The organism is Gardnerella sp. KA00771, assembly GCF_049244045.1.
GTDB lineage: Bacteria > Actinomycetota > Actinomycetes > Actinomycetales > Bifidobacteriaceae > Bifidobacterium > Bifidobacterium swidsinskii.
Genome location: NZ_CP058368.1, coordinates 1,153,427 through 1,211,097, shown reverse-complemented (window position 1 = coordinate 1,211,097; position 57,671 = coordinate 1,153,427). Strand labels below are relative to the sequence as shown.

General features: G+C 43.6%; 40 protein-coding genes and 1 other RNA gene (1 of these 41 cut by a window edge). 36 read left to right on the top strand and 5 right to left on the bottom strand.

The window, feature by feature from the left end; translation table 11 throughout:
- On the bottom strand, positions 1-163 hold the 5' end (the start) of the coding sequence (galE, locus tag HXT57_RS05085; RefSeq protein ID WP_004108540.1) for a UDP-glucose 4-epimerase GalE. Its footprint begins 848 nt before the window's first position; the window shows 163 of its 1,011 coding nt (coding positions 1-163); the start codon lies at positions 161-163; its stop codon lies beyond the left edge, outside the window.
- Between the two features lie 173 nt (positions 164-336).
- On the opposite strand from galE, the gene HXT57_RS05080 reads away from it, so the two are divergent.
- From HXT57_RS05080 to tuf, 23 genes are all read left to right on the top strand, one after another.
- Positions 337-615, top strand: coding sequence for a YggT family protein (locus tag HXT57_RS05080; protein ID WP_012914408.1), 279 nt, complete (start codon positions 337-339; stop codon positions 613-615).
- A gap of 152 nt (positions 616-767) precedes the next feature.
- Positions 768-2,096: a DivIVA domain-containing protein gene (locus HXT57_RS05075; RefSeq protein ID WP_012914407.1), complete on the top strand. Its 1,329-nt coding sequence runs from the start codon at positions 768-770 to the stop codon at positions 2,094-2,096.
- Between the two features lie 96 nt (positions 2,097-2,192).
- Positions 2,193-2,687, top strand: coding sequence for a signal peptidase II (locus tag HXT57_RS05070; protein ID WP_421783756.1), 495 nt, complete (start codon positions 2,193-2,195; stop codon positions 2,685-2,687).
- Positions 2,680-3,618 (top strand): RluA family pseudouridine synthase, encoded by a 939-nt coding sequence (locus HXT57_RS05065; RefSeq protein ID WP_033888466.1) that lies wholly within the window; start codon positions 2,680-2,682, stop codon positions 3,616-3,618. Before HXT57_RS05070 ends, HXT57_RS05065 begins: the two co-directional genes overlap by 8 nt.
- Positions 3,619-3,664: 46 nt before the next feature.
- Positions 3,665-7,231 (top strand): DNA polymerase III subunit alpha, encoded by a 3,567-nt coding sequence (dnaE, locus tag HXT57_RS05060; protein ID WP_012914404.1) that lies wholly within the window; start codon positions 3,665-3,667, stop codon positions 7,229-7,231.
- A gap of 81 nt (positions 7,232-7,312) precedes the next feature.
- Complete coding sequence (locus HXT57_RS05055; RefSeq protein ID WP_004108527.1) at positions 7,313-8,035, top strand: hypothetical protein; 723 nt, start codon at positions 7,313-7,315, stop codon at positions 8,033-8,035.
- A gap of 198 nt (positions 8,036-8,233) precedes the next feature.
- Positions 8,234-9,571, top strand: coding sequence for a type I glutamate--ammonia ligase (glnA, locus tag HXT57_RS05050; RefSeq protein WP_004107357.1), 1,338 nt, complete (start codon positions 8,234-8,236; stop codon positions 9,569-9,571).
- A 729-nt stretch (positions 9,572-10,300) separates the two neighbouring features.
- Positions 10,301-11,113, top strand: coding sequence for a division/cell wall cluster transcriptional repressor MraZ (gene mraZ / locus HXT57_RS05045; protein WP_004108525.1), 813 nt, complete (start codon positions 10,301-10,303; stop codon positions 11,111-11,113).
- Positions 11,114-11,124: 11 nt separating this feature from the next.
- A complete protein-coding gene (rsmH, locus tag HXT57_RS05040) occupies positions 11,125-12,150 on the top strand; it encodes a 16S rRNA (cytosine(1402)-N(4))-methyltransferase RsmH (RefSeq protein WP_162863144.1) in 1,026 nt (341 codons plus the stop codon).
- Between the two features lies 1 nt (position 12,151).
- Positions 12,152-12,775, top strand: coding sequence for a hypothetical protein (locus HXT57_RS05035; RefSeq protein WP_119522581.1), 624 nt, complete (start codon positions 12,152-12,154; stop codon positions 12,773-12,775).
- Positions 12,775-14,616 carry a peptidoglycan D,D-transpeptidase FtsI family protein gene (locus HXT57_RS05030; protein ID WP_012914402.1) on the top strand — a complete coding sequence of 614 codons (1,842 nt, stop codon included), beginning with the start codon at positions 12,775-12,777 and terminating at the stop codon, positions 14,614-14,616. Before HXT57_RS05035 ends, HXT57_RS05030 begins: the two co-directional genes overlap by 1 nt.
- 42 nt (positions 14,617-14,658) lie before the next feature.
- Positions 14,659-15,684, top strand: a complete 1,026-nt coding sequence (locus tag HXT57_RS05025) for a hypothetical protein (protein WP_004108517.1) — start codon at positions 14,659-14,661, stop codon at positions 15,682-15,684.
- A 91-nt stretch (positions 15,685-15,775) separates the two neighbouring features.
- Complete coding sequence (locus HXT57_RS05020) at positions 15,776-17,365, top strand: UDP-N-acetylmuramoyl-tripeptide--D-alanyl-D-alanine ligase (protein WP_033888465.1); 1,590 nt, start codon at positions 15,776-15,778, stop codon at positions 17,363-17,365.
- A gap of 78 nt (positions 17,366-17,443) precedes the next feature.
- On the top strand, positions 17,444-18,547 hold the full coding sequence (gene mraY, locus HXT57_RS05015; RefSeq protein WP_004108513.1) for a phospho-N-acetylmuramoyl-pentapeptide-transferase: 1,104 nt from the start codon (positions 17,444-17,446) through the stop codon (positions 18,545-18,547).
- 24 nt (positions 18,548-18,571) lie between these two features.
- Positions 18,572-20,173 carry a UDP-N-acetylmuramoyl-L-alanine--D-glutamate ligase gene (gene murD / locus HXT57_RS05010; RefSeq protein WP_285089471.1) on the top strand — a complete coding sequence of 534 codons (1,602 nt, stop codon included), beginning with the start codon at positions 18,572-18,574 and terminating at the stop codon, positions 20,171-20,173.
- A 433-nt stretch (positions 20,174-20,606) separates the two neighbouring features.
- Positions 20,607-21,818: a peptidoglycan glycosyltransferase FtsW gene (locus tag HXT57_RS05005; RefSeq protein WP_233186349.1), complete on the top strand. Its 1,212-nt coding sequence runs from the start codon at positions 20,607-20,609 to the stop codon at positions 21,816-21,818.
- A 50-nt stretch (positions 21,819-21,868) separates the two neighbouring features.
- A complete protein-coding gene (locus HXT57_RS05000) occupies positions 21,869-23,068 on the top strand; it encodes a UDP-N-acetylglucosamine--N-acetylmuramyl-(pentapeptide) pyrophosphoryl-undecaprenol N-acetylglucosamine transferase (RefSeq protein ID WP_076003024.1) in 1,200 nt (399 codons plus the stop codon).
- A complete protein-coding gene (gene murC / locus HXT57_RS04995) occupies positions 23,068-24,630 on the top strand; it encodes a UDP-N-acetylmuramate--L-alanine ligase (RefSeq protein ID WP_004108504.1) in 1,563 nt (520 codons plus the stop codon). The genes HXT57_RS05000 and murC overlap by 1 nt, the downstream gene beginning before the upstream one ends.
- Before the next feature lie 52 nt (positions 24,631-24,682).
- On the top strand, positions 24,683-25,921 hold the full coding sequence (locus HXT57_RS04990) for a cell division protein FtsQ/DivIB (RefSeq protein ID WP_004108502.1): 1,239 nt from the start codon (positions 24,683-24,685) through the stop codon (positions 25,919-25,921).
- A 267-nt stretch (positions 25,922-26,188) separates the two neighbouring features.
- Positions 26,189-26,560, top strand: a complete 372-nt coding sequence (gene rpsL / locus HXT57_RS04985; RefSeq protein WP_003813881.1) for a 30S ribosomal protein S12 — start codon at positions 26,189-26,191, stop codon at positions 26,558-26,560.
- A 3-nt stretch (positions 26,561-26,563) separates the two neighbouring features.
- On the top strand, positions 26,564-27,034 hold the full coding sequence (gene rpsG / locus HXT57_RS04980) for a 30S ribosomal protein S7 (protein WP_012914396.1): 471 nt from the start codon (positions 26,564-26,566) through the stop codon (positions 27,032-27,034).
- Positions 27,035-27,076: 42 nt separating this feature from the next.
- On the top strand, positions 27,077-29,206 hold the full coding sequence (fusA, locus tag HXT57_RS04975) for an elongation factor G (RefSeq protein ID WP_004107409.1): 2,130 nt from the start codon (positions 27,077-27,079) through the stop codon (positions 29,204-29,206).
- Between the two features lie 168 nt (positions 29,207-29,374).
- Positions 29,375-30,574 carry an elongation factor Tu gene (gene tuf / locus HXT57_RS04970; protein ID WP_004118785.1) on the top strand — a complete coding sequence of 400 codons (1,200 nt, stop codon included), beginning with the start codon at positions 29,375-29,377 and terminating at the stop codon, positions 30,572-30,574.
- A 655-nt stretch (positions 30,575-31,229) separates the two neighbouring features.
- On the opposite strand, the gene HXT57_RS04965 is transcribed toward tuf, so the two are convergent.
- Both HXT57_RS04965 and HXT57_RS04960 read right to left on the bottom strand, forming a co-directional pair.
- Complete coding sequence (locus HXT57_RS04965; protein ID WP_004108493.1) at positions 31,230-31,976, bottom strand: Bax inhibitor-1/YccA family protein; 747 nt, start codon at positions 31,974-31,976, stop codon at positions 31,230-31,232.
- A gap of 184 nt (positions 31,977-32,160) precedes the next feature.
- Positions 32,161-32,970 carry a GTP pyrophosphokinase gene (locus HXT57_RS04960; RefSeq protein WP_004108491.1) on the bottom strand — a complete coding sequence of 270 codons (810 nt, stop codon included), beginning with the start codon at positions 32,968-32,970 and terminating at the stop codon, positions 32,161-32,163.
- Positions 32,971-33,112: 142 nt separating this feature from the next.
- Here HXT57_RS04960 and miaA point away from each other — a divergent pair, with 142 nt between their 5' ends.
- The gene (miaA, locus tag HXT57_RS04955) at positions 33,113-34,126 is read left to right on the top strand and encodes a tRNA (adenosine(37)-N6)-dimethylallyltransferase MiaA (RefSeq protein ID WP_415707511.1); all 1,014 of its coding nucleotides are present in this window, start codon (positions 33,113-33,115) and stop codon (positions 34,124-34,126) included.
- A gap of 68 nt (positions 34,127-34,194) precedes the next feature.
- Here miaA and ssrA read toward each other — a convergent pair.
- Positions 34,195-34,591, bottom strand: a transfer-messenger RNA (tmRNA) gene (gene ssrA / locus HXT57_RS04950).
- A 385-nt stretch (positions 34,592-34,976) separates the two neighbouring features.
- On the opposite strand from ssrA, the gene HXT57_RS04945 reads away from it, so the two are divergent.
- The 12 genes from HXT57_RS04945 (at position 34,977) to HXT57_RS04890 (ending at position 56,865) form a co-directional block, all read left to right on the top strand.
- On the top strand, positions 34,977-43,808 hold the full coding sequence (locus HXT57_RS04945; RefSeq protein ID WP_421783475.1) for an InlB B-repeat-containing protein: 8,832 nt from the start codon (positions 34,977-34,979) through the stop codon (positions 43,806-43,808).
- 157 nt (positions 43,809-43,965) lie between these two features.
- Entirely contained in the window at positions 43,966-44,178 is a 213-nt protein-coding gene (rpmE, locus tag HXT57_RS04940; protein WP_004118797.1) for a 50S ribosomal protein L31, read from the top strand.
- Between the two features lie 139 nt (positions 44,179-44,317).
- Complete coding sequence (gene prfA, locus HXT57_RS04935) at positions 44,318-45,415, top strand: peptide chain release factor 1 (RefSeq protein ID WP_012914392.1); 1,098 nt, start codon at positions 44,318-44,320, stop codon at positions 45,413-45,415.
- Between the two features lie 39 nt (positions 45,416-45,454).
- Positions 45,455-46,369: a peptide chain release factor N(5)-glutamine methyltransferase gene (prmC, locus tag HXT57_RS04930; RefSeq protein ID WP_102703200.1), complete on the top strand. Its 915-nt coding sequence runs from the start codon at positions 45,455-45,457 to the stop codon at positions 46,367-46,369.
- Between the two features lie 80 nt (positions 46,370-46,449).
- Positions 46,450-47,121, top strand: coding sequence for an L-threonylcarbamoyladenylate synthase (locus HXT57_RS04925; RefSeq protein WP_285089279.1), 672 nt, complete (start codon positions 46,450-46,452; stop codon positions 47,119-47,121).
- Between the two features lie 127 nt (positions 47,122-47,248).
- Positions 47,249-48,352 (top strand): MraY family glycosyltransferase, encoded by a 1,104-nt coding sequence (locus tag HXT57_RS04920; RefSeq protein ID WP_004108465.1) that lies wholly within the window; start codon positions 47,249-47,251, stop codon positions 48,350-48,352.
- Between the two features lie 236 nt (positions 48,353-48,588).
- On the top strand, positions 48,589-50,133 hold the full coding sequence (gene guaB / locus HXT57_RS04915) for an IMP dehydrogenase (protein ID WP_004108463.1): 1,545 nt from the start codon (positions 48,589-48,591) through the stop codon (positions 50,131-50,133).
- A 154-nt stretch (positions 50,134-50,287) separates the two neighbouring features.
- Positions 50,288-50,995 carry an oligoribonuclease gene (gene orn / locus HXT57_RS04910; RefSeq protein WP_004107431.1) on the top strand — a complete coding sequence of 236 codons (708 nt, stop codon included), beginning with the start codon at positions 50,288-50,290 and terminating at the stop codon, positions 50,993-50,995.
- A 57-nt stretch (positions 50,996-51,052) separates the two neighbouring features.
- Positions 51,053-52,510, top strand: coding sequence for an ATP-dependent DNA helicase (locus tag HXT57_RS04905; protein ID WP_285089280.1), 1,458 nt, complete (start codon positions 51,053-51,055; stop codon positions 52,508-52,510).
- Positions 52,511-52,672: 162 nt separating this feature from the next.
- Entirely contained in the window at positions 52,673-54,505 is a 1,833-nt protein-coding gene (locus HXT57_RS04900; protein ID WP_102703198.1) for a proline--tRNA ligase, read from the top strand.
- Between the two features lie 684 nt (positions 54,506-55,189).
- A complete protein-coding gene (locus HXT57_RS04895; protein ID WP_102155679.1) occupies positions 55,190-56,152 on the top strand; it encodes a DUF6591 domain-containing protein in 963 nt (320 codons plus the stop codon).
- Positions 56,153-56,319: 167 nt separating this feature from the next.
- Positions 56,320-56,865: a hypothetical protein gene (locus tag HXT57_RS04890; protein ID WP_012914386.1), complete on the top strand. Its 546-nt coding sequence runs from the start codon at positions 56,320-56,322 to the stop codon at positions 56,863-56,865.
- An 84-nt stretch (positions 56,866-56,949) separates the two neighbouring features.
- On the opposite strand, the gene HXT57_RS04885 is transcribed toward HXT57_RS04890, so the two are convergent.
- Complete coding sequence (locus HXT57_RS04885; protein ID WP_415697850.1) at positions 56,950-57,435, bottom strand: single-stranded DNA-binding protein; 486 nt, start codon at positions 57,433-57,435, stop codon at positions 56,950-56,952.
- Between the last annotated feature and the right edge of the window lie 236 nt (positions 57,436-57,671).

The window sequence follows — 57,671 nt, the reverse complement described above, 5'->3', positions numbered from 1 at the left end:
CAGGAGAAGAGATATCCATACCATAAAGACGTGCGCCTTCAATTCTTGTAGGCTTTCCGTAGCTTAAATCGTCAACGACGACGACATTTTGCTTTGTTTCATGTAAAGCGTGAACTACATGTGCTCCAATGTATCCGCATCCACCTGTAACAAGAACAGTCATTGTCGACCTTCCTTTTGAATAATATCAATACAATCAGTGAGATTATATCTCGTAAAACTGAAGTTTAATGATATGCATCTGTTGCATAACATCTGTTATTCTCGCATTTTGATTCTGCAGCGTATGCTTAACTTGAATGTGTTAGTTGTATTATTTTGTAAGGTGATGTTCGAATGATATTTGTTGCGTTATCTATATTACGTGTGATTATACGCGCTTATTTGATAATAATGATTATTCGAATGGTTGCAGATTGGTTATTTGTGCTTGTTCCTCGTATGCGTCCTAGAGGTGCTTTTAATTTTCTAATACGGATTATTTATTTCATAACAGAACCGCCATTACGCGTATTGCGCAAGTTTATTCCGCCAACTCGTTGTGGAAATATTAGTATTGACGTAAGTTATATGCTTTTATATTTTGCTCTATACGTTCTTCAAATTTGGTTATAGATGAGTTTATGGTTTTTTAACGCGTAATTTTTATAAAAGCGGCGTTTTGTTGCATAAATTTTTGTATTAACCGCACTAATTTTCTGCGGACGTGATAGCATCGAATAGATATATATCAAAGGGCTATGCCCAAAAAGCGAGGTGTAAAGCATATGACTCTGTTGACGCCTAAGGACATTCGAGAGCATACCTTCCAAATTGTACGTTTTAAGGGAGGTTATGACGTTGACGAGGTCGACGAGTTTCTCGATCAGGTTACAGAAACAATAGAAGCACTCGGTCAGCAGGCAGTGCAGGGCCTAGGGGCTTCCACGCAATCTCTTGGCCGTGATGTTGCGGGTTTGAATACGAAGATTGCTGAGTTAACTTCTAAGGTAGAATCCTTAACTAAAGAAAATGAGGCATTGCGTGATGCTTCTAAGAAGCAGGGTGAATCAAATGAAGCTGCTTCTCAACTTGAAGCTACTGCAACTAAGTTGCGTGAAGCTGAAGAAAGTAATCGTGCTTTGACTGCTCAAAACCAGCAGTTGAAGGAACAGTTAGATGGTTTGGGTGCGCAGGTAGATCAGTTAACTGCTCAAACTGCTCAAGCAGACAATGCTAAGCAGGTTCAAAAAGAGCTTGAAACTGTTACTCGCGAGCGTGATGACTTCCGTGCAAGCAGCGAAAACTTGGGTCGCGAGCTTGAAACTGTTCGCCAGCAGCTTGTTGTCACTCAGCAAGAAAACACTAAGATTGAGGAACTTTCCAAGCAGTTGGAAGAGTCTCGTCAGCGTGAAGAGCAGCTTCGAAAGCAGGTTGCTAAGATGGAACCAAATACTGAAACTGGTAGCTTGCAAAAGATTGCTGGTGCTGGTGCAGAAGCACAAGGTTCTGAGCCAGAGCGTGCAACTGCAATGTTGACTCTTGCTATGCAATTGCATGATCAATATGTAGATAAAGGCAAGGCTAAGGCTCAACAAATTGTTGAAGAAAGCCAAGCTCGTTATAACGAAACTGTTGCCAAGGCAGATGAATATTCTGCACGCACTCGTTCTGAAGCTGAAGAATACAGCAAGCAGACTCATGCTGATGCTGACGATTACTCTACTCGTACTCGCGGCGATGCTGATTCTTATGCTGCTCGTGCTCACAATGAGGCTGATGCTTACTCTGGTAAGGTTCGTCAAGCTGCTGATGATTACTCTAAGCAGACGCATGATCAAGCTGACCAGTATGAAGCTGAAGTACAGCATCGTGCTGCAGACTATGATTCTACAACTCGTACAGCTGCTGATGCATATGCTCGTCAGGTACGTGAGAATCTTGAGAAGCAAACTCAAGTTATTGAAGGAAATATTCAGAGCCTCAAGCAATTTGAGACTGAATATCGTACTCGCTTGACTGATTTCCTTGGTCAGTTGGTTGCTCAAGTTTCTGATGAAAATACCTATGCTGCATTAGGCAACAAGCAGGGTGAAGAATCTGGTAAGCAAGAGTAGTTTTTAGCAGTGCGTGACTGATATTTTAAAATGTTGCGCACTGCACCGATACTATTTGAATTACTAAAGATCGGATAAATATTGACGCATAGAGATGTGCGTGTGAAACGGCTACGTACTCGCGTAGCCGTTTTTGCACTAATTGTTTTTATTGGTGTTGTGCTAGATCACATAACAAAACTTTGGGCTTTGGCGACGCTTAGTGACGGGAAAAACATTGAGCTTGTGCCGCACTTGCTTTCTTTAACTCTTGTACGAAATCCTGGAGCATCATTTGGCTTAGGTTCTTCTTTTACATGGGTTATTAGCGTATTAGCTTGTGCTGCTTGTGGTGCCATGATAGCGGCTATTAAGCACACAAAATCTTTGTATTGGACTATTGCGTTTGCTCTAGCGTTTGCTGGAGCTTTCGGAAACCTCATTGATAGAGCGCAATATGCTCAAGGTTTTTTGAATGGCAAAGTCGTAGATTTTATAAACTACGGTTGGTCTGTTGGGAACGTTGCAGATATTGAGCTTATGTTTGCAGGAATCGCAGTTGTATGCCTTATTTTGATTGGGATTCCTCTTTTCGGGCATGCCGATGAGTGATATTTGCTTTAAAGTTACAAGCCAATTTTCCGGCTGCAGATTTGATGTTTGCTTATCAAAACTAATGGGAGTTTCGCGTGCAAGTGCGATATCTCTTATTGAGCGTAACCAAGCGAAAATCTTAGGTAGAAAATCGCAAAAATCCTCCATTTTGCAAGATGGCGATACGATTGTTGTCGATCAAAAAGAAAGTGCAGAACAAAAAGAAGAGCAAAATAATGAATCTTCTGTATGTAATATTCCAATTATTTACAACGACGACGATGTTGTTGTAATAGATAAGCCTGTTGGAGTTGCCTCTCACGCAGCAAAGGGATGGAGTGGGCCGACAGTTCCAGAATGCCTAGAAGCTGTTGGAATAGATATAAAAACAACGCTGTGCGACGAATCGCGCAAAGGAATCGTAAGCAGATTAGACGTTGGAACAAGCGGATTAATGCTAGTTTGTAAAACAGATTTTGCTTATGAAGTAATGAAAAATCAGTTTGCAAAGCATATCGTTAAAAAAACGTATCATGCGCTTGTTCAAGGAGATTTAGCGCAAGATAAAGCTACTATTGATGCTCCTATAGGTCGCGCAAAAGTATCTGATTTTCGTTTTACTATTACTTCTGACGGCAAGCCTGCTGTTACGCACTGGGATGTGCTTGAGCGTTTTAGTCAAGCAACGTTAGTAAGCGTTAATTTGGAAACTGGTCGTACACATCAAATACGCGTCCATTTTTCGTCTATAGGTCACCCTTTGGTTGGGGATTCAATGTATGGAGCGAACCCAGTTTTGGCTCAAAAACTTGGGTTGCAACGTCAATGGTTGCATTCTATGGAACTTACTTTTACACATCCTCGCACGGGTAAATCAGTGACGGTTAAGTCGCATTATCCTCTTGATTTGCAACACGCGTTAGAAGCTATGCGAGCATTATTAAAGTAACGTTTTTGCATTTTTTCAGTCAACTTTCGCTTATAGAATATCTTTTATGACTCAGCCGGAAACCAACTTCGTACATTTGCACAATCACACGCATTATTCACTTCTAGATGGTGCGTCAAAAATACCTGATTTAGTAGCGCGCGCTAAAGAATTAGGTATGCCGGCTGTAGCTATTACGGATCATGGCAACATGCACGGCGCGTACGAAATGTGGAGTACGGCTGTAAAAGCTGGGATTAAGCCAATTATTGGCATAGAAGCGTATGTTACTCCTGAAACAGCAAGACAAGACAAAAGTCGCGTGCATTGGGGCACGGAAGATCAGCGTGCAGATGACGTTTCTGGCGGCGGTTTAATTACGCATATGACTTTGTGGGCGGAAAACGATACTGGCTTAACAAATCTTCTTAAAGCTTCGTCTGTGGCGAATCTTGAGGGTAGAGTTATGCGCTACCCACGTATGGATAAAGACGTGCTTTCAACCTACTCAAAAGGTGTAATTGCGTCTTCAGGATGCCCTTCTGGAATTATCCAGACGCGTCTTCGCTTAGGTCAGTTCAAAGAGGCTTTACGAGCAGCTGGTGAGTTTCAAGATATTTTCGGGCGTGACAATTTCTTTATCGAGCTTATGAATCACGGGCTTTCTATTGAAACGCGCGTAACTAAAGACTTGCTTGAAATTGCAAAAAAACTTAACGCACCTCTTCTTGCAACAAACGATTTGCATTACGTTCATGAAGAAGATCGTGAAGCGCAAGATGCTATGCTTTGCATTAATTCCGGCTCGCGCTTGGACGATCCTGACCGTTTTAAGTTTGACGGTTCAGGATACTATTTGAAGTCCGCTGAGCAAATGCGTGAGCTTTTTAAAGAATTTCCAGAAGCTTGCGATAACACGCTTGAGATTGCTCGTCGATGCAATGTTATGTTCGACGACGGCGAAGATGGCGCTTTTATGCCGCAATTTGACTGCCCGGAAGGTTGGGATGAGACTTCGCTATTCCTTAAAAAAGTCGAGGAAGGTTTGGAGCGTCGTTACAATAACAACATTCCAATGGAAGTTTTAAAGCAGGCTGATTACGAGTGCGGTGTGATTTGCCAAATGCAATTCTGCGGATACTTTTTAGTTGTTGCAGATTATATTAATTGGGCTAAAGCGCATGGTGTAATGGTAGGTCCTGGTCGTGGTTCTGCTGCAGGCGCTATGGTTGCGTACGCAATGGGCATCACAGAGCTTGATCCTATGAAGCATGGTCTGATTTTTGAACGCTTCTTAAACCCGGAGCGCGTATCCTTGCCTGATATTGATGTTGATTTTGACCCGGATGGCAGGGCCAAAGTTCTTGAATACGTGGGCGAAAAATACGGTAGAGATAAAGTTGCTCAGTGCGTTATTTACGGAACTATTAAAACGAAGCAAGCTCTTAAAGATTCTGCGCGTATTATGGGCTACGAGTTTTCAGTAGGCGAAAAAATTACGAAAGTTCTTCCTCCTGCTAAAAACGGCAAAGATATGAGCTTGCACGATATTTTCGACGAAAAATCAAAGCGTTACGCTGAAGCGCGCGAGTTTCGCGAAATGTACGACACGGATCCAGATACTCATCGCATTACGGAAGAAGCTAAGGGCATTGAAGGTTTGATTCGTCAAACAGGTGTGCATGCTTGTGCAACAATCATGGGCTCGGAGCCAATCACAAACACTTCGCCACTTTTAGAGCGCACTGACGGTACTATTACTACAACTTTTGAGTATCACACTTGTGAAACGCTCGGTCTTGTAAAAATGGACTTTTTGGGTCTTTCCAACTTGACAGTTATTCGCGATACTTTGCGAAATATCGAAAATAATGGGAAGGATCCGATTGATTATACTAAGATTCCGTTAGACGATAAAGCTACTTATCAACTGCTTTCTAGGGGTGATACTTTAGGCGTTTTCCAGCTTGATTCCGACGGTATGCGTGCGCTTCTACGTACTTTGAAACCGGATAATTTCAACGATATTTCGGCTTTGATTGCACTTTACAGGCCTGGTCCTATGGATATGGATTCGCATACGAATTATGCTAAGCGCAAGAATGGTTTGCAAGATATTATCCCTATTCATCCAGAAGTTGCTGAGCCGTTAAAGGAAGTTTTGGACGAAACTTACGGTTTAATTGTTTACCAGGAGCAGGTGCAGTCTGCAGCGCGTATTTTAGCAGGATACAGTCTTGGTAAAGCAGATGTGTTACGTCGAGCAATGGGCAAGAAAAAGCCGGAAGTGCTGGCAAAAGAACAGGTGCCATTCTTTGAAGGTATGAAAGCTCACGGATATTCTGAAGAAGCTGCACAAGCTGTGTGGGATGTTTTGGTTCCGTTCTCTGGTTACGCGTTTAATAAAGCTCACTCTGCAGCTTATGGCTTGATTTCTTACTGGACTGCATACCTAAAAACGCATTATCCTGTGGAATTTATGGCAGCTTTGCTTCAAAACGAACGTACGAATAAAGACAAAACTGCACTGTACTTGGGCGAGGCAAGGCGCATGGGTATTCAAGTTTTGCAACCTGATGTAAACGAGTCTGTTCTTGAGTATTCTGCAGTTGGAGATGTTGTGCGCTTTGGTTTGGGTGCTATTCGTAACGTTGGAGACAAAGCAGTAAACGATATTATTACTGAGCGTGAAGGTGAGCGCGGACGTTTCGTAAACTTTATGGATTTCGTACAACGTGTTCCTATTAGTGCACTTAATCGACGTTTAGTAGAGTCGCTTATTAAAGCTGGAGCTTTTGATTCTATTGATTCAAATCGTCGTGCGCTGTTTCAAATTTGTGATCCTGCAATTGATTCTGTGATTGCGCTTAAGCGCAAGCAGGCAGAGGGTCAGTTTGATTTATTTGCTGATCTTGATTCGTCTTCTGACTCGGATGACGACAACGGTATGGGAGATATGCAAATTACTGTACCTGATGTTGAAGAGTGGGATAAAAAGACAAAGCTTAATTTTGAGCGAGAAATGCTTGGATTGTACGTTTCTGATCATCCACTAAGCGGATTGTCTGCAGTTTTGGCAGATTTACGTGAGATGTCAATCGCTCAACTGATCGACAGAGCAAGAACTATGAGCGATGGTCAGCAAGTAACTATTGCAGGCCTAGTTACGAGCGTAGATAGGCGAGTGTCTCGAAAAGGTAATGCTTGGGCGATTGTCACAGTTGAAGACATGGAAAGTTCAATACAATGCATGTTCTTTGGCAAAGTGTACGAAGCTTCAGCGCAAGAACTTGCAATTGATCAAGTTGTGCGTATTCGTGGACAAGTTGAAGTGCGTGATGAAACTGTTTCCATGCGTGCTACAGAGTTTGAAATACCAACTCTTGAATCAGTGGATGAGAGACCTTTAACAGTTGTTATTCCTCGTAAAGTTCTAGATAAAGGTCGTGTTGCGCAATTAAGTAATATTTTGAGCCGACATCCAGGCTGCTGTGAAGTGCGCTTGGCTCTTGTCGACGATACAGGCAAGGCGCAAGTTCTTACTTTTGGAGATCGTTTCCGCGTAAAACGAGATACTTCTTTGTTTGCTGAAATGAAAATTGTTTTTGGATCTAGTTGTTTGCCTAGCGCGTAGAAAATATGCACTACTGGTTTGATAAAATATAAAACTAGGTATGCTTTAAGAATTACATTGAAAGAGGAGGAAATAACGAATATGTTAAACAACGGTGACGAGCGTAACAGTGACGATAAGCGTAAAAATGATGGTGAGCGTAACAATGACGATTCTGTGCGCACTTCTTTTACTGATGCGGAATTAGATAATGCGCTCGCTGGATTTGAACGTGAATTTAAAGAAGAGTCGCAAGAAAATTTAAATAGCGAAAATTTAGAAAATAACCAAAAAAGCGACGATAATCAAGAAAATGATTTTCTTGATCAAGCTATGCGCAATATTGAAGAAGCTAATTTTGAAGAAGATTTGCAAGGTTTGCTTGGAAATAAAGCAAAAGTTGCGTTAATGATTACGTATGTGCAGCCTGCTCAGTTACTAGCTGCTTTTTGCAAAATGGCTAGTGTTTCAGCACGATGCTTCGATGAAGAGCAAGGTGCTGTTGCAGTATTAAAAAATTTGGACGGCAATGAGCCGGAAGAAGCAGTGCAAAAATTTGTTGATTTCTTCCGTGGAATGGATGTTATGCTCATTACAAATAGAGCTGATAAATTAACTGCAAAAGTTTACGAATATAATTGCGAACCGCAAGAAATAGTTGCGCCTATGGCATTAGCTGTGTGGTCGCGTACAGTAGAAGATTTAGCTATTGGCATGGAAACAGTTGAAACTATTTCGAAACAAAATATAGAAATGTTCAATAGTGACGATTTGAGCGATGCGAACGCGTACGAGCTATTCCAAAAATATGGCAAAAGAAAGTAAAAATAATTAAGCAATTAATTGGCATATTAAATTGAAGAAGTTGCGTTAGAAAGTAGAAATTTCATTACAATTACGTAAATTCATTGCAGATAAGCTCAACATATGAAGCGCAATACGAAATAATACACTACAATTGCACGTGAATATGCATATGTGCGTGGCTATGCATACAACCGGATGATACCCAAGGGGTTTATTATGGATCGACAACAAGAGTTTGCTCTACGTACTGTTGAAGAGCGAGACGTGCGTTTTATTCGACTCTGGTTTACGGACGTCTTAGGCACGCTTAAATCCGTTGCTATTGCCCCTGCTGAATTAGAAGCAGCTTTTGAAGAGGGAATAGGGTTCGACGGCTCAGCAATAGAAGGCATGACTCGCGTCCTAGAAGACGATATGATTGTGAAGCCGGATCCGTCGACGTTCCAAATTCTTCCATGGCATGGAGGTCCGGAAGGCACAGCGCGCATGTTCTGCGATGTGCTAACTCCAGACGGAGAGCCTTCACTGGGAGACCCTCGTCACGTTTTGAAGACTGCGCTCGCAAAAGCGAAAGAAAAAGGATTTACTTTCTACGTTCATCCGGAAATTGAGTTTTATTTGTTTGAAGCTCAAGATGATTGGTCCAAAGCTCCTGTGCCGATTGATGAGGGTGGCTATTTTGACCACGTTCCTAGAAGTTCGGCTATGGATTTCCGTCGTAGTGCAGTTAGTATGCTTGAGCAAATGGGTATTTCTGTAGAATACTCGCATCACGAGGGCGGTCCTGGTCAAAACGAAATTGACTTGCGTTATGCAGATGCTCTTACTACCGCGGACAATATTATGACTTTCCGCACTGTAGTTAAGGAAATTTCTCTTGAGCGCGGAATGTATGCAAGCTTTATGCCAAAGCCGCTAACTGATCAGCCTGGATCGGGTATGCATACGCATTTGAGTTTGTTTGAAGGTGACACGAACGCTTTTTATGAGGCAGGTCAAGAATTTAATATGTCTCTTATTGCGCGTCAATTTGCGGCTGGTATTTTGCATCATGCTTCAGAAATTTGTGCTGTAACTGATCAATATGTGAACTCTTACAAGCGTTTGTGGGGTGGTGCGGAAGCTCCTAGCTACGTTTGCTGGGGTCATAGCAACCGTTCTGCACTTCTGCGTGTGCCGCAATACAAGCCTGGTAAAGGCAATTCTTGCCGAATGGAATTCCGTGCGCTAGATCCTGTGGCGAATCCGTATCTTGCTTACTCTGTGCTTCTTGCTGCTGGTTTGGATGGTATTGAAAAGCAAATGACTTTGTGCGATCCAACTAGCGACGATGTTTGGGAGCTTACTGATGCTGAGCGTCAAGCAATGGGTATTCAGCCATTGCCGGAATCCTTGGATGAAGCACTAAAGATTATGGAGCGCTCGGACTTCGTTGCAAGCGTATTAGGTGAACACGCTTTTGAGTACTTCTTGCGCAATAAGCATCAAGAGTGGGAAGAGTACCGTCGTCAGGTTACGCCTTTTGAGCTTGAGAAGTATTTGCCGCGTTTGTAACGCGAGCGACTTTGTACTTTAGAGGCCTTAACGCAGAAACTGTACTGCGTTAGGGTCTTTTGTTTGATGTTTTGGGACACTGCTGCAGATTGCGCTCGCGCGGATTACGCGCTCGCTTACGAAACTCGCGTTGGAAGTCCACTGGACTTCCAACTTTAGCGAGTTTCCGCTCCGAGTTGCCTTCGCGCTAAATGTCAGCGCTCAGGCAGGTCGTCAGCGCACACTAACCACAACCTAGTTTTTAAAGCGCAACCACGCAACTCTGCCCTGCCTTCGTCAATCGAGACGAAGGCAGACCTCGCTTGCGGTGAAAGCACACTGTGCTTTCAACTCTGAGCAAGCTCGGCGCTCCGAGTTGCCTTCGCGCGCTAAATCGCAGCGCTTAGGCAGGTCGTCAGCGCGCACTAACCACAACCTAGTTTTTAAAGCGCAACCACGCAACTCTGCCCTGCCTTCGTCAATCGAGACGAAGGCAGACCTCGCTTGCGGTGAAAGCACACTGTGCTTTCAACTCTGAGCAAGCTCGGCGCTCCGAGTTGCCTTCGCGCGCTAAATCGCAGCGCTCAGGCAGGTCGTCGCGCTGCGTGAGGGTCTTTTGTTTTCTATTGGTGGTTTGCTTCAAAAAAATCAAAAATTTTGTAAAAAAGTGGGGATTTTTGGGGAGGAATGGGGTAAAATGGTGAACAACGTGTAAATGGCATAGTACATGTTGAGTTAAGGAGGTGGAGTATGGCACGTCGTGCTGCTGATAAGCAACCGCGCAATAACGCCAATTCTTCCTCTTCGCATTCCATAAATCAGGCTCAACAAGCTGCTGATTCAAATGTTTCTCAGCAATCGCAGATGCCACTGCAAATGCAAGATTCACAAGTGTCTCAGCAGCAATACGTTCAGCCTGTTCAACCTGTACAGTCTAAGCAGTCAATTCAGGGTTATTATGGTATGCCTTCAACTGTTATGCCAGCAATGCAGCAATATATGCCAGCACCGGTTTTCACCTCCACTCCGTCCGGCGCTGCTGATTCGTCTGCACAAGCTGCAGCTATGCCAGTTGCACCTTTTTATGCTTCTCAATATCAAGAAGCTGTGTCAACTCATCCAGCAACACCTATTTTGTTAGGCACTTATACTCCAAAAATTGACGATAAAGGTCGTGTTGCACTTCCTGCAAAATTCCGTTCTCAGCTCGGAACTGGTTTTGTTATGGCTCGCGGTCAGGAGCATTGTGTTTACGTGCTACCTATGGTTGAGTTCCAGCGTATGGCAACGCAAATTCAGCGCACATCTATGAGCAATAAGTCAGCTCGCGATTATCTTCGTGTGTTCCTTTCTGGTGCTGTTGATGAAGAGCCAGATAAGCAGGGACGCATTGTTGTGCCGCCAATGTTAAGAGATTACGCCAATTTGGGCGATCAAATTGTTGTTATTGGTGTTGGTACGCGTGCAGAGATTTGGAATAAGTCTGCTTGGGAAGAATATCTTGCCGATCGTGAGCAAGGTTATGCAGATATTGCTGACGATGTACTTCCGGCGGTGATGTGATGACTGATGCTATGAAAGATATTACAGCTATTCACGCACCGGTATTATTGCAGGATTGTGTTGATTTAGTTACTCCTTCTTTGCAACACAAAGGCGCAATAGTAGTAGATTGCACTTTAGGCCTTGCTGGTCATGCGACTGCTTTTCTTAAAGCTGCGCCTTTTGCAACACTTATTGGTATTGATCGTGATTCTGAAGCACTTTCGTTAGCAACGCAAAGAATGCGCAGCGAAGGTCTCGAGAATCGTTTTATTCCTGCACATGCAGCATTCGATGAGATTGATGAAGTGCTACAAGAAAACAGCATTGACCGTATTGATGCTGCTTTTATGGATTTGGGTCTTTCAAGTTTGCAAATTGACGAAACTGATCGCGGTTTTTCTTATTCTCACGATACAGCACTTGACATGCGTATGGATACGACGCAAGCAACTACTGCCGCAACGATTTTAGCTACTTATGATTCTCGAGAATTAACTAGAATTTTCCGAGAGTATGGTGAAGAACGTTTTGCTTCTCCTATTGCTCGTCGTATTGTTGAAGTTCGTGCTACGGAGCCTATTGCTACTTCGGGTCAGTTGGTTAGCTTAGTTGACTCTGTAATTCCGAAAGCTCATCGCGCTACTGGAAATCCAGCAAAACGAGTGTTCCAAGCTTTGCGTATTGAAGTGAACGGTGAATTAGATAAATTGAGCCGTACTCTTCCTAAAATTGCTTTACATCTTCGTGAGCATGGTCGCTTAGTTGTTGAATCTTATCATTCGTTGGAAGATACAGCTGTAAAACGTTTTATGAATCAAGGATTAACAGTTGATGTTCCTGCAAACATGCCTGTTATTCCTGATGATGCTCAGCCGTTCTTTAAAGCTCTTACTCGCGGAGCTATGAAAGCTTCTAAAGAAGAAATTGTTCATAACACTAGATCTTCTTCAGTTCGTTTGCGCGCTGTCGAATTATGCCGCCCTATCCCGGAGCGTTGGATTCCAAGGCTTGAAGATGAGGCGGCTGGTCATAAAGCTATAAAAGGAGGTCGCTGACATGGTATTGAACATGCAAAATCGTGTTTTGCGCTCTTCTGCGTCTTCTGCTTCAGCTCCAGCTGGTCGTACTAAAGATAATTCGACTCGTAAAGAATACGTACATAATTCTGCTCCTTCGGTGTTTAACCCATCTCAACGTAAATCTTCTGCTGTGCTTGAACGATTCAGCAAGGTTATGACATGGAGCAATACGCGCAAAGTACCTCTTGTAAATTGCATGATTATTGTGATTTTTATGGTTGTTACGTTGTTGACTTCGCTTCTTTTGCGTACGCAAATGGCAGAGATTTCCTTCGACCAAACTGCAGTACAGATGCGTATTTCTCGTTTGCATCAGGATGTGGAAGCTCGTCAAGCGAAATTAGATACTTTGGAATCTGAACTTCCTGCAAGAGCGCAACGAATGGGAATGGTTCCGCAACAAGGTTCTATTTCTATTGACTTGAGTGATTATGCAGCAAAACGAAAACATAGTCATTCTGAGAAAACTAAGCACGAAAAACAAGCCGATAACTCAAAACAAGCCGATAACTCAAAACAAACAAATAACTCAAATAAAACTCAAAAACAAGACCAACAAAATCGTCAATATCAACAGAAAGCAAAACAGGAGAAACATTGATGCGCCACTTAATCAAACAACGTTTCGCTCCTCAGCAGATATTTGCGCGTAAGTGCACCGTAATTGCAATTGTTTTTGCGTTAATTGGTGTTGGTGCAATAGTAAAGCTAAGTTTTATACAGATTATTAATGCTCGCTCAACTGCACAAGCAGCTCAGGCTGAGCGTAGTCGTGTGCGACCAATTCTTGCACGTCGTGGGCGCATACTTGATGCTAATGGTGCTGTGTTGGCTCAAAGTGTTGAGCGATTTAATATTATTGGAGATCCACTTAATGCTCAGGCTTTTGTTCCGACTCCTTGCACAAAACAAACCGAGCATAACTGTCATATGCTTAATGGCAAGCCTGTAGAAGGCACGGGCGCTGTGGCGGTCGCCCGTTTGCTTGCTCCGATTTTGCACATGAGTTCTGTAGAACTTGGTGGAAAACTGGCTGGCGTTGGTCGTTACGTTTTATTGAAACGTAACGTGACTCCTGCAATGAAACGTGCCATTGACGATTTGAATCTTTCTGGGTGTATTTATGCAGAGAACAGTAGTGAACGAGTATATTCAAGCGGACCTATTCTTGGATCTGTTATTGGTGCTGTTGCTAATGCCGATGAAGTTAATCGTAAAGATATTAAAGATCGTAAAGGTGAGGTTGGTGTTACTGGTCTTGAATTTACTAAAGATGCAACTTTGAATGGCGTGGACGGATATCAGCGTTATCAAGGTAATAATGCAGGAAATGAGAAAATTCCTGGTACTGTAACTGAATCTAAGCCTGCAATCAACGGAAGTGATGTTAAGCTCACAATCGATAGCGATGTCGATTGGTATGTTAAAAAAGTTTTGCTTGATGGCAAGAAAAAATATCATGCAACTTGGGGTATTGCAATAGTGCAAGATGTTCGTACTGGCGAAATACTTGCTTTGGAAGATACTGATGAGATTAAAGCTGGAACAACGCAAGCTAAGGTGAATGTTTCTAGAGCTGTAAGCCAAACCTTTGAGCCTGGTTCTATTGGTAAAGCTTTCTCAATGTCTGGAATGTTACAAACTGGTGCGCATAAGCTTACTGATAAATTTGCTGTTCCTAATACTCTTAATAAGAACGGTCAAGCATTCCATGATGCTGTTAGCCATGGTGTTGAGCGTTGGACATTAGCTGGTATTCTTTCGGAATCTTCTAACGTCGGTATGGTTATGGCTGGTGAAAAATATCCGATAGATAAACGCTATGAGTATCTTTATAAATTTGGTCTTGGTCAGTACTCGGGATTGAATTTGCAAGGAGAATCTTGTGGCTTGCTTCCTAGCGTTCAAGCTTGGGATGGTCGTAAGAAAGATACCGTTCTGTTTGGTCAGGGTTATGCTGTGAATGCTTTGCAGCTTACTAATGCGATTGCAACTATTGCAAATAAAGGCGTTAGGTTGCGTCAGTCAATAGTTAAATCCGTTATAGATTCTAATGGTAGAGTTACGAAGTCTCCTCGTCCTGCAGGAACGCGCGTTTTGGATGAAAATGTTGCTGCACAAATGATGAATGCTTTGGAAAATTCTGGTGAGCATTATCACAGATTTGCTGGTGTCGATGGTTATCGTGTTGCTGCAAAGAGTGGTACAGCTGAAGTTGCTGGCGCTGATGGTAAACTTAGCTCTACAATCAGCGACTGGTCGGGTGCTATACCAGCGGATAATCCTCGCTTCGTCATAACAGTTGTTTTGCGTGATCCACAAGGTATTTATGGTGGTATGACTGCAGGTCCACTGTTCAAAACTATTGGAGAATTCTTAATGCAAAAGTATGATATTCCAGCTTCTTCTCCACGCACAAATCCTGTTCCTGTGAATTGGTAGTGTACGCATTACAATGTTGTTATCTATAAAGTAGGGTGTGCAATGAGTGCGGTTGATGAATACTCTAGAATTAGAGTGACGCTAGGTTTTGCTGCAAAAAATTATGGTTTTGAAGTTGTTCCTGCGTTTGCTTCAGAGGTAACTATTACTTCTATTGCTCATGATGTGCGTCATGTGCGTCCTGGTGGATTATTTGTGCCAATTGGTCATATCGATCGTCGTCAGCTTGAAGCTGCACGTGATGCTGGGGCATATGCTGCATTAGTTTCACCAGAATTTCGTGGTGAGGCTGCAGATTTAGGTCTGCCTTTGCTTGTTTCTTCTGCTAATCCAGTTGCTTTGGGCAAGCTTGCTTGTGATATTAATGCAGATCCTTCTTCATGCGTTGCAATATTTGCGATTGCTGGTGACGATGATGATGAGATCCATGCTAATGTTTTGCGATTAGCTGATTTTTTGCATATGTTAGGTAATCCTGTTGGTGTTATTAGTGATGCTGGATCTACTTCATTGCAGCGCGAATTGTCTTTGCAATATCCTTTAAATATTGCAGATGTACAGCATGCTTTATCTGTGTGTGCAGAAGATGGTGCTGCAGCTGTTGTTATTGCACTTAATTCTGCAACTTTAGCTAAGAACGCGTTACAATCCGTCAGTATTGATGTTCTTGGCGTTGAGCAAACTCAGAATGAAAGCAATTCTGGCGCAGGGTCTGATTCTCAATCTGATGCTAAGTCTAAAGATAGTTCTGATACTAATTCTGAATCTAAAGATGCAGCCTCAAATGTGAAAGTTAGTGCAAAGGCATCTTCTTCACCGCTTTACCCGGCATATGCAACCGGCATGAGTTTTTATGCGTTGCGTCAACGTTATGGTTTTTCTGGAAGAGAGCACGCTTATTGTGTTACTAGATCGGCTGAGTCTGACGAATTAGCTGAATTAGCGGATCAAATTGGTGGCAATGATGTGCAGCGGCATCTTTCATTATCTATTGCAATGGTGTTAGCTGCTGGTGTTCGTCGTGGGACTATTAAAAGTGCGCTGCGAGTTTCGCATGAACTGCACTGAATTATGCTGATTTCATTCGAGTTTTCAAATAAATTAATTGCGTGAGTTTTGTTTAAGAGCTTTTAATTATGTGGCTAATTTGGAGGATGTTATGAGTTGTGTTGAAACTTCGTGTGCCAGCAATGCTGAGAGTTTAGATCATGCCGATATGATGCCTATGAGCATAAGCGAAATTGCTAAAGCTGTTCATGGGGAAATACACGAGTTTAATAGTTGTGACACAGATTTAGTTGCAAATTCCGTTTTTAGTGATTCTCGTCAAATCCGTAACGGTTCTGTGTTCGTAGCTATAGTTGGTGAACATGTTGACGGTCATGATTATGTAAAGAATGCTGAAAAATCTGGAGCTGTTGTAGCTATTGTTGAACATGTTGTCGAAGGCACTAATCTCAATCAAATAGTTGTGAATAATTCTATAGAAGCGCTGGGCTTGCTAGCTAAACATAATTTGGAACTTCGCCGCAATCTTAACAAACCTTTCACTATTATTGGTATTACTGGTTCCGTTGGCAAAACAACAACGAAAGATATGTTGAAGGCTTTGTTGAGCACGCTAGGCGAAACAGTTGCTCCTGTTGGATCTTTTAATAATAATATTGGTTTGCCTCTTACTGCTTTGCAAGTTGGCAGTAATACTCGATTTTTAATAGCAGAAATGGGAGCTAATCATGTTGGCGAAATTGCCAATTTAACTCATATTGCTCCTCCGGATCTCGCAATAGTGCTTAAAGTTGGTGTGGCTCATTTAGGTGAATTTGGCTCAGTTGAGCGCATTGCGCAAGCAAAAAGTGAGATTGTGCGTGGGCTTTTGCCACATGGCATAGCAGTATTAAATTCCGACGATAAGCGAGTTTCTGCAATGTCTTGTCTTGTAGAAAATAAGCATGTGCGCTGGTTCGGTAGAAATGTTAAAAACGGATTGCTGGAATCAGCTAGTAAAGATGACTACCAACTTTCAGCTAGTAATATAAAGTTAGATTCTTTTGGTAAAGCAGTTTTTACTACCACTGAACGTAGTAATTCTTCTGATCTAATGAATCATATTGAAGTGCATCTTGCTATACAAGGCGAGCATAATGTTATGAATGCGCTTGCAGCAGCAAATGTTGCTAGATATTTGGGAATGACTTTAGATGATATTGCTTCTGTGCTGTCTAAAGTTTCGCATATTAGCCCGCATCGCATGCAATTGAGTACAGTTTCTAAGAATGACGAGAAATTTACACTTATTGATGATTCCTTTAATGCAAATCCTGATTCTATGAAAGCAGGAATCGATGGTTTGTGCGCCTATGAAAATGATTCTTGTAGTGCATCTTCGAAACCTTTCCGTATAGCGGTTCTTGGTTCTATGTTGGAGCTTGGCAGCAACGAAGATGAATTGCACACAAATATTGGAGAATATGTGGCAAATTCGAGTGTCGATGCAGTTGTTGCTGTTGGTTCAAAAACGGACTCTGACTTAGATAAATTAGCTCACTGTATTGCTCAAGGTGCACGTTCTTCTTGGAATAATAAACTACTTTCTTCTCACGATGCAGTCTACTTTGTGCACAGTGCGGATGAGGCTGATGATATTGTTTGGAAAATTGTGGCCGAGCATCCGAGTAGTGTTGTGTTATTGAAAGGCTCTCATGCTTCAGGCTTGAGTGTGCTTGCTGAACATTGGGCAAATATTTAACTGCTCGATGCTCAATATAAGTGTGAAATTAATAAATTAAGTATTATAGCAAACGGAACAGTAAACGGAGGTTAAGCGGTGATTGCGCTTATTGTAGGAATTGTGGTGTCGCTCGTAGTTACGATTGTTGGCACGCCTTTGCTTATTCGTTTAGTGCATCGTTTGCACTACGGTCAGTACATTCGCCAAGATGGACCACAATCTCATTTAGTAAAGCGCGGCACGCCAACTATGGGCGGTGTTGTTATTAACTTTGCTGTAGTAGCAGGTTGGGCTGCTTCTGCTCTTTATAGATATGTTTCTGTTGGTCGCTCGCCTTCATGGTCTGCTGTTTTGGTGCTGTTTGCAATGCTTTCAATGGGTTTGCTTGGCTTTATTGATGATTTTGCTAAGGTTCGTAAAAAGCAGAATCTTGGTCTTTCTGTACATGCGAAGTTTACTGGTCAAATTATTTTTGCAAGTATTTACGCGCTTTTGTCATTGCTATTGCCAACTCAATCTGGTATTGCTAGCGCTCAACCTGGAATGAGTTTTATTGAAAAACCATTTTTTGATTTTTCTATACTCGGCAACGGTGTAGGAATTGTAGTATTTATTGTTTGGGTTAATTTCCTTATTGCTGCTTGGTCTAACGCTGTAAACTTGACTGATGGACTTGATGGTTTAGCTTCTGGATCTTCTATGATTGCTTTTGCTGGTTACGCTTTGATTGCTTTCTGGGAAAGCTACCATGTGCGCGGAGGTGGTCATTTCGGATTCTCTTACGCTGTTTCTGATCCTCTCGATTTAACTATTATTGCTGTTTGTGCTGCTGTTGCTTGCTTTGGATTCTTGTGGTTTAATTCGAATCCTGCTCAAGTATTTATGGGAGATACTGGTTCGTTGGCTTTAGGCGGATTATTTGCAGCTCTTTCTATTGCAACTCACACAGAGTTTTTGGCTGTGATTTTGGGTGGATTATTTGTAATGGAAGCTGCAAGTGACGTTATTCAAGTTGGATTCTTTAAAGCTACGCATAAGCGTGTGTTCAAAATGGCTCCTATTCATCATCATTTTGAATTGCTCGGCTGGACGGAAACTAAGGTTGTTGTGCGATTCTGGATGATTGAGCTTATGTTTGTGCTTTCTGCACTTATGATGTTCTACGCCGATTGGGCAGGGCATTCTGGCTTGCTTATTTAATTTCAAAAATTGGAAGGCTTCAATATGAATATTGTCGATGGCAATGAAGTATCTGTTTCGTCTGAATCTACTTGTAAGTCGTGCACAAGCGATAAAGCATTTGCTTTTAAGCGTGTATTAGTTGCAGGTCTTGGAGTTTCTGGTCGTGGTGCAGCTGAGGTTTTGCGCGCTGTTGGATCTGAGCCTGTGACTGCAGACGAAAATAAGCCTGATGCCGATATACATGATTTTTCAGCAATAGACTGGTCTAAAATCGATGCTGTTGTTACATCTCCAGTATTTAACCCTCGCACGCCATTTTTGCAAGAAGCTGCATCGCGCAATATTCCAATAATGAGCGAAGTTGAATTAGCATGGCGCTTGCGCGTACCTTCTAAGCGCACGAATAAACCTGCTTATTGGATTGGCGTTACTGGCACAAATGGTAAGACTTCTACTACAGAAATGACTTCTGCAATGCTAACCGCTTGCGGATTAAATGCTCCAGCCGTGGGAAATATTGGAAAGTCTGTGTCACATGCTGCTTTGGAATGTGAGCATGATGCCTTATGTGTTGAATTAAGCTCTTTCCAATTGCATTTCACTGATTCTTTAGCTCTTGATTGTGCTGCTATTACTAATATTGCTGCTGATCATTTAGATTGGCATGGTGGCATGGAAGCGTACGCTCGTGACAAGTCAAAAGTATTTAATAATGTGCAAAAAGCTTTGGTTTACAATGCTCAAGATGAGCGTGTAAGCAAATTGGCAGATTGTGCACAAGTTGCTGATGGCTGTAAAAAGATTGGTTTTACGTTAGAAGAGCCTAAAGATGGTGAAATTGGCGTAAAAGATGGTTGGATTGTCGATAACAGCGGTGTTGCTGGAGGAACTAAAGGCACTCTAAAACCTATTGTCGAATTGCGTGAGCTAAAACATCTGTGCGAGCCTGATGGCAGTGTGTATCCGCATTTATTAGCTGATGCTCTTACTGCGTTAGCGTTAGCTTTAGGTTTAACTGGTGACGTAGATTCTTCAGTTCGTGCTTTACGCGAGTTTGCTCCTGGAGGTCATCGCATTCAAACAGTTGCGACTTTGATGTCTGAAGATGAAAATCCTTCGCATTGTATTAGATTTGTAGATGATTCTAAAGCAACTAATGCTCATGCTGCTTGTGCATCTTTAGCTAGTTTTGCTAATAATTCGGTTGTTTGGATTGCTGGCGGTTTAGCTAAAGGTGGTCATTTTGAAGATTTAATTGCAAACCAACTTCATGTGATTAAAGCAGTTGTTGTTATTGGAATAGATCAACGTCCAATTGTTGAAGCTCTTCACAGTTCAGCTCCTCACATTCCAGTAACTATTGTTTCACAAGATGGTTCTTGCGCTAAATCATATGATTGCGTTGATGACTTAGTTTGTGAGTATATTGAGAATACTTCGCTTGTAAATCCTGATTCTTCATTCGGTGAGGCTGTTATGCGTCAAACTGTAGAAGCTGCTGGGCGTTATGCTAAGCCTGGTGATGTTGTTCTGCTTGCTCCTGCTTGTGCCTCTATGGATCAATTTGTTTCGTACGCCGATCGCGGCAATCGTTTTGCTAAAGAATCTCAACGATGGGTGCATAATCATGGTATTCAACAGTAATAAGCCTAAAAAGTTTTTGCGTTCATTAGCGTGCAAAGTCTCAGAAGTTATTATGGAAGATCATATTGAAACAGATTCAGATTCTTCTCATTCTTCCCAAAAGCAAAAATTTGAATCTTTTAAAAAATCTATTAGAACTTCAGCAAGTAAAGTAGGCGAGTCCGTAAGCAAAGCAGGAGCGTATGCAAGCAAAGCGGGTAAGGAATTAGGCAAATCTGTAGGAAAGTCTGTAAGTAAGTCCGTAAGTAGTTCTGTTACTAAAGTTGGCAAATCTGTAGGTTCTTCTTTAAATGAATCTGTAAAATTTGTAAAAGATGTAAAGAAGTCGAAAGCTGCGAAACCAGCGAAACCAACAAAGCTAGCGAAACCAGCAAATACAGTAAAGCCAGCAAAGTCAATCAAATACGCAAAATTAGCGCATACTGTATCTGGAATATTTTCCTCGAAAAAAGACTACTCAAAAAACTCGTTAGAGCGCAAAACTCAAGATTCAGAATTAAAGAAATACGTTGGCTTGCGCAGTTTAACTAACCCACTGTGGTGCTTATACGGCATGAGAGTATCAGTGGTTATACTGTCGATTTTCGGCTTATTTATGGTGTTTTCTAGTTCTTCAGTAACTATGATCACCTACGGAATTGCACCTTGGGGTCAAGGCGTAAACCAAACAATGTATTGCGTTTTAGGCTTAATTGGCTATATTTTCGCTTCTCGACTTCCAGTTACAGTTTATAGACGATACGTTGCTGTTATTTACATTATTTCTGTTATTGCACAGTTCTTAACATTTGTTCCAGGTTTACGACGTGAAGTTAATGGTAATGCTGGTTGGATTGCTTTCGGCCCTATGACTTTGCAGCCTGCAGAAATTACAAAACTTGCATTATGTATTTGGCTTCCAGTAGCTTTGATTGCTGCAAAACAAGCATATGAGCGTGTGCAAATGCGCGCGTATATTCCTGTAGCAGCAGGACTCGGCGTATCGTTGTTGCTTGTTATTGCAGGTAAGGATCTTGGTACTGCTTTAATTATTATTCTTATTGCACTTATAGCTTTCTACTTAGGTGGATTCCCAACAAAATGGCTTGTTGGAAGCATATTTATTGCTTGCATAATGGTTGCTCTTTTGGTTTTAACAAGCCAAAATCGTATGCGACGTATTCTTGCTACTTTGCACGGATGTGATGCAAAATCAGCTAAAGGCGTTTGTTTCCAAGCAATTCACGCTCAATATGCAATGGCTTCTGGTGGACTATTAGGCGTTGGCATCGGAAACTCTCGTGAAAAATGGAATTATTTGCCTTACGCTCACAATGACTTTATTTTCGCTATTATTGGCGAAGAGATGGGCTTTTTGGTTGCAGCAGCAGTGATTTTGCTATACGTAATTATTGGTTGGTGCATACTATCTTCAGCATTAAAAGCGAAATCGCAATTTATTTCAATCACATTAATGTGTATTGCAACGTGGATTGTAGGCCAAGGATTAGTTAATATTCTTGTTGTTGTGCAAATACTTCCGGTTATGGGAGTGCCTATGCCGTTTGTGTCCGCAGGTGGTTCTTCGCTTGTTATGTGTTTGGTCGCAATTGGCGTAGCTGATGGTCTTATGCGTTCCAATCCGCAACTTACTATATCGAAGTAGTAAGTATTTACAACTTTTTATAATATGAAAGTTATAACAAGGGTAGTGAAATGAAATTTGATAATGCTATTGAGCATGAAGTGCATATTGTTCTTGCAGGCGGGGGCACTGCAGGTCATGTCAATCCTTTGCTTTCTGTCGCAAACGCTATTAAAAAGCTCAATCCTGAAGCGTTAATTAGTGTAATTGGCACAGAAGTTGGTTTGGAAAAAAGTCTTGTTCCGAATGCAGGGTACGAACTTGACACTATAGAAAAAGTGCCGTTCCCGCGTAAGCCAAATCTAGATGCAATTAAGTTTCCAATTCGATGGATGCGCGAAAAACGCAAAGTGCGAAATATACTAGCCGCTAGAAAAGCAGATATAGTAGTGGGCTTCGGTGGCTATGCTTCTGCTCCAGTATATTCTCAAGCTCATGCGCAGCATATTCCTATTGTGATTCACGAGCAGAATGCTAAATCTGGAATGGCAAATCGCTTGGGCGCAAGTTGGGCTGATGCTGTTGGAACAGTTTATGGGAATACTGATTTGCGCACACGAAAAGGTGTCAAAGTTGAAAGAGTTGGTTTACCTCTTAGACCTGCTATTTCTCAATTGTGTGAAAGATTAGAAAAAGATTATGATTCCGCTCGCGTTGAAGGTGCGCAAAAACTTGGCGTTGACCCTAAACGTCCAATTATTCTTGTTACTGGCGGATCTTTGGGTGCAAAAAGCATAAATCAAGCTGTTGCTGCAGCAGCAGGAGATATTTTAAAACATGCGCAAGTAATTCACTTAACTGGTCGCGCAAAAGCGGAAGAAGTGCGAAATATAGTTGCAAAGCAAGTAGGCGAATCGCAAATAAACGATATTAAACCAGAGCATGCTGGCTGTGGCGATTATCATATTGCAGAATATCTAGAGCGTATTGATTGGGCTTTTGCTTGTGCAGATTTAGTTATATGTCGTGCAGGAGCTGGAACGGTTGCAGAAATTTCTGCACTTGGCTTACCTGCTGTATACGTGCCATTGCCTATTGGCAACGGCGAGCAGCGTTTCAATGCTGAGCCTGTAGTAAATGCAGGGGGAGCAGTAATGGTAAATGATGCTGATTTCAATGCAAAGTGGTTTATAGATGAAGGATTAGCTTTATTGCAAAACAAAAAGCAATTACAAGCTATGCGTACTAAATCTTGGAATTATGGTATTCGTGATGCTGCAGACGTTATGGCGAAGCATATTCTTGAAATCGCAAAAGAAGGCAGAAAGTAATGACTAATCTTAATAGCAATACAACTTCATTTCATAATAATATTGATTTAAACCCAGTAAAATCAGCATTTGATGATTCGCAAACAATTTCAAAATTAGGTCGAGTGCATTTTATTGGTATTGGTGGAGCTGGAATGAGTGTTCTGGCAGAAATGTTGCATGAAGAGGGGGTAAGCGTAAGTGGATGTGATCGCGAAGCAAATGATCACACTCAACGCTTGGAAGAATTAGGTATTGAAGTAGAAATTGGACAAAGTGCTTCACACGTTGAGCATGCAGATGTACTCGTGTATTCAAGCGCTATTAAACCGAGCAATCCGGAGATTATGGCAGCACATGAGCGCGGCATAAAGCTTGTTCATCGCAGCGATATTCTTGCGTTATTATTATCTGCAAAAACTGGCGTGACTGTTGCTGGAGCGCATGGTAAAACAACTACTAGCTCACTTCTTTCTCATATATTAACTGTGGCTGCAGCAGGCGATTTGGCTGATCCAAGCTACGCAATCGGCGGATCTATTCAAGCCGCAGACGGAACAGTTTTAGACGGTGGTCATGCTGGCAATGGAATTGTTATGGTTGCTGAAGCTGACGAATCTGACGGAAGTTTTGAAAAATACAGCCCAAGTATTGCAATCGTAACAAATGCTGAAGCAGATCACTTGGATCATTACGGCTCTAGTGAACGATACAGAGAAGCATTTGTTGAGCACGTAAGTCATGCTATTAATAACGTAATAATTTGTGCAGAAGACGAAGGTGCTAGAAAAGTACTTGAAGCTATGCCGGATAATATTTTAAACAAAACAATTGCTTACGGTAATTTGGATACTTGGAGCATGAAAGTCAGCTCGCGCGTACAAAAATTAGCTATGTTCGCAAGTATTGAGCATGAAAATGAGCAAGCTGTAAGTGGTCGAGAAATGTTTACGCTTGTATTGCCAGAAAAAATTTTGGATGAACATGCTAAATGTTCGAATAAGGTGCAAGTTAGCTTGTTAATACCAGGTTTGCATAATGCGCTTAATGCTTCTGCAGCTATTGTTGCTGCAGTATTGCTCGGTATGAATCCAGAAGATGCGGCTCGTAGTGCAGAAAGCTTCCGAGGTGCGTCTCGTCGTTTTGATATTCGTGGATGTGTTGATGGTGTGACAGTTGTGGACGATTATGCTCACCATCCAACTGAAATAGCTGCATTATTGCGCGCTGCTCGAAGAAAGTACACTTCTTCTACTCTTCGCGTGCTGTTTCAGCCTCATTTGTTCTCCAGAACGCAGGCTTTTGCTAATGAGTTTGCAAAATCTTTGGCTCTTGCAGACGATGTAATTGTTACAGGAATTTTCCCAGCTCGCGAAAAGCAGGAAGATTTTCCAAATATTAATGCTGAAACTATTGTTAAAGCTGCAAAATCGCAGAATCTTGATGTAAAAATTGAAGCGGTTGACGATATGCGCGAAGCTGCGTTGAAACTGACTTTGCGTGCAAAATCTGGTGATGTGCTGCTTACAGTTGGTGCAGGAAGTATTACTGCTATGACGTCTGTTATGCTAGAAGCATTGTAGTGCTTTGAAATTAAGCGATTAAAATATAAATAGATTATTACGAGAGGTAATTATGGGTCGCGTGAGGTCAAGCAAATCGTACGATGCTGATGCAAATAATTCGCATCGTCGTACCGTTTCAAGTCTTAATATTGCGCGTACTGAAGAGTCTCGTAGTAATAAATCCAGCAGCATTGCGTCTCGTAGCAGTGCGTCTCGTAGTGCTGAATTGCTTAATAATGAATTGCGTAGTGGTGTAGCTCGTGGTGCGAAATCTAATATCGGAAAATCTAATATAAAAAAATCTAGTATCAAAAAAACGCGTGATGAAAAAATTCATATTTCTAAACCTAGATCTGCTTCGTCGTTGCGCAAAGACCAGCGTTTTCAAAGGCATATAATCAGCCAAAACACATCGCAAATACGAGTAGCTGATATCAATGAAAAAAATCATCAAGGTAAGTTTGTTGACGCTAGACTTTTGCCGAAGCTTGATTTTGTAAGAAAAACTTTAAGTCAAACTTCTGGTTCTCTTGGAATGATTACTCGTCCTAGAATAATTAATTTTCGAGAGCGTTTGAAAGAACGTAAATCTGCTTATTTGCAATTTACTGTTAAACGAATTCTTGCAATTCTTGCAGTGATTGCTTCTGTTTCAGCGATTGTTTGGTTTTTATTCTTCTCGCCAGTTTTTCTTCTTAAGTCTAACGATATAAGTATTTCTGGTTCTAACGAGTGGGTGAGTGAGCAAAAAATTGCTTCAATTGCGTCAACTCAGGTTGGTAAATCGCTATTTTTAGTTTCTTCTCAAGAAGTAATTAACCAACTTAACGATATTCCTGGTGTAACTGAAGCAAAAGTTTCTAAGAATTTCCCTAATGGTTTGCATGTTTCTGTACATGCGCAACGTCCTGCAGCAATGCTCAAAACTCGAGATAGCAATAAATTAACTGCTGTTGACGCTAAAGGTCGCGTGTTAAATGCCGTAGCTCAAGTTCCAACGCAAGGAATACCTGTTATCGAAGTTTCAAATGTGCAAAGAAGTTTGAATAATAGAGCGGTACTTGAAGCTGTAAAAATTGTTAGTTCACTTTCGGAATCTTTGCGAGCTAGAGTTACGAAAGTTAGTGCAAAAACTCAAGATTCTGTCGAAACAGAATTAGGGGATGTTAAAAAAACTATCATATGGGGCAATTCGTCTCAGATTGAGTTAAAGAAAGCTATTGTTGCCAAGATTATTGATGATCCTAGTAAAATTGGCAATAAACGCAGCTTAGATGTGTCTGCTCCTGTGCGTCCAATTCTTAAATAGGGTTTTAAAACTTTATTAATTGCATTGTCAAGATTAGGTGTATAATAGCAATTTGTGTGTGCCAACAACGTGCCTTATGTTATAGGCGTGTTGGTTGGGATATCCCAAGTGCCAAAGATAGCGCGCAGTAATGTGTGGCTGGAGGCGCGAGGGCCATCGGGCCGGTGGACTGTGGCTTTTACTCTTTAACCGATTCTTTGGTTATGGTGTGCTGCAGTGTGGCGGTTTTCACCAAATAGAAGATAACAATGAATCGGAGAACTTAAGTTGCCTACGATTGAACAACTTGTCCGTAAAGGACGTCAGGCCAAGCCGAAAAAGTCAAAGACTTTGGCCTTGAAGGGTAGCCCGCTGCGTCGTGGCGTATGCACCCGTGTATACACCACCACTCCTAAGAAGCCAAATTCCGCGCTTCGTAAGGTTGCTCGTGTGCGCCTCAGCTCTGGTATTGAAGTAACCGCCTATATTCCAGGCGAAGGTCACAACTTGCAGGAGCACTCCATCGTGCTCGTGCGTGGTGGCCGTGTGAAGGATCTCCCAGGTGTGCGTTACCACATCGTGCGTGGCGCATTAGATACCCAGGGTGTCAAGGACCGCAAGCAGGGTCGTTCCCTGTATGGAGCAAAGAAGGCGAAGTAAAACATGTCACGTAAAGGACCTGCAAAAAAGCATCAACTGCTTCCTGATCCAATCTACGGCTCGACCGTCGTGGCTCAGTTGATTAACAAAATCCTTCTCGATGGTAAGAAGTCCATCGCAGAAAACATCGTCTACACCGCTCTTGAGCAGGTGAAGGCAAAGACCGAGCAGGAGCCAGTTTCTGTATTGAAGCGCGCTCTTGATAACATTCGTCCAAATCTTGAGGTTCGTTCTCGCCGCGTTGGTGGTGCAACTTATCAGGTTCCAGTCGAAGTTAAGCCTGCTCGCGCAAACACTCTTTCCCTCCGCTGGCTTACTGACTTCTCACGCGCTCGTCGTGAAAAGACTATGGCTGAGCGCTTGGCCAACGAAATTCTCGATGCCTCCAATGGCTTGGGTGCTTCCGTGAAGCGCCGCGAGGATACCCACAAGATGGCAGAAGCAAACAAGGCTTTTGCTCACTATCGCTGGTAATCCACAAGATAATCGGTATCTTAAAGAGCTAAGGATAAGAATATGGCACAAGATGTGCTTAACGACCTGAATATGGTTCGTAATATCGGCATCATGGCGCACATTGATGCTGGTAAGACTACTACCACCGAACGTATTCTTTACTACACTGGTAAGAACTACAAAATCGGTGAAACTCATGATGGTGCTTCTACCATGGACTTCATGGCTCAGGAGCAGGAGCGCGGTATTACTATTCAGTCTGCTGCAACTACCTGCTTCTGGAAGCGTCAAACTCATGACGTTGATGACCGCTATCAGATCAACATCATCGATACCCCAGGTCACGTGGACTTCACCGCTGAGGTGGAACGTTCCCTTCGCGTGCTCGATGGTGCTGTAGCAGTTTTCGATGGTAAGGAAGGTGTGGAACCTCAGTCTGAAACCGTGTGGCGTCAGGCTGATAAGTATAGCGTCCCACGTATCTGCTTCATCAATAAGATGGATAAGCTTGGCGCTGATTTCTACTATTCCGTCAAGACCATCAAGGAGAAGCTCGGTGCAACTCCACTCGTTATTCAGCTTCCAATCGGTGCTGAAAACGACTTCGTTGGCGTTGTTGACTTGATTCGTATGAAGGCTTACGTCTGGAATGACGTTAAGGACGATATGGGTGCTCACTATGACACCGTTGACATTCCTGAAGATTTGCAGGAACGTGCAGAACAGTATCGTGCTGAACTTATGGATCAGGTTGCTGAAGCTGACGATGAGCTGGTTGAGAAGTACCTCGAAACTGGCGAACTTACTGAAGAAGAAATGCGCGCTGGTATCCGTAAGCTTACCATTGAGCGTAAGGCATTCCCAGTAACTTGCGGTTCTGCATTCAAGGATAAGGGTGTTCAGCCAATGCTGGATGCTGTTGTCGACTTCCTCCCAAGCCCAGAAGATGTTCCATCTATTAAGGGCTTCAAGCCAGGCGACGAATCTGTTGAAATTGACCGTAAGCCAGTTAATACAGATCCATTCGCAGCATTGGTATTCAAGATTTCAACCCATCCATTCTATGGCAAGCTCGTGTTCGTGCGCGTTTACTCTGGCGAAGTAAAGCCAGGCGATTCCGTGTACGATTCCACGAAGTCCAAGAAGGAACGCGTTGGTAAGATTTTCCAGATGCATGCTGATAAGGAAAATCCTGTAGATTCAGCTGAAGCTGGTAACATCTACACCTTCGTTGGTTTGAAGAACGTCAGCACTGGTGATACTTTGTGCGACGAAAAGAACCCAATTTCTTTGGAATCCATGACATTCCCAGATCCTGTTATTGAGGTTGCTGTGGAGCCAAAGACGAAGGCTGATCAGGAAAAGATGAGCTTGGCTTTGGCTAAGCTTTCTGACGAGGATCCTACATTCCAGGTTAAGACCGATGAGGAATCTGGTCAGACTTTGATTTCCGGTATGGGCGAGCTTCAGCTTGACATTATCGTTGATCGTATGCGTCGTGAGTTCAAGGTCGAAGCGAATGTTGGTAAGCCACAGGTTGCTTACCGTGAGACGATTCGTAAGGCTGTTATGAACCAGGAATACACTCACAAGAAGCAGACCGGTGGTTCTGGTCAGTTTGCAAAGGTTTTGATGAACTTCGAACCTCTCGACACAGAATCTGGCGAAACCTACCAGTTTGTCAACGAAGTTACCGGCGGTCACATCACCAAGGAATTCATTCCTTCAATCGATGCAGGCGTGCAGGAAGCTATGGAATCCGGCGTTTTGGCTGGCTTCCCAGTTGTGGGTGTAAAGGCAACCGTCACCGACGGTCAGACTCACGATGTCGATTCTTCGGAAATGGCCTTCAAGATCGCAGGTTCCATGTGCTTCAAGGAAGCTGCTCCTAAGGCTAATCCGGTAATTCTCGAACCAATTATGGCTGTCGAAGTCCGTACTCCAGAAGAGTACATGGGCGACGTCATGGGCGATTTGAACTCTCGTCGCGGTAACATCCAGTCTATGACTGATGCCACTGGCGTGAAAGTTATCGACGCCAAGGTGCCGCTGAGCGAAATGTTCGGCTACATTGGCGATCTTCGTTCCAAGACTCAGGGCCGCGCAATGTTCACCATGCAGATGGACTCTTACGCGGAGGTCCCGAAGGCCGTTTCGGACGAGATTATTAAGGCTCAGCGCGGCGAATAAAGCGCACGCTACTTCGGTGTTTTCTGTCCCCGGTCAACGCTAGAATTTCCTACGTTGACTGGGTTCTGGCACCGAAGTGGCACCTAACCCAGAAACCCAGTAATATGTAGCGAAAGACCTCTCACAAATGTGTGAGGCAAACTACGAGACGTCCAGGAGGACAAACACATGGCAAAGGAAAAGTACGAGCGTACTAAGCCGCATGTTAACATTGGTACCATTGGTCACGTTGATCACGGTAAGACTACCTTGACCGCGGCTATTTCTAAGGTGCTGCATGGCGAGTATCCAGATCTGAACCCTCAGTATGACTTCGATCAGATTGATGCCGCTCCAGAAGAGAAGGAACGCGGCATTACCATTAACATCGCACACATCGAGTATCAGACCGCTGAGCGTCACTACGCTCACGTGGACGCTCCAGGCCACGCTGATTACGTGAAGAACATGATCACCGGTGCTGCTCAGATGGATGGCGCAATCCTCGTGGTTGCTGCTACCGATGGTCCTATGGCTCAGACCCGTGAGCACGTTTTGCTCGCTAAGCAGGTCGGTGTCCCGAAGATCCTCGTTGCTTTGAACAAGTGCGATATGGTTGATGATCCAGAACTTATCGACCTCGTCGAAGAAGAGGTTCGTGACCTCCTCGAAGAAAACGGCTTCGATCGCGACTGCCCAGTCATCCGCACCTCTGCTTACGGTGCTTTGCATGATGACGCTCCAGATCACGAGAAGTGGGTAGAGACCGTCAAGGAGCTCATGAAGGCTGTTGACGAGTACATCCCAACCCCAACTCACGATCTTGACAAGCCATTCTTGATGCCAATCGAAGATGTGTTCACCATCTCCGGTCGTGGTACCGTTGTCACCGGTCGTGTTGAGCGTGGTAAGCTCCCAATCAACACCCCAGTTGAGATCGTTGGTTTGCGTCCAACTCAGACCACCACCGTTACCTCCATCGAGACCTTCCACAAGCAGATGGATGAGGCCGAGGCTGGCGATAACACTGGTCTTCTTCTCCGTGGTATCAACCGTACCGATGTTGAGCGTGGTCAGGTTGTGGCTGCTCCAGGTTCTGTGACCCCACACACCAAGTTCGAAGGCGAAGTTTACGTCTTGACCAAGGACGAAGGTGGCCGTCACTCGCCGTTCTTCTCCAACTACCGTCCACAGTTCTACTTCCGCACCACCGACGTCACCGGCGTTATCACCTTGCCAGACGGTGTTGAGATGGTTCAGCCAGGCGATCATGCAACCTTCACTGTTGAGTTGATTCAGGCAATCGCAATGGAAGAGGGCTTGACCTTCGCAGTTCGTGAAGGTGGCCGTACCGTTGGTTCCGGTCGTGTGACCAAGATTCTTGCCTAGTATTTTTTCTAACTGAAAAATATTAGCTAAGGCTTAATAAAGACCCCGCGAGGAAACTCGTGGGGTCTTTTGTTGTATTGCTTGTTTTATCAGCGCGACGACCTGCTTGAGCGCTGCGATTTAGCGCGCGAAAGCAACTCGGAGCGCCGAGCTTGCTCAGGGTTGAAAGCACAGTGTGCTTTCAACGCAAGCGAGGTCTGCCTTCGTCAATAAAAAGACGAAGGCAGGGCAGATTAGTGGGGTAGTGTTCTCTTGTTTGGAGTGTTTTGGTGGGTTTGGAGCTCCAATCGCGGGATTTGATGCTCACGTTGGCGCGACGACCTGCTTGAGCGCTGCGATTTAGCGCGCGAAAGCAACTCGGAGCGGAAACTCGCTTAGGTTGGAAGTCCGGGGGACTTCCGACGCGAGTTTCGTAAGCGAGCGCGTTACCCACGTGAGCGCCACTGTTTTTTCGTTACTGGTGCAGTTTGTGTTCTGCGTTAGTGTCTCTGGTAGGTGATTTGAGAAGTGTGTGAGAGATGGGTGTTAGTAACGCTCGGCACTGTTAACGCGTTCGCGTTTGGAGTACAGAGAGCATAATAAAACCCTGCCAAATACTAATCTGGCAGGGTTAAATAGCTAAGCAACTAACACACGTATGTTAGTTTTAGTATTGCTAATCTCTATTATCTCCAAGCAACTCTAGCAAGTAGATGAACATGTTAATGAAGTCCAAGAACAGCTGGAATGCGCAGAAAATAGATACTTTCTTAACCATTTCAGGCTGATTTTCATATTGTGCAAGTAATGCGCGAGTTTGCTGAGCATCGTAAGCTGTTAAACCTGCAAAAATAACGATGCCAATTCCAGCCATAAGACGCATTGTTCCAGTATCTTGCCCAATAAACGAAATAATAATTTGCGCAACAACGAATACAAGTAATGCAACCATTAAAATTGGACCAGCTTTAAGCAAATCCTTTTTTGTAGTAAGTGCAAGCATTGTCAAGCACAGGAAGAATCCTGCAGTTAAAGCAAATACTAATGCCACAGATCCAAGGCTAAATACTTGAAAGACTGAGCTTAAAGTAAATCCTGTTAAAGCAGCATAAGCATAGAACAAAACTCGTACTGTTGTCTCACTCATTTTCATTAAGCGTGTTCCAAGAACAACTGCTATCACAACCTGAGCAATTGCCAACATTATCCAACCCCATCCGCGGGTTGCAAACATAAATCTAAGCCAGAAATTACCGCTCTGAGTGAACAGTGCCACAAGAGTTGTAACAATCAATCCAAGCGTCATTTCGCCATAAGTGCGTCCTACTGAAACTCTTTTTGCTTCTTCAAAAGCATATGTTGCCTGAGTGTCAATAACTTCAGGAGCACCGCTTCTGTAATAATCTTGAGTAAAGTTTGTCATTATTTCTCCTTAACAGCTATGAAATAAAACGCTGTCAAGACAACGTTCTCACATAATTATAATTAAAGCATCTGGGAAAATGCTAAAAAAATACAGCATAATTTATACGTTCGTACAATAAGCTGGTTTTAATCTTGCATAAGATTACGCCTAATATGGCATAAGCTTGCGCTTCGTATTTATATTATGCCTTACTATTAGGTGCTTCTTCAACTTGAGGAGCACCATTAATATCGCGGTGAATACCTTGCATTTGTGTTTCAATATTTTGCAAGCTATGCGCGCAATCGAGCAAAGTTTGAGAGTGCTCAGCCAACTTTGCATCCGGCAAACCGGCTTTGTATCTTAAAGCGTGCTCCAAGCTAGCCCAATAATCCATAGCAATAGTTCGGAATTGCACTTCAACTGGCGTGTAGTGTGCTCCAGAAGACAAGAACACAGGAACTGCATAAATTACGTGCAAACTGCGGTATCCATTAGGTTTTGGATTCTTAATATAATCCTTAACTTGCAATACTTGAATGTCTGTTTGTTTAGAAAGATATTGCGCTACAGAATACACATCGTCGCAGTAGTTGCAAATTACGCGAATTCCAGCTACGTCGAAAAGATTATCGCGTATAGAGCGTGTGGAAATATCTAGATGACGCCTTTGCAGTTTCTCAAAAATTGAGTGTACTGATTTAAGACGACGCTCCATGTGATGAATTGGGTCGTGAGAGAACCGCACCTGAAATTCGCTATCTAGAATCTCGAGCTTTGTACTTATTTCGTACATTGCTCCTTCGTAAATTTGCATCATGTTTACAAATTCGTCGATTTGGTCTTCAGGAAGCATAAGCGAATTAGTTTTGCCGCATTGGGAGCAATTTTGTTGGTTTTTTGTATTGTCAACATTGCTGCTAACGTTGCTGCTTTCATTAGCTGCTTCGTTGCTATGAAGACGCGCATAGAGTTCTGCTGCGTTTACGCGGTTATGACGATCAAGTATCACGTCTTTTAATAATACTATAAAAACTGCTAAACGTCTGGGAGTGCGTATGTAAATGTAATATTCTTTGCAAAGCGTGATATAAATATCTTAGGTAATTGAGCGCAAGTAAAATCTAGCAAAGTATTTTGACGAGGAGTGTATTTTGTCTGAAAATAAGCAGGATAATATTCCTAAAGTAATTTCAATAGTTGGTCCTACGGCTTCAGGCAAAACTAGTCTTGGTATTGCGCTTGCGAAAAAATTAGCTGAGCGTGGGATTCGTGCGGAAATCATCAACGCAGACGCGTATCAAATGTATCGTTACATGGATATTGGCACGGCTAAGGCGAGTGCGCAGGAGCAGGCGGAAGTACCACACCATTTGCTTGACATAATTGATCCTGAAGAAACGATGACGGTTGCGCGATTTCAAGTTTTGGCCAGACAGTGTATTAGTGAGTTGCAATCGCGTGGTGTGAGGCCGATTTTAGTTGGAGGATCGGGATTGTATGCTCGTGCTGCTGTGGATGATATTACATTTCCAGGCACGGATGAGTCTATTCGTGCAGCTTTGGAGGAGCGCGAGCGCAAAGAGGGAGCGAGTGCGCTGTTTGATGAGTTGCAACAAAAGGATCCGGTTGCTGCGGCTCATATGGATGCGCGCAATCCGCGACGTACAATTCGCGCGCTTGAAGTGATTGAGCTTACGGGAAAGCCTTATTCCGCAACGCTTCCGAAGTATAAGTATGTGATTGATTGCGTGCAAATTGGCTTAGATTTGCGTCGTGAAGATTTAGATAAGCGCGTGGATTTACGTACGCAAATTATGCGTGAGCAGGGTTTTGTGGATGAGGTGCGCGCGATTCGAGAGCGATTGGGTGTGACTGCAGCTCGTGCTCTTGGCTACCAGCAGATTATGGATTATTTGGATGGCGTGTGGAGCGAGGATGAGGCTTTTGTGGATATTGCACAAAAAACTCGACGACTTGCACGCAAACAAATGGGTTGGTTTGGTAGGGATGCTCGCATCCACTGGTTGGACGCGTTGCGACCGGATCTTGCGGAAGCTGCGCTCGCGATTGTTGATGCTGCGGATGCGGGGGAGTTTGATTGCGATAGTTCTGACGCTACTGAGCACGTTACTCAGCATCATCTCGGAGATGCTTTTGACGCTTAATTTAAGCCTTGGAAACATTGGGTTTTGCTACAAAAAACGCCACTGTGTGAGCAGTGGCGTTATTGCGTTTGTGGAGTCGCGGGGAATTGAACCCCGGTCCGGTGACCGTACCCTCGGTCTTCTACGTGCGTAGTCTGCTGGCCGTGCGGCAGTTTTTCTGCCCCCATGTTATCGCAGACAATTCATGGCGAGCATATCTACAGTAAAAGTCCCTGAATTGCCCTGCAGCCCAGCAATTCAAGCAAGTCTTCTCATGACGTTCAGCACCACTCCGAAGACGTGAGTGGGTGAACGGAGCAGCTGCTCACTGGTTAATCCTGGCGCGAAGCTCAGGCAGCGAGAGCGAACTCAGTGCGATTAGATTTAGCACTTATTCTTTTGCGAAAGGACGTTTACGAGTGGACTTTCGCATTCTCGGCACGCTTCCCCGCGGCGAACAGATCGCCGTCGAAACCGATCGACCCCTTTTGATTTTTCAAACAATCGTTGCGCTAGAGCACACGTTTTTATATTGTATCATATTTTAATGCGACGAATTGCTTGAGCGCTTATTTCTCACGGAATAGCAGTTTGCCTAACGCATGATGATATGGGCGCCCTCACTGAGCTTATTCCTAACGGCATAGTCGTTCGGATGATTTTTTTTGGGGGGGGGGGGTATTGATTAGTATATTATTAGTTAGGTGATTTTATTTGCCAAGTGTAAATATGAGTTGTAGTTGATTTGTAACGAATAAAAGATTATAACAAATGTTTATTTTATGCCCGTATACTGTATTCATATATAATATATATGAAGATTTATAAGTATGCGCGATTTACTTGAAAATGGTTGGAGTGAGGAGAAATAATGGCAGAGCGTAAAGATTTATATGGTGATATGGCACCAAGAAGAACACTTCGTAAGGCTCATGCAGTGAAGCGTTCTCGTGCTTTGCGTAAGGGAGTTGCTGGAGTTGCTGTTGCTTCAACTTTGGCAATGATGCTTCCATCTGTTGTGGCTTCCGCGCTTCAGCCTACTCAAAAAGATATTATCGATGCGTCTAATACGACGCAAAAATGGGCAAAGGTAAAGCCTGATGTAGATGAATTGAATATGCAGCGGTGGGGTGCTGGCGTACTCAATAAGGGTGCACAAATTCAAAAGTTTGTAGAGCTTGCGCGCCATGATGCACGAATGCAAAAGTTGCGTGAAGCACAACAGCGTGAGATTGAGCAGCGTGAAATAAATAAGAGTGAAGCAAAGCAGCGCGAATCGCAACAACACGAAGTGCAACAGCGTGATGGAATTGACTCGCAGTTAGGTAGTTCTTCAGAACAGGTTAATTTCGGACATTCTTATGCAGTAAGTGCGCCTGCGCCAGTGCAGCCAGTTCATCCAGCAGTAAAGCCAGAGTCGACTCCAACTTTGAAGCCGACTGCAAAGCCAGAATCAACGTCAACTGCAAAACAAGATGCAAAGCAACCTGCAGAAACAAAGCAGCCGGAAGCAAAGCAACCGGAAGAAAATGCTGGTGACGTTAAGCCTGCTGAGGTTAAGCCAGGTGAAAATAAGCAGCCTGCACAACCAGCAAATACGCAGCCTGTAAATACTGAAAGCGCAAAGCCTGCAAACGAGCAGAATACAAGCGAACAACCTTCAAGCACTCACGCAGAAAATACGAATGCGGCAAGCGATGCAAATACGCCAAGAGTGCGTGTTCGTAGGTCTGTTGAGAGCGGCGATGGTGCTTCCGACGGGAATAGTGTAACTACTACAACAAGTGCGCCTGCAACCTCGACTGCACCGTCTGCAAATAATGCGTCTGCAGCTCCGACTGCGAACACTGTAGATAATACGACTGCACCGTCTGCTCCTGCACCTTCAACAGGTACAGCGTCTAACGCTGGTGCTGGAACTACAGCGAAACCAAGTACAGAAAATACAACTGCACAAGGTGCAAATGCAAACGTCTCAGGCGAAGAGAAAAGCACTACGCCTGCTTCGAACAATGAGCATCCTTCACCTGCTTCTACATCGAACGCTGGCACAACAACTAATAACGCAGCAACTGATCCAAACAGCCAGGTAATTAAGCCGAATGAGCAGCATCCAACTGCTGAAAACACAGAGCAAGCCAACGAACAGGTACAAACCGACAAAAAGCCAAAAGCTACGTATAATTTGAAAATTCGCTATACGATTGGTGGTGCTGCGAATAAGCAGCTTGTGCAGCCGTATGAGCTTACAATTGATCAAGAAGACTTCGATAATCTAGGCAAAGATGGCAAGTACGAGTACATTGAGCTTCCAAAGGCTGCTGGATACCGTCCGTCCGTATATCACTCCGGTGATTACCAGTACTACATTAAAAACAGCGAAGACAAGTTTGTTATTGACGACGGTACGGATGCGGATGCTAAGCGTTACTTGCGTTTAAGCAAGAAGCTGATTACTGATTACGCTGTAAAAGAAAGGTCGGCTGTTGGAGGCAATAACGGCGCTCAAGCTCCGCAAACTTCGTCATCTCAAACAACGACAACTACGCAATCTTCATCGTCTGCTCAGCCACAAGCAAAAGACGGCATTCAGTACTACGGCGAGTTGAATATCAACTACGCTCCTAAAACAGCTAAGTACTATGTGCGTCACTTGGTGCAGGATCTCGATCATAAGGATGAGTTTCACGATGCTCCAAATCTTGGCGTTGGCAAGACTATTGAAGTAACTTACAAAGATGGCAAAAAAGAACGTATCCACGTCACTGAAGTTACTGGCACTGTTGGTTCAGATGTGAGTGCTGTAGCTCTGTACATTCCAGGCTACGAGCCGGAGCATAATCTTATTAGCTCGCCGCTTTCGGATTCTGAAGATGAAAAAGATAAGCTAGTTTTGAACCTTCGCTACTACCGTAAGGCGTATGAAGTTACTTACGATTCTGCTGGCGGCACGGATGTTACTGCTCAAAAAGTGTATTACCAGCAAGATGTGCCACAAGTTACGAAACCAACTAGGCGAGGTTACACTTTTAAAGGATGGTCTTTAGTAGATCCTAGCAAAGAGAGTGATCCGCTTTATGCTGAGAATACTATTGTTTCTCTTGATGACTACAAGATGCCGGATCACAATGTGCAATTCCGCGCTAATTGGGAAGCGAACAATACTACTAGCTACCGCGTGAACGTGTGGGTGCAAAAAGCGGATTTGGTTGACAAAGAGCATCCGGATTCGCTTGCAAACTACGACTTTGTTGGTCTTGTTGAGCGCAAGAACGTGAAGACAGAGAGTGACGTTGCGCTTAATAAGATGAATGATGCCGGCGTTGCTAATGATACTAGTAAGCTTAATGGTAAAAACGAAGATAATTATGTAGAAAACCCAGAGCTTGGCTTAACGAAAGAAGAGTTGCAAGGCACGAAGGATAAGAGTTACAAAGACGGCTTAATTTCAAAGTTCAACTGGATGAACGATACGCCTGTAACAAGCTTAGACGGGTATGATACCGCGAATCCTGGTGACGCTTCAAACAAAGGCAAGGATATATTCACACGCTACTTCCATGTGAATAAGGAGCTTACTAAAAAGCTTAACACTGAGCAACATGATTTTGTGCCGGGTCACCCAGATTTAGGCAAACGTAGTAAATCGCAGCTTTGCGCGAACGACTTAAACAACACTCTTAACTTAGTTTACGACCGCAAGACTTACGAGCTTATTTTTGCTAAGCCTACTGGCGTAGATAGGGGTAACAATGCTGCTATAAAAAGAAAAGACGAAAGCGGCAAAACAACTATTTATTGCTATGCTGATGGTGGCAATTGCTCAACGAAGTATGATAGCGAAAATGAAGATAACGATGGCAACAAAATTGACCATAAGGGCTACCGCGTAAAAGTTCGTTACGGTCAAAAGCTTACTGATATTTGGCCTGATATAAATGAATTAGATTTTAATGAAGAAAATATAGGCTCTTTAGGATGGCAGCTTGGATATGCAGGTGAAGTGAATTATCGTGACACTCCTCCGTATCGTTTTACTATAAAAGAATTTGCTGATCCTAAATTCCGTGTACAAGGTAATAATCAAGCGCCTAAAATTAGTGATGACCCTTCGAATCCTAGTGCACAGCAATACGAGCTAAAAGATAATCAGCGTCTGCTTACTGCTGATATCAGTAGTAAAAGTGCGCCTATACAGGTGATTATTAGGAAGCAAAGTATTGCGTCTGCTAAAAACGGTGGCGATGATATAGGCGACAATGATTATGAGCTTTCAACTGATTCATATAGCAAAGATGATACTGACAATTCGGGTTATTTATATACAGCTCCATCTATTGCAGGTTTTAATCCTGCTAATGGTTATGATAAGACAAAAGTTGGTGATTCGTTAGATCCATTCGACTTTGAAGATAATCGGGAAGAGTGGTATAACGAATCTCATGGTCATGGGAATTGGGATGATTTAAGTGATGATGAGAAGAATGCTTTTGCTAAAAAGTATCATTTAGCATTTCGAAAGTATAGGGGCGTTCCAGTAGATGAACAAGAAGATTATTCTGGTGATGCAACTGAATTTGAAACTAACAAACTACTTGAATTTAGGTACAACCGCAAGTCGTACGATGTGCAGTTTTATAATGCGGATGGCAAGGCTATAAAGGACGGCAATGGCTCTGCTAAAGAGAGCCTGCCGTTCGAGTATAGTTTGACTAAGCGCGGCAAAAAAGATTTGACGGGCGAAGACAAAGAGCTATACGGAAACGATACATCTTATGATGCTTCTGTAACTAAAGACGATGCCGGTAATACGTCTAAGCAGTTCGACGGCAAGTACACTTTCACGCTTAATAACAAGACTTACTCCATCGTTCGCCCTGCTGATTTGCCAGAAGACTATGTGTTTAAAGGCTGGGCTGTTGATCAGGCTGGTACTCAGTTTATAAATGGCGAAAACAAAGATATTACAATGCCAGTCAACGGCATTAAGCTTTACGCTGCGTGGGGTCTTCCAACTGATATTCAGCACACTGTAACGTTTGACTACCATATGCCGAAAACCGACGACAACGGCAATGAAATAAGTGGCTCCGACGTAGTTACGGAAAAGAAGTTCCCTCGCTACCATGTTATTGACGAAAAGAAGATAAGCACCCCAACGCGCAAAGGCTACGACTTCTACGGCTGGGAGATTAAAAAGAACGGCACGACTTTGCCGTACGCTTTTGGCAATAAAGTAGTAGAAGATATAAAGCTTGATGCAGTGTGGGTTAAGGATACTCGCTACAACGGTACTTTTAAGCACATATTCTTAAAGCCAGGCGTAACGTTTGCTGACTATAAGAAAGAGGGTCTTTCAGACGCAGAAAAAGCCGCGATGGTGGATCACGTTTCTACTCAAACGGTTTCCGGCTTGCGCGAGCATTTGCGCTACAATGCGGAAGCAGTCTACAGCGACGAAACGCACTTCCCAGATAAGCAGTTCACGAGCTTTGAAGCCTCGAGTGATGAGAAGCAGAATACTGGCGAGTTTATTTACCAAACGTACAATACGCGCAAGTATAAGGTAAAGTATATTGATCAAAACGGTAAGGAGCTTCTTCCAGAAAGCGAAGTCAGCTCTGTAAACAGAAAGTACGACGTAGTATTCTACAAGCCGATTGAAGGCTTTATGCCGGAAAGCACACAGCAGAATATTACTTATACTACTGATAGCGAAGGTAAGCAGACTAGAGAAGATACATTCATCTTCAAATATAAAGACGTTCGCGTGCTTAAACGCAATGACGATAAGCAAGCTCGCCCAGATCACTACACGCGCTACGTGTTCAAAGTGGCTGATGGTCAAGACTCTATGGGCAGCGTTGTTGACTGGCAGAACAAGGATGTAGCTGACGGCTCTGTTCTTGTGTACGACGCAATTAAGGGCACAAAAGCTTATCAAATGCCACTTCCAACAGTGAAAGCAAAGCCTGGATTTGAGTTTGTTGGTTGGACTTCAAAAGTCGGTTCGTCTGAAGTTGGCTCGCATACGCTTCAGTATTCCGATGGTGTGAATCGCTTGCCGATTCGTTCCGAAGAGCAGAACAATCCTGAGGTAATTTACACTGCTCACTTCAAGCTAAAGGCTCCTATTGCCGCAGCTCCGCAAGTGCTTACGCCACTTGAGAATATTAGTACTGGAAGTAGTGATGATGCTAAGAAGCTTATAACGAATTCTTATGAGTATCCAACTGGTGCTACGTTCAGCTTTGCGCCTGGCGAAAAGTTTGACAACACTCCAGGATTACACAAGATTAAAGTGCAAGTGCATCTTGGCAATAACATTGCTGAAGCTGAAGTGCTGTACCGCGTGCTGCCGGATTTGGTGTACGCAAGCGAGTGGGATAAGTTTAAAGCTACTGACTATGGCAAAGCGCATATTGACGAGTATGCGCCGATTACTTTCACCGGCAAGAATGATGAAGGCACTATTATTGGTCACGATGGAGATAATGCCAATCATCCTGCTGGTGAAAAAACTACGCTTACTGCGTACGTTTATAAGGGTAAGGAAGTTAGAATCCGCGTGCCGCAAGCTTTCGGCAATGATTACAGCGACCAGCATTACCACTACGTGTTTAAGGGTTGGGCGACTAATGTTGTAAAGCCGACTGCTGAAAATTCAAAACAAGAGCAGACGTTTGACATAAATTCAAGCGACCGCTACAAGAAAGTAAATTTGCAAGACGGCGTAACTTACCACGCTATTTACAAGCGAATCGACTACTTCTCCAGCTCGTCCGACAATGGAACAGTTCCAGAAGATTCTGTAGTTGCAATCTTCAAGCCTGCTCCAGGACGAAAGTGGAAGGACGGCACAGACGGCCCTAAGGTGTTCTACGTAAAGAAGGGTACTGATCTTTCGCAAATTCCTTACAGTGCTAGCGACCAGACTAGTGCGTTGACAAGGCTTCAAGAGAACCTAACCAATGCTAAGGGAACTTGGAATCGAAGCAGCATGATTAATGGCAAAGAAGAAGTAACGCCTATAGATGATGTTTCGAATTGGAAAGTTGATAAACCATTCCAAGAGTTCGTGGCAGATCAAACCCCTTGGACAGAGCCAACAGTGCAGACTGATTACTTGGTCGCTGTGCAAGATAAGCCTGACACGCTTCCAAAGTTAACCGATTTTATAACTAATATGTCTCAGCTCAAAGCAGATGCTGCTGTGAATAATGGCATAGAAGACATAAAAGTCGAATATGATTTGCCAACTGAAGCTGAACAAAATAAGTTAAAGCAGAAGATGCTTAAGAAGCCTGCGTTGTACACTGTTCCTTTGAAAGTTACAGTTAAGTATAAGGATGCAGCAGATTACAAGACTTATAGACTTGTAGGACGCTTAAAGGTGCTTTATCAGTTGATGTACGATAAAAGCCTACCGAAACCAGATAGTACTCAGCCTTCACATCAGCCTGGTGATACTAATCCTCTTACTGGTGTTGCTGCAGAGCGTGATCTTGTTCTCAATAAGGATAAGTATGTTAAGGTCAACTTTATAAATGCCAATCAAGTTGATCATAAAGATCAGGGCAGCCTTGATAAAGATACTACTAAGCTGTACTACGTTCTTAAAGACGATGTTACGGGCGTAAAAGCTCCGCAAGCTGTTGGCAAGGATTATGACGCTGATGGATACCATTACGTGTTCAAAGGCTGGAGGAAGCTCGAGAATTTTGTTGATAATGATAATTCTGATGCTCGTTCGCGTGCAAGAAGAAGCTTAGCAAATCAACCTGAAATTCCTGTCACTACTTTGATGGTAAGTGAACCAGCATCTGCAACTAGCGTTGATGTGCAAAACGCGAATGGTGAAAAGTTGTTATCGAATGATGAGATTCGTAAATTAAAGTACTCTGAAAACACTACATACCAAGCAGTGTATGAAAAGGTGATGAACATCATCGACGCGAAGAGTAATGAGAAAGTTCCAGATAACTACGTGCCGTATGTGTTCTTACCAGCTTTCGGAAGAAAGTGGGATGATGGATCATATAAACCGAAAGTTATCTACTTTAAGTCCGATAGTACTAAGTATGATGATGACGTTGCTGGAAAAACTAATGAGTTGAAGAACCGTCTTAAGGGCTTTAGCAAGTGGGAAGTTTATGATGCAGGCAACAAGCCTGTTCCTGAGAATGACACAAACGACAATAGGCAAATTCGCGTATATGTAGCAAATCAGATTGCTGATATGCCTGTGAATGTATCTCAGTTTGTTAAGAGTGTTGGAGATGAAGTTCCTGCTCCTGATGAGCTTGTGTCTGGTGTTGATCCTAATAACCTAGAGATTGCGGGCATGCACGGTGCTGGTGTAGTTTATTCTTCCGGTGCAAATTCTGTTCGAATTGCGAAGCCTGGAATTACTACCGTTAGAGTGAAGGTTGAAACATCTGATCCAAATAAGAAGGGTGCAAAGATAGTACGTTATGAAAATGTACCTATTCAAGTGCTTCCGAATGTGATTGCAGAGCGAGATTTGCCTTCAGCTGGCAGCCAAGCAGGAAAGTTCATTTTAGAAAACTACACAAAGGTAACGTATGTAGCTGGCAATGGCGGAACTATGCAGTCACCAATGCATACATACTGGGTGCGTAAAGATAGAATGTCTGAAATAAAGAATTATATTCCAGACGTTCTTGCTAACAAAGGTTACATATTCAAGAATTGGGATGAAGTATCTTACTCTAAACATATTGATACCATCTATAACAGTGCTGATAACCACAAATCAACTGATATTGAGCGTGAAACATTAGCTAAGATTGCTGAACGCTATGGCATGTCGTTTACAGCTAATGTAATCCGCAAATCTAAGAATTCTACATTTGCGGCTATAAAGAATATTCTTGCTGAAGCTATAAATAACGAGAATATGAGTTATGAAGCAAGTCGTAATAGATTGGCTATTGTTGCTGAAACATTAGGAAAGTCATATACTGCAAAAATAATTCGTAATTCACAACACTCAACTATTGAAGCTTTGAAGAATTTACTTGTGCAAGCTGGTATTACTGACGCTGATATTGCAATGGTATTCCCAGAAAGCGAAACCATTATTACTGCAAACTTTGAGAAGATGGCTCCTATGAAGTTTAAGTTTAGTGGTTCTGCTCGCGAGGGTGTTTTAACGAACTTCAGATTGCAAAACATGACTGAAGGAGATGTTAATAACACAACGGTTACAGTAGACGGCAAGAAAGTAACTATTAACGAGTTAGTTGCTCAAGGCTTAACTTCTGTAAACGGCATTAACGCAAATTGCGCTGGTACTGAATGCAAGATTTCTGGCACGCCTAAGATTGTTGACGGCAAGCCGAAAGTTGAGCTGACGTTTACTACTACCGACAAGTATGGTCGCGAAGCGGAAATTACTGTTGAAATTGATGTGATTTCTGAGAGCAAACCTGCTCCAACGCCTGAACGAGCTATTCCTTCTCTTGATTCTTATACTTCATATGACGTAACTATTGAGAATGAAAAGAAGCAAGAAAAGGATGTAAAAGAAACTGCTGGAGCAAAGCCGGAATTAGCTAAAACTGGTAGCAATACGGTTTCTTCTGCATCCGCTGGTATTTTGTCGGCAGCAATCGCAGCAATTGGTCTTGCGGTGGTAAAGACTGGCAAACACCATCGCAAGCGTCGCAATAATAAATAATTTATTTAAATTTGGAGCGTTTGAATTTTTCATGCGCTCCATTTTTATGCGGATTATAAGCGCGTCGAGGGTGGTGACTAGAATTACGAAGGTTCCGGTTCACGCTTAGCTATTGGGGCTTTGCGACCCGGGTCGCCCGAATTCCATAGGAGACATTATGAAGCAGGGTATTCATCCCGACTATCACGCAGTGCAGGTTACCTGCTCTTGCGGAAGCACTTTCGTAACTCGTTCTACCGCTGATGGCGATCACATGACGGTTGACGTGTGCTCAAAGTGCCACCCATTCTATACCGGCAAGCAGAAGATTCTCGACACCGGCGGTCGCGTGGCTCGCTTCGAGAAGCGCTACGGTAAGAAGACTAAGTAGCTTTTGTGACGCCAGCCCTGCTTTCGTGTAACTCGCGGAATCGGGGCTGGCGTTTTATGTGCTAAACATGTGTGTTTAATATTTAACATTTAAATTTTTGATTTACAATCCGCGTTAAGCGTGACTACAAAGGAATATGATGGCTGAGTCAGTAGAGGAACAATTCCCGGCAGCAGTTACCGCGTTAGAAGAGTATCGCGATATTGAAAGTCGTATGGGAAGCCCGGAAGTTGCGTCAAATCCGGACGCTATTCGTAAGCTTGGTCGTAGGCACGCAGAACTTGGATCAATCGTAAACGCTTACCTAAATTACAAACAGCTTTGCGACGACTTTGAAGCCGCAAACGAAATGGCAAGCGACGATCCAGATTTCGCTGAAGAAGCTAAGCGCTTAGAAGAGCAGATTCCAGCAGCAAAAGAAAAGCTTCGCACTGCATTAATTCCTAGGGATCCGGATGATGCGCGCGATATGATTATGGAAATTAAAGCTGGCACAGGCGGCGAAGAAGCGGCTTTGTTTGCTGGCGATTTATTGCGTATGTACATGCGTTACGCGGAAAAGCGCGGCTGGACTACCGTAATCCAAAGCGAAAATTCAACGGAACTTGGCGGCGTAAAAGACGTGCAGCTTGCGATTCGAGCAAAAGGTACGCCTGCTCCAGAAGATGGCGTGTGGGCAAGCATGAAGTATGAGGGCGGAGTGCATCGCGTGCAGCGAATCCCAGTTACGGAATCGCAGGGACGTATTCAAACTTCCGCAGCTGGCGTAATCGTGTTCCCAGAAGCAGACGAAGATGACGACGAAATCGAAATCGATCCAAAAGATTTGAAGATCGACATTTTCATGAGCTCCGGCCCTGGTGGGCAGTCCGTGAACACTACTTATTCTGCGGTTCGCATGACACATATTCCAACCGGAATTGTTGTTAGCATGCAAGACGAAAAGTCGCAGATTCAAAACCGTGCGGCAGCCCTTCGCGTGTTAAAGTCTCGTTTGCTCGCTATGAAGCACGAGCAGGAGGCAGCAGAAGCGGCGGATATGCGCCACTCACAGGTGCGTTCGCTCGACCGCTCTGAGCGAATCCGCACGTACAATTTCCCAGAAAATCGTATTGTGGATCATCGCACGAATTACAAGGCTTACAATCTTGATCAGGTTCTTGACGGCGATTTGCAGCCTGTTATCGACAGTGATATTCAGGCGGATGAAGCTGACCGCTTAGCGCAAGCCAAGTAAGTCAAGTAAAATTACTGAAATAACCAAGCAATTCTTAAAATGCAAGAACTTTTGCGAGTTTTGCGCGATGCTGTTAAAAAGCTTGATTCTGCAGGCGTGGAGTCAGCAGAATATGATGCACGCTTGCTGCTGGCTCATGCTTGCGGCGTAAGCTTAGCTGAGCTGAACAAGGCGCTAATACTTGGCGATTTAACCGATTTTTCGCAAGATTATGCTAGTAAATATAGCGATTTTGTATCTAGGCGTGCTTCTCGTGAGCCGTTGCAGCATATTGTTGGTCGCGCGCCTTTTCGCTACTTGGATTTGCAAGTTGGTAAGGGCGTTTTTGTGCCGCGGCCGGAAACGGAAATTGTTGTTGAAGCTGGATTGGATTGGCTTAGAGAGTCTGGTATTAGCAAGCCGACGGTAGTCGATTTATGCGCCGGATCGGGCGCAATTGGATTGTCGATTGCGGCGGAAGTTGCAGACGCGCAAGTATGGGCTGTAGAAAAATCTCCTGAAGCTTTCCAATATTTGCAAAAAAATTTCGAAGAAGCTGCAAAAAAGTGGGAAAATATTCAGATTTTCAGTCGCTATCATGCCGTGCTTGCAGACGCAACCAAATCGCATATTTCGGATTGCACGCCGGAACTTCACGCAATTTGTGGCAAAGTAGATTTAGTAATAACGAATCCGCCTTACGTGCCGGAAAGTCAAGTGCCAGAACAGGTTGAAGTGCGAGAGTATGATCCTCCGCTTGCGCTTTATGGCGGTTCTGCGGACGGCTTGCTTATTCCGGAGCAGATTATGCGTGCGGCTTTTGCGCTGCTTAAGTCTGGGGGAGCGATGGTTATGGAGCACGATATTTCGCAAGGGGATGCGCTTAAAAAGTATGCGGAAAGCGTAGGTTTTTCGCGTGCGCGCGTTGGAAACGACTTAACTGGCAGACCGCGGTACACTTTTGCGGAAAAGTAAAATTTTAATCAAAAATAAAACTTGACTCAAACAGAATAAAATAAGCAAAATAAGCAAAATAAGCAATAAAAGAGGCAAAAATGAGCAAAATTTGCAATATCAACGAAGAATCCCTGCAAATGGCAGCGCAAATTATTAACGAAGGCGGCGTGATTGTAGTGCCGACTGACACCGTGTACGGCGTTGCTTGCGATCCATTCAATGAAGCTGCTGTTGCAAAAATTTACGAGCTTAAGCGCAGACCGCGCACAAAGGCGCTGCAAATTTTAATGAGTGGAGTGGGAGATTTAGAAAAACTTGGGCTTTATTTGCCTTCTCCGCTGGATATTCTAGGCAAAAAGTTCCTTCCGGGCGGATATTCTCCGATTGCGCGTGCGAAGAAGGATTCAGTTGCTTCAAATCTTGCAACGCTGTGCAAAACGAATGAAACTGATGCTCAAAACGATGCGAAAACTCAAGCAACTCAAGGCGTGCGCGTGCCGGATTGCCCTGAATTAATGCAAATTTTGCGAGTCACCGGTCCACTGGCTGCTTCTAGCGCGAATCGCAGCGGTAACGAAAGTGCAGACAGTGTAGAAGAAGCATTTGCAGCTTTCGGCAACGAAATTCCGCTGTATTTGAACGCAGGCCCGACTCGCTCGCACGTGGCAAGCACGGTAGTTGGCGCGGATTCAAGCGATAAAGACGGTATTGTGATTTTGCGCGAAGGCGTGATTTCGGAGAGTGAAATTCGTAATGCGTTAAGTGAGTAAGTTTATTAACTTATTTCTGGTACTAAATTTCTGGTACTAACAAATCGCTACAATCAAAATAAGCAAGCGAAAATTTAGCAAACGCTGCTAAAACCAACGAAGTAATCGCATAGCAAAGGACGCATTCATGAGGGTATACCTGTTTATTGCAGCAATTGCAGGCGGTGCTACGTGGCTTATTATGCCGCTTGTTCGTCACCTTGCAATCCGTATGGGTGCTGTTGGCAAAGTTCGCGCGCGCGATGTGCATACTATTCCAACGCCACGTATGGGTGGTGTAGGTATGCTTTTTGGTTTCGCAGTTGCGATGGCTTTCGCTAGTTCTATGCCATTTATTTCCGGGCTTTTTGCAGGAACGCACCAGCCGTGGGTTGTACTAGCAGGAGCCGTTATGATATGCCTGCTTGGGGTATGCGACGACATTTGGGATCTAGATTGGATGCTAAAGCTTGCCGGTCAGCTGCTTATAGCTGTTTTTGTAGCGTGGGGAGGGTTGCAAATCGTAACTTTGCCGCTAGGATCGCTCGTAACGGCATCTCCAAGCGTGTCAATCGCAATAACTGCAATACTAATCGTTGCTTCAATTAATGCAGTAAATTTTGTAGATGGGCTGGACGGACTGGCTTCTGGAATCGTTGCAATCGGCGGCATTGCCTTCGCAACATACTCATACATGCTTGCGCGCACGTCGCCATCCTACGCTTCAATGGCAACTCTTATTGACGTTGCAATGGTAGGTATGTGCGTTGGATTTATTATGCACAATTGGCATCCAGCAAAACTTTTTATGGGTGACTCAGGCTCCATGTTAATCGGCTACTTAATTACTTGCGCGTCGATTATTATGACCGGCCATTTGGATCCTTCCGCCGTTCATACGAGTATTTATTTGCCTGTATTTATGCCGATTTTGTTGCCGATTCTTGTGCTGTTTTTGCCGGTTCTTGACATGTGCTTGGCTATTTTTAGGCGTGTTGCTAAAGGGCAGTCGCCAATGCATCCGGATCGCATGCACTTGCATCATCGCATGCTGCGCATTGGGCATTCTGTGCAGGGTGCTGTGCTGATTTTGTGGGGATGGGCTGCGCTAATTGCGTTTGGCTCTATTATGATTTTGTTCTTTAAAGCTGTGTATGTGCTTGTTGGAATGATTCTTGCTGCTGCGCTACTTACTGTGCTCACAATGATGCCGTACTTGCGTTGTCGCCTGCCCGAACTTCGCAATTCGTAACAACTGCTTAATTTTGTTTTTCTTAATGTGGCGTGGCGCTCAAAACGTGCGAGTACGCTCGCGCTATAAGCGCTCGCTACGAAACTCGCGTTGGAAGTCCACTGGACTTCCAACTTGAGCGAGTTTCCGCTCCGAATTGCTTTCGCGCGCGCTGTGCTGCGCTCAAGCATGTCGTCGCGCCCGCGTTTGGAGGGTGCGTTTCGGCAAACGTCATAGCAAAAACGTATAGTAACCCTATGGCTACAACTGATATGAACACGGAATCCGTGTATGCTCCTGTTCCACCAATTTTCGAGAAGCTCGGTCTCGCTTATGACGATGTCCTTTTGCTTCCAAACGAAACTGATGTTATTCCGTCCGAAGTGGATACTTCCACTCGTCTGACTCGCGAAATTACCATGAAAGTGCCGACTATTTCGGCAGCTATGGATACTGTTACCGAGTCCGATATGGCTATTGCCATGGCGCGTAACGGTGGCATTGGAGTACTTCACCGCAATCTTTCTATTGATGATCAAGCTGCGCAGGTTGATATTGTTAAGCGCAGTGAATCCGGTATGATTACCGACCCGCTTACTGTTCACCCAGATGCTACGCTCGCCGATTTAGATAAATTGTGCGGGCGTTTCCATATTTCTGGTCTTCCGGTAGTGGATAGCGAAAATCGTTTAGTTGGTATTATTACCAACCGCGATATGCGTTTCATTGCTTCCGAAGACTACGATCGCTTGAAAGTTAAGGACGTGATGACGCGCGAAAATCTCGTCACCGGTCCTTCAAATATTTCTAAGGAAGATGCTCACCGCTTGCTTGCGGATAACAAGATTGAAAAGTTGCCTTTGGTTGATGCTGAAGGTAAGCTTACAGGCTTGATTACTGTTAAGGACTTTGTGAAGACTGAACAGTATCCGGATGCTACTAAGGATGATCAGGGTCGCTTGCGCGTTGCTGCTGGCATTGGCTTCTTGGGTGATGCTTGGCAGCGTGCGTGCGCTCTTATGGAAGCTGGAGTTGACGTGCTTGTGGTCGATACCGCAAACGGCGAGGCTCGCTTGGCTCTCGACATGATTCGTCGCATTAAGGCAGATAAGGCTTTCGACGGCGTGCAAATTATTGGCGGAAATATTGCAACTCGCCAAGGCGCACAGGCTATGATTGACGCTGGCGTTGACGCTGTAAAGGTTGGCGTTGGTCCAGGCTCTATTTGCACTACGCGTGTTGTTGCAGGCGTTGGAGTGCCTCAGCTTACCGCAGTTTACGATGCGGCTCAGGCTTGCAAGGCTGCTGGAATTCCATGCATTGCAGACGGTGGTATTCACTATTCCGGCGATATTGCTAAGGCTTTGGTTGCAGGCGCGGACACTGTTATGCTCGGCGGCACTTTGGCTGGATGTGAGGAAGCTCCAGGCGAGAAGGTTCTTCTTCACGGCAAGCAGTACAAGCTTTACCGCGGCATGGGCTCGCTTGGTGCAATGGCTCCTCGCGGTAAGAAGTCTTATTCGAAGGATCGTTACTTCCAGGCAGACGTTACCAGCTCCGACAAGGTGGTTCCAGAAGGCGTTGAAGGCGAAGTTCCATATCGCGGTCCGCTTAACGCTGTGCTTTACCAGCTTCTCGGCGGCTTACACCAGTCAATGTTCTACGTTGGTGCGCACAATATTAAGGAAATGCAAGAGCGCGGCCGCTTTATTCGCATTACTGATGCTGGCCTTCGCGAATCTCATCCTCACGATATTGTGATGACTGCAGAAGCACCAAACTACAGCGGTTTCCACAACTAAGTCGCGTATAAATCGCAAATAATTTTGCACTAAACGGCGAAAAGTTACGCAAGTTACTCATAACTTGTCTGCTTTTCGTCGTTTTTAATACGCGTCTCGTCGGCGGGAAGATGTAGGCTTGTGGGTTCGAAAAAATATTAGGAAAGGAACGAAAATGGCTGAAGCTAAGGAAGATCTTACTTTTACGCCGGAAGAATCGCGCTTAATTTGGATTGATTGCGAGATGACTGGACTCGATATTTTCCACGACGAATTATGCGAAGTATCTGTAGTTCCAACCGACTTTAATCTGAAAGTTTTGGACGACGGCATTGATTTAGTGATTAAGCCAAGCGATGCTGCTGTGGCTCACATGAACGATTTTGTACGCAATATGCACACTTCTTCTGGGCTTGTTGACGAGTGGAATAAGAACGGTTTGCCGTTAGAAGAAGCGCAAAAGCAGGTTGTTGAGTACGTAAAGCGTTTCCTGCCAGCTCGCGGAAAAGCGCATCTTGCTGGAAACTCAGTTGGTTCTGACAAAAAATTCCTCGACCGTTACATGCCAGATTTAATGGCAAATCTGCACTATCGCGTAATCGACGTAAGCACGTTGAAGGAAATTTCACGCAGGCTTTACCCGGACGTTTACCGCAATAAGCCGGCAAAACACGGCGGTCACCGCGCGCTCGCGGATATTATTGAGTCGATTGATGAGCTTCGTTACTACCGCGATATGATGTTCGTTCCAGCTCCAGGCCCAAGCGAGTCTCAAGCAAAAGCCGGTGCGCAACACATTGAAAGCACGAGCTTGCTTCGTGACTATGAGCGTCGCGGAGAGGCGCTAGAAGACGTAAATTCCGCAGAAAAGCGCGACTACTAAACACAACGCTACTATTAAATAAAGCGCGACTACTAAACGCAATAAAAGGTACTGCCAATGAAGCAATCCGAAGCCTTAACCATAATCAACGCTGGCGCGAGCGCGTTCATTACCGGTGCTCCGGGTGCAGGTAAAACCTACGTATTAAACGAAGCTATTCGCGCAATGCGAAAGAACGGTTTAAGCGTTGCTGTAACTGCCTCTACCGGTATTGCGGCAACGCACTTAAACGGTCAAACCATTCACTCGTGGAGTGGAGTTGGAGTTTCAAACGCGCTTACGGATACGCTTCTTAAAACCATTAGAGCTAGGCGAGGAAAGCGCATAAAAGCCACGGACGTGCTCGTGTTGGACGAAGTTTCCATGATTCACGCGTGGCTTTTTGACATGGTTGATGAAGTTTGCCGGAAGGTGCGCAAAAATCCCGCTCCTTTCGGCGGGCTTCAAGTAGTTATTTCGGGCGACTTCTTCCAATTGCCGCCTGTTAGCACTTCTATGCGAAATCGTGACGTGTTCGAGCCGAGCTCGGAGTTTATTTCGTCGCGCGAAAAGTATACTGCAGCTGGAAAAAATCCGGAAGGCTATATTACGGAATCGTTTGCATGGGACGCTTTGAAACCTGTTGTGTGTTACTTAACTGAGCAACATCGTCAAGACGACGGCAAGTTGCTAGAAGTTTTGACGGATATTCGTAGCGGTCTCGTGAGTGACGACGATAAGCAAGTGCTTGCTAGCCGCCTTGGTGAGTATCCGCAAGATGACGAAGTTGCAGTACATCTTTTCCCAACGAACTCGCAAGCAGATGGCTTAAATAATATGCAGCTTGCGGAAATTAATGCTGAGCCTCACGAATTCGTTGCAACGGAAGCCGGGCCTAAAAATCTTGTTGATCGCTTAAAAAAGAATATGCTTGCTCCGGAGCGTTTAGTTTTGAAGGCCGGAGCTGCTGTGATGGCGTTGCGAAACGATCAGGAAAAGCAGTACGTAAATGGCTCTGTTGGGCGTGTGTTGCGTTTTGCGCCTGAATCTAAGGGTGGCTGGCCGATTGTTGAGTTTGAAAACGGCAATATTGTGACGCTTAAGCCTGCAGCGTGGGAAATGACGGACGGTGAGACTGTACTTGCTAGCGTAAATCAAGTGCCGCTTCGTTGCGCGTGGGGAATTACGATTCATAAGTCGCAAGGTATGACTCTCGATAGTGCGGTAATGGATTTGCGTAGAACTTTCGCTCCTGGAATGGGATATGTTGCGCTTTCTCGCGTGGAAAATCTGGGCGGTCTTTATTTGGAAGGTATTAACGATTGCGCGTTTAGCGTTTCGGCGGATGCTGTACTGCTAGACGGATCTTTGCGTGAGGCGTCAAGGTGCGCAAGTGAGCTGCTTGCTAGCGATGGGGCTTCCGCGTTTGTTGCTAAAAAAGCAGATGGTGATTTTGCGGATCAGCAGGAGTTTAGTCTTTTTGAAAATGCCGGTGATGGCGTTACGGACGAATTTTCTTTCGACGACGAGTTTTAATATTCTATAAGCTTTTGCCTTGTGCACGGCATAAACTACTCACACCTGAGTCGTTTTGGTCGCTTTGTTATATTTTTGCACGTTATGATTTAATCGAGTATTACTTTTGTTGATGCGTGTAAACAAGTGTTTATGTCCTCATGCGCAAATAGATTGGAACGCATGAATTCCAATGTACTTCGTATGTCTCAGCTATTCCTTCGTACGCTGCGCGAGGATCCTGCAGACGCGGACGTGACTTCCGCAAAACTTATGCAGCGCGCAGGCTATATTCGTAAATCTGCACCAGGTGTGTGGACTTGGCTTCCGCTAGGACTTAAGGTTTTGAACAAGGTTCAGGCGATTATTCGCGACGAAATCAACGGTATCGGTGCGCAGGAAGTTCACTTCCCGGCACTTCTTCCGCGCGAGCCTTACGAGGCTACCAACCGTTGGGAAGAATATGGCGACAATATCTTCCGTCTTAAAGATCGTCATGAGGCTGACTATCTTCTTGCTCCAACGCACGAAGAAGTTTTCACGCTCCTTGTTAAGGATATGTATTCTTCTTACAAGGATTTGCCTGTTACTTTGTACCAGATTCAAACGAAGTATCGCGACGAATTTCGCCCGCGCGCTGGTCTTATTCGCGGCCGCGAGTTTATTATGCAGGATGGTTACTCGTTCTCGATTGACGAAGATGGTTTGAAATCTGCTTACGTTGAGGAGCGCGCTGCTTACGCTCGTATTTTCGACCGTTTGGGCATTAAATACGTGATTGTTCACGCTGTTTCCGGCCCAATGGGTGGTTCTGATTCCGAGGAATTCTTGGCTCCAATGCCAATTGGTGAAGATACTTTTGCGCTCGCACCTTCAGGAAAAGCTTGGAATGTTGAGGCTCTTACCACTCCAGAAATGCAAGATGTTGATTACTCAGCAACTCCTGCAGCGCAATCTCTCGAAACTCCAGACGCTAAGACGATTGAAGCTTTGGTTAAGGTTTCTAACGACTTGCATCCGCGTAAAGATGGTCGCGAATGGCAAGCTTCCGACACTTTGAAGAACCTTATTATTGCTGTTAAGCACCCAGCTGATGCTGAAGGCGGCGAGCATGAGGAACCATGGCGCGAAATCGTGGCGATTGGTATTCCAGGGGATCGCCAAGTAGATATGAAGCGTCTTGAAGCTCAGTTTGCTCCTGCAGAAATCGAAGAAGCAACTGAGGATGATTTGAAGTCTCATCCTGAGTTTGTTAAGGGCTACATTGGTTTTAGCGTATTAGGTCCTCAAGCTCGCAAAGAGGGTAGGGGTATTGCAAATCCTGTCCGCTACTTGATGGATGCTCACGTTGCAAAGGGAAGTGCCTGGATTACAGGAGCTGACGAAGACGGAAAGCATGTTTACAACGCTGTTTACGGTCGCGATTTTGAAGCTGATGGTGTTGTTGAAGCAGCCCAGGTTCGCGATGGTGATATGAGCCCAGATGGTTCCGGTCCGTTGAGCTTCGAACGCGGTGTGGAAATTGGTCAAGTGTTCCAGCTTGGCTTAAAGTATTCTAAGGCTTTGGGCTTAAGCGTTCTTAACGAAAATGGTAAAGCTGTGCCAGTTTGGATGGGTTGCTACGGTATTGGCGTTAGCCGCGTGATCGCATGCTTGGCAGAAACACATCACGACGACGCTGGTCTCGCATGGCCTATGGCAATTGCTCCAGCTCAAGTTCATGTTGTTGCAACAGGCAAAGATCAAGTTGCTTTCGACGCTGCTGAAAAGGTTGTTGAAGAGCTTAGTAAGCAGGGAATCGAAGTAATCTTTGACGACCGTCCAAAGGTTTCTCCAGGCGTAAAGTTTAAGGATGCTGAGCTTGTTGGCGTACCGCTGATTGCTGTAGCAGGTCGCGATACCGTGAACAACGGTACGATTGAAATCCGCGATCGTAACGGCTCAAATGTTGAAGCAGTCCCAGTTGACGAGGCTGCTGCTCGAATCGTTGAGCGCGTCAGTGAGCTCTTAGCTTAATTCATTGTCTTAAAAAATTTGCTATCTGCTTTTACGAAAAACGTGGGTGTATCTTTGTATATCCCACGTTTTTTGTATATGTTTTATGTACAAAAGTAGATTTTCATATGATTATGTTATTGTGTCCGCGAGCGTATCTAAAACTTACATTGTATATTGTGAAAGTGCCAGTTTTGTAAGAATTACAATTAAGAAAAACTTTTTTCGCATTATATTTTTCTTAAATACTGCAAGTATGGAAAACTTCATGATTGAGTTCGGTATTAGTATGCTTGATTACATTATTTTTTACAGTTATAAGAGTTGTACAAGCATAGAATGTAAACTGTTGAAGATGAAGTAATGTAGCTATATCAGTTTTCCATACGAAAGTAGTTATATTATAATGTTATACCCAGATTGAAAGGATGAAAATAATGAAATGCAGTAATTGTGGTGCAGAATGTTATGGTACAGTATGCAAGCAATGTGGAATGAATTTCGAAACTCATAAAATAGAGTTACTTCCTACTGCGGCACAAACGAACTCTGCTACCCCCCCCTACATCTTATACGCAAAATTATGCATTTCCAGCTTATCCGGGTAATGTAGCAGCTTATCAGAAGCGTAAAAAACCGATTTATCGAAGATGGTGGTTTTATTTACTTGTAATTGCAGCTATCATTTCAATTGCTAATATTGCTATGCATAGAGATAAAACTATTAATTGGGATGAGATGGTTTTGAGTGCTCAGTTGCCCAAGCCTCCTTCTGATAAAGGTGATGTCATTATTAATTCTGCAGATGAGCTTGATGTTGATATTAAAGACATTTCTGCTAAACAATATAACGATTATACTGTAGATTGTAAGACGAAAAAGGGTTTTACAATTGATGCGGAATCTGATTCCTCAGGATATAAAGCCTACAATAATAAAGGTTATAAATTAGATTTGACCTATTATGAGTCAAGTAAAGAATTGAGTATTCATCTTAATAAGCCGATGGAAATGTCGTCTATTGTATGGCCTTCTAGCAAAGCTGCTAGTCAATTGCCTGTTCCAAAGTCTACTATTGGTAATTTCATTTCAGACAGTGACGATAATCTGAATGTGTATGTTGGTAATACAAGTAGAGAAGATTACAATAATTATGTGAAGGCTTGTGCTGATAGAGGTTTCAAGGTTGGATACGACAATTCAAAGAACAGGTATTCTGCTAAGAATGATGCAGGGTGGGATCTTTCGCTATCCTATGAGGGGAATAGCGTAATGAATATAATGCTTTCAGCTCCAGATAATAATTCTGGTAGTAATGATAATAAGAAGTCAACTAATTCAAAAGATTCATCAAATAGCGCAGAATCTAAGTCTGCTAAACCGCAGCAAAATGATGCTAAATCTGCTAATGGTTTGCGTAGTGATTTTAAGGCAGCTATGGATAGCTATGAATCAACTATGAATGAGTATGTTGAATTCATGAAAAAGTATAAAGCTAATTCAAGTGATGCTGAACTTATCTCGGAATATGCAGATTATATGCAGAAATATGCTGATATGACGGATAAATTCCAAAGTTGGAAGAGCAATAATCTCAACAATGCAGAGTTGTCATATTATCTTGCTGTTCAAGCTAGAGTCACAAAGAAACTAGCTGAAGTAGCATAAATAGTATCAGTGTTTCTCATTGCTGTTTTGTAATAAGAAATAGTAGAAATTAGTTACCACTGTGTTCTAGTTTCTACTATTTCTTAACTATAAATTTAATTTGTATAGATAGAGAAATCTTACATATTAGAAATAAATATTAAAATTTTGAATAGGGAGTGATATATATGAAAAAGTTCAAAATTCCACAAATTGTTAATTTTATTTTTATCTTGATTGGTTTATTAGGTTTGTGGTTGCCGTATGCAACTTCTACTAATGAGCAAAAACAATTTATACTTAGTAATCCTGATGCAATTGCCATTGGTGCATTGAATATGAAATATAGAGATATGATTGATTTGTCTATGATAAAATATTTTCGGTTTTATTTGTATATAGTGAATAATCCCAAAAAAATGATCTTTGCGCGCACTGATGTAATGATTGATTTAGTTCTTATTAGTATACTGGCTGTTTCTATACTTTTTATTGTCTTATTTACTCTATTGAATAAGCCTATTGGTAATATTGTCTTTGCATTCCTTATGCTTGGTGCTTCGCTTATTATGAATTATGATATGGTAAGTCGTGGTGTTATTCCTTCGAAAAGTTACACATATGGAATTAGTTACTATCTTTATGTCATACTTGCGATAGCAATTATCATTTGTTCAATAGCTAATATTGTTGTAAATAAAATAGATAAAAAGAAAATTATAAATAGATATTAAATTTGTGAAATTTGCCGCCAGGAATACTACTATTCTTGGCGGCATTATTGTTTATCGTGGTGCGTGAAGTATTATTTACTTTCTTTAGATATCAGCATCACCTCCATATTCGTCGTCCGTGCTGTCTGAGTGAGAGTCAGTACGTTCTATTTTCTCGTTTTGTGACTGATTGCTGTCTTTCGTATGATCATTTTTAGCGGAATCAGCGTTTCGCTTTGTAAATTGCGTAGTTCCGCGATTTAAATCGTGCCCAATAGCAGAAGCTTCCAAAATTACGCGATTATAATCGTTTCCATCTTTTGTCCAGCTTTCTGTACTCAAATTGCCATATACAACGATTGCATCGCCTTTATGAACGCTTTTTAGCACGTTTGAAGCCAAAGTCCTATACGCTTTCACAGTCATCCAAGTAGTTGGACGCTCATGCCATTGCTGTTCGTCGTTGCGGTAATATGATTGCGTGCTCGCGATTCGTAGCGAACAAGCCGGAGAATTTTCACTTCGCCCAAAGTTTACAGGCTCAGCGCCTACGTATCCACTAATAGTCACGGTCGACTGTTGTTGTGCCATATTTCATAGTCCTTTCACAAATGGACTGCAGCCATTTCAGCCCCGAAATACAGAGCCATCATTGCCTCTGAGCTTCGCAGCCACGAGGAAATGCCGCAGTAATAACAACTATGAACTTTGCGCAACAACTTTGCCAGCAAACTTTTCTATTGTGGTTAAAACCTAGGTTTTATCCACAATGTAATTGATCTCTTGACTACAGCAAAATATTTAGTAAAAGCTCAACAATTAACTGT

Coding starts and splice junctions, on each gene's coding strand:
- HXT57_RS05080 (WP_012914408.1), top strand. CDS start 337: ATGATATTTGTTGCGTTATCTATATTACGTGTGATTATACGCGCTTAT.
- HXT57_RS05075 (WP_012914407.1), top strand. CDS start 768: ATGACTCTGTTGACGCCTAAGGACATTCGAGAGCATACCTTCCAAATT.
- HXT57_RS05065 (WP_033888466.1), top strand. CDS start 2,680: ATGAGTGATATTTGCTTTAAAGTTACAAGCCAATTTTCCGGCTGCAGA.
- dnaE (WP_012914404.1), top strand. CDS start 3,665: ATGACTCAGCCGGAAACCAACTTCGTACATTTGCACAATCACACGCAT.
- HXT57_RS05055 (WP_004108527.1), top strand. CDS start 7,313: ATGTTAAACAACGGTGACGAGCGTAACAGTGACGATAAGCGTAAAAAT.
- glnA (WP_004107357.1), top strand. CDS start 8,234: ATGGATCGACAACAAGAGTTTGCTCTACGTACTGTTGAAGAGCGAGAC.
- mraZ (WP_004108525.1), top strand. CDS start 10,301: ATGGCACGTCGTGCTGCTGATAAGCAACCGCGCAATAACGCCAATTCT.
- rsmH (WP_162863144.1), top strand. CDS start 11,125: ATGAAAGATATTACAGCTATTCACGCACCGGTATTATTGCAGGATTGT.
- HXT57_RS05035 (WP_119522581.1), top strand. CDS start 12,152: ATGGTATTGAACATGCAAAATCGTGTTTTGCGCTCTTCTGCGTCTTCT.
- HXT57_RS05030 (WP_012914402.1), top strand. CDS start 12,775: ATGCGCCACTTAATCAAACAACGTTTCGCTCCTCAGCAGATATTTGCG.
- HXT57_RS05025 (WP_004108517.1), top strand. CDS start 14,659: ATGAGTGCGGTTGATGAATACTCTAGAATTAGAGTGACGCTAGGTTTT.
- HXT57_RS05020 (WP_033888465.1), top strand. CDS start 15,776: ATGAGTTGTGTTGAAACTTCGTGTGCCAGCAATGCTGAGAGTTTAGAT.
- murD (WP_285089471.1), top strand. CDS start 18,572: ATGAATATTGTCGATGGCAATGAAGTATCTGTTTCGTCTGAATCTACT.
- HXT57_RS05000 (WP_076003024.1), top strand. CDS start 21,869: ATGAAATTTGATAATGCTATTGAGCATGAAGTGCATATTGTTCTTGCA.
- murC (WP_004108504.1), top strand. CDS start 23,068: ATGACTAATCTTAATAGCAATACAACTTCATTTCATAATAATATTGAT.
- HXT57_RS04990 (WP_004108502.1), top strand. CDS start 24,683: ATGGGTCGCGTGAGGTCAAGCAAATCGTACGATGCTGATGCAAATAAT.
- rpsG (WP_012914396.1), top strand. CDS start 26,564: ATGTCACGTAAAGGACCTGCAAAAAAGCATCAACTGCTTCCTGATCCA.
- fusA (WP_004107409.1), top strand. CDS start 27,077: ATGGCACAAGATGTGCTTAACGACCTGAATATGGTTCGTAATATCGGC.
- tuf (WP_004118785.1), top strand. CDS start 29,375: ATGGCAAAGGAAAAGTACGAGCGTACTAAGCCGCATGTTAACATTGGT.
- HXT57_RS04965 (WP_004108493.1), bottom strand. CDS start 31,976: ATGACAAACTTTACTCAAGATTATTACAGAAGCGGTGCTCCTGAAGTT.
- HXT57_RS04945 (WP_421783475.1), top strand. CDS start 34,977: ATGGCAGAGCGTAAAGATTTATATGGTGATATGGCACCAAGAAGAACA.
- rpmE (WP_004118797.1), top strand. CDS start 43,966: ATGAAGCAGGGTATTCATCCCGACTATCACGCAGTGCAGGTTACCTGC.
- prfA (WP_012914392.1), top strand. CDS start 44,318: ATGGCTGAGTCAGTAGAGGAACAATTCCCGGCAGCAGTTACCGCGTTA.
- prmC (WP_102703200.1), top strand. CDS start 45,455: ATGCAAGAACTTTTGCGAGTTTTGCGCGATGCTGTTAAAAAGCTTGAT.
- HXT57_RS04925 (WP_285089279.1), top strand. CDS start 46,450: ATGAGCAAAATTTGCAATATCAACGAAGAATCCCTGCAAATGGCAGCG.
- HXT57_RS04920 (WP_004108465.1), top strand. CDS start 47,249: ATGAGGGTATACCTGTTTATTGCAGCAATTGCAGGCGGTGCTACGTGG.
- guaB (WP_004108463.1), top strand. CDS start 48,589: ATGGCTACAACTGATATGAACACGGAATCCGTGTATGCTCCTGTTCCA.
- orn (WP_004107431.1), top strand. CDS start 50,288: ATGGCTGAAGCTAAGGAAGATCTTACTTTTACGCCGGAAGAATCGCGC.
- HXT57_RS04905 (WP_285089280.1), top strand. CDS start 51,053: ATGAAGCAATCCGAAGCCTTAACCATAATCAACGCTGGCGCGAGCGCG.
- HXT57_RS04900 (WP_102703198.1), top strand. CDS start 52,673: ATGAATTCCAATGTACTTCGTATGTCTCAGCTATTCCTTCGTACGCTG.
- HXT57_RS04895 (WP_102155679.1), top strand. CDS start 55,190: ATGCATAGAGATAAAACTATTAATTGGGATGAGATGGTTTTGAGTGCT.
- HXT57_RS04890 (WP_012914386.1), top strand. CDS start 56,320: ATGAAAAAGTTCAAAATTCCACAAATTGTTAATTTTATTTTTATCTTG.
- HXT57_RS04885 (WP_415697850.1), bottom strand. CDS start 57,435: ATGGCACAACAACAGTCGACCGTGACTATTAGTGGATACGTAGGCGCT.